This is a genomic window from Ferdinandcohnia sp. SAFN-114, from assembly GCF_059415045.1.
In genome coordinates, this window is record NZ_JBPFDQ010000042.1 from 1 (window position 1) to 47023 (window position 47023).

Annotated in this window: 38 protein-coding genes; 8 read left to right on the top strand and 30 right to left on the bottom strand. The window is 36.4% G+C overall.

The annotated features are described in order from the left end of the window. Positions 1 to 86 precede the first annotated feature (86 nt). The 5 genes from acnA to ACR65M_RS14495 all read right to left on the bottom strand — a co-directional run bounded on the left by acnA (position 87) and on the right by ACR65M_RS14495 (position 6982). Positions 87 to 2777, bottom strand: a complete 2691-nt coding sequence (gene acnA, locus ACR65M_RS14475; RefSeq protein WP_440273657.1) for an aconitate hydratase AcnA — start codon at positions 2775 to 2777, stop codon at positions 87 to 89. An 81-nt stretch (positions 2778 to 2858) separates the two neighbouring features. Further along, positions 2859 to 3998 (bottom strand): PrpF domain-containing protein, encoded by a 1140-nt coding sequence (locus ACR65M_RS14480; protein ID WP_440273658.1) that lies wholly within the window; start codon positions 3996 to 3998, stop codon positions 2859 to 2861. 12 nt (positions 3999 to 4010) lie between these two features. Further along, complete coding sequence (gene prpB / locus ACR65M_RS14485) at positions 4011 to 4919, bottom strand: methylisocitrate lyase (RefSeq protein WP_440273659.1); 909 nt, start codon at positions 4917 to 4919, stop codon at positions 4011 to 4013. Between the two features lie 88 nt (positions 4920 to 5007). Next, a complete protein-coding gene (locus ACR65M_RS14490) occupies positions 5008 to 5988 on the bottom strand; it encodes a tripartite tricarboxylate transporter substrate binding protein (protein ID WP_440273660.1) in 981 nt (326 codons plus the stop codon). 124 nt (positions 5989 to 6112) lie between these two features. Next, positions 6113 to 6982: a LysR family transcriptional regulator gene (locus ACR65M_RS14495; RefSeq protein ID WP_440273661.1), complete on the bottom strand. Its 870-nt coding sequence runs from the start codon at positions 6980 to 6982 to the stop codon at positions 6113 to 6115. 134 nt (positions 6983 to 7116) lie between these two features. Between ACR65M_RS14495 and ACR65M_RS14500 the strand changes: the two genes are divergently transcribed. Then, positions 7117 to 8259 carry an MFS transporter gene (locus ACR65M_RS14500; protein WP_440273662.1) on the top strand — a complete coding sequence of 381 codons (1143 nt, stop codon included), beginning with the start codon at positions 7117 to 7119 and terminating at the stop codon, positions 8257 to 8259. A 282-nt stretch (positions 8260 to 8541) separates the two neighbouring features. Here ACR65M_RS14500 and ACR65M_RS14505 read toward each other — a convergent pair whose 3' ends face one another. After that, complete coding sequence (locus tag ACR65M_RS14505; protein ID WP_341332454.1) at positions 8542 to 9963, bottom strand: aldehyde dehydrogenase family protein; 1422 nt, start codon at positions 9961 to 9963, stop codon at positions 8542 to 8544. 163 nt (positions 9964 to 10126) lie between these two features. Between ACR65M_RS14505 and ACR65M_RS14510 the strand changes: the two genes are divergently transcribed. After that, positions 10127 to 12208, top strand: a complete 2082-nt coding sequence (locus tag ACR65M_RS14510) for a transglycosylase domain-containing protein (RefSeq protein ID WP_341333565.1) — start codon at positions 10127 to 10129, stop codon at positions 12206 to 12208. Between the two features lie 389 nt (positions 12209 to 12597). After that, on the top strand, positions 12598 to 13500 hold the full coding sequence (locus ACR65M_RS14515; RefSeq protein WP_440273663.1) for a COX15/CtaA family protein: 903 nt from the start codon (positions 12598 to 12600) through the stop codon (positions 13498 to 13500). A gap of 14 nt (positions 13501 to 13514) precedes the next feature. Here ACR65M_RS14515 and ACR65M_RS14520 read toward each other — a convergent pair whose 3' ends face one another. The 3 genes from ACR65M_RS14520 to trhO form a co-directional block, all read right to left on the bottom strand. Continuing rightward, positions 13515 to 14141: an NUDIX hydrolase gene (locus ACR65M_RS14520; RefSeq protein WP_440273664.1), complete on the bottom strand. Its 627-nt coding sequence runs from the start codon at positions 14139 to 14141 to the stop codon at positions 13515 to 13517. A gap of 20 nt (positions 14142 to 14161) precedes the next feature. Then, positions 14162 to 14428: a hypothetical protein gene (locus tag ACR65M_RS14525; protein ID WP_341332456.1), complete on the bottom strand. Its 267-nt coding sequence runs from the start codon at positions 14426 to 14428 to the stop codon at positions 14162 to 14164. An 85-nt stretch (positions 14429 to 14513) separates the two neighbouring features. Further along, a complete protein-coding gene (gene trhO / locus ACR65M_RS14530; protein WP_341332457.1) occupies positions 14514 to 15482 on the bottom strand; it encodes an oxygen-dependent tRNA uridine(34) hydroxylase TrhO in 969 nt (322 codons plus the stop codon). A gap of 224 nt (positions 15483 to 15706) precedes the next feature. Between trhO and ACR65M_RS14535 the strand changes: the two genes are divergently transcribed. Both ACR65M_RS14535 and ACR65M_RS14540 read left to right on the top strand, forming a co-directional pair. After that, positions 15707 to 16522, top strand: a complete 816-nt coding sequence (locus tag ACR65M_RS14535) for a bifunctional hydroxymethylpyrimidine kinase/phosphomethylpyrimidine kinase (protein WP_341332458.1) — start codon at positions 15707 to 15709, stop codon at positions 16520 to 16522. Between the two features lie 300 nt (positions 16523 to 16822). After that, entirely contained in the window at positions 16823 to 17068 is a 246-nt protein-coding gene (locus ACR65M_RS14540) for a helix-turn-helix domain-containing protein (protein ID WP_341332459.1), read from the top strand. 79 nt (positions 17069 to 17147) lie between these two features. Here ACR65M_RS14540 and modA read toward each other — a convergent pair whose 3' ends face one another. From modA to ACR65M_RS14580, 8 genes are all read right to left on the bottom strand, one after another. Next, on the bottom strand, positions 17148 to 17924 hold the full coding sequence (gene modA, locus ACR65M_RS14545) for a molybdate ABC transporter substrate-binding protein (protein ID WP_341332460.1): 777 nt from the start codon (positions 17922 to 17924) through the stop codon (positions 17148 to 17150). 61 nt (positions 17925 to 17985) lie between these two features. Then, positions 17986 to 19479 (bottom strand): tagaturonate epimerase family protein, encoded by a 1494-nt coding sequence (locus ACR65M_RS14550; RefSeq protein WP_341332461.1) that lies wholly within the window; start codon positions 19477 to 19479, stop codon positions 17986 to 17988. A 75-nt stretch (positions 19480 to 19554) separates the two neighbouring features. Beyond that, positions 19555 to 20199, bottom strand: a complete 645-nt coding sequence (locus ACR65M_RS14555) for a hypothetical protein (protein WP_341332462.1) — start codon at positions 20197 to 20199, stop codon at positions 19555 to 19557. Positions 20200 to 20255: 56 nt separating this feature from the next. Further along, positions 20256 to 21092 carry a sugar phosphate isomerase/epimerase family protein gene (locus ACR65M_RS14560; protein ID WP_440273674.1) on the bottom strand — a complete coding sequence of 279 codons (837 nt, stop codon included), beginning with the start codon at positions 21090 to 21092 and terminating at the stop codon, positions 20256 to 20258. A 17-nt stretch (positions 21093 to 21109) separates the two neighbouring features. After that, positions 21110 to 21835, bottom strand: a complete 726-nt coding sequence (locus ACR65M_RS14565) for a rhamnogalacturonan acetylesterase (protein WP_341332463.1) — start codon at positions 21833 to 21835, stop codon at positions 21110 to 21112. After that, the gene (locus tag ACR65M_RS14570; RefSeq protein WP_341332464.1) at positions 21807 to 22469 is read right to left on the bottom strand and encodes a YesL family protein; all 663 of its coding nucleotides are present in this window, start codon (positions 22467 to 22469) and stop codon (positions 21807 to 21809) included. The genes ACR65M_RS14565 and ACR65M_RS14570 overlap by 29 nt, the downstream gene beginning before the upstream one ends. A gap of 255 nt (positions 22470 to 22724) precedes the next feature. After that, positions 22725 to 24026 carry a Gfo/Idh/MocA family protein gene (locus ACR65M_RS14575; RefSeq protein WP_440273665.1) on the bottom strand — a complete coding sequence of 434 codons (1302 nt, stop codon included), beginning with the start codon at positions 24024 to 24026 and terminating at the stop codon, positions 22725 to 22727. 3 nt (positions 24027 to 24029) lie between these two features. Then, positions 24030 to 25145: a glycoside hydrolase family 88/105 protein gene (locus tag ACR65M_RS14580; RefSeq protein ID WP_440273666.1), complete on the bottom strand. Its 1116-nt coding sequence runs from the start codon at positions 25143 to 25145 to the stop codon at positions 24030 to 24032. Between the two features lie 296 nt (positions 25146 to 25441). Here ACR65M_RS14580 and ACR65M_RS14585 point away from each other — a divergent pair, with 296 nt between their 5' ends. Both ACR65M_RS14585 and ACR65M_RS14590 read left to right on the top strand, forming a co-directional pair. Further along, positions 25442 to 27745: a helix-turn-helix domain-containing protein gene (locus tag ACR65M_RS14585; RefSeq protein WP_341332467.1), complete on the top strand. Its 2304-nt coding sequence runs from the start codon at positions 25442 to 25444 to the stop codon at positions 27743 to 27745. A gap of 16 nt (positions 27746 to 27761) precedes the next feature. Further along, a complete protein-coding gene (locus ACR65M_RS14590; RefSeq protein ID WP_440273667.1) occupies positions 27762 to 28661 on the top strand; it encodes a pectinesterase family protein in 900 nt (299 codons plus the stop codon). Positions 28662 to 28689: 28 nt separating this feature from the next. Here the strand turns inward: ACR65M_RS14590 and ACR65M_RS14595 are convergent, their stop codons facing one another. The 13 genes from ACR65M_RS14595 to ACR65M_RS14655 all read right to left on the bottom strand — a co-directional run bounded on the left by ACR65M_RS14595 (position 28690) and on the right by ACR65M_RS14655 (position 45131). Beyond that, a complete protein-coding gene (locus ACR65M_RS14595; protein ID WP_440273668.1) occupies positions 28690 to 30246 on the bottom strand; it encodes a glycoside hydrolase family 43 protein in 1557 nt (518 codons plus the stop codon). A 48-nt stretch (positions 30247 to 30294) separates the two neighbouring features. Next, complete coding sequence (locus ACR65M_RS14600) at positions 30295 to 31848, bottom strand: glycoside hydrolase family 43 protein (RefSeq protein ID WP_440273669.1); 1554 nt, start codon at positions 31846 to 31848, stop codon at positions 30295 to 30297. A gap of 38 nt (positions 31849 to 31886) precedes the next feature. Then, on the bottom strand, positions 31887 to 32900 hold the full coding sequence (locus tag ACR65M_RS14605) for an alpha/beta hydrolase family protein (RefSeq protein WP_341332471.1): 1014 nt from the start codon (positions 32898 to 32900) through the stop codon (positions 31887 to 31889). A gap of 33 nt (positions 32901 to 32933) precedes the next feature. Beyond that, positions 32934 to 34466, bottom strand: a complete 1533-nt coding sequence (locus ACR65M_RS14610) for a glycoside hydrolase family 28 protein (RefSeq protein WP_440273670.1) — start codon at positions 34464 to 34466, stop codon at positions 32934 to 32936. 23 nt (positions 34467 to 34489) lie between these two features. After that, positions 34490 to 35602 carry a prenyltransferase/squalene oxidase repeat-containing protein gene (locus tag ACR65M_RS14615; protein ID WP_341332473.1) on the bottom strand — a complete coding sequence of 371 codons (1113 nt, stop codon included), beginning with the start codon at positions 35600 to 35602 and terminating at the stop codon, positions 34490 to 34492. A 36-nt stretch (positions 35603 to 35638) separates the two neighbouring features. After that, the gene (locus tag ACR65M_RS14620) at positions 35639 to 36514 is read right to left on the bottom strand and encodes a carbohydrate ABC transporter permease (protein WP_341332474.1); all 876 of its coding nucleotides are present in this window, start codon (positions 36512 to 36514) and stop codon (positions 35639 to 35641) included. Positions 36515 to 36532: 18 nt separating this feature from the next. Continuing rightward, a complete protein-coding gene (locus tag ACR65M_RS14625) occupies positions 36533 to 37453 on the bottom strand; it encodes an ABC transporter permease (RefSeq protein ID WP_440273675.1) in 921 nt (306 codons plus the stop codon). A 291-nt stretch (positions 37454 to 37744) separates the two neighbouring features. Further along, positions 37745 to 38989 (bottom strand): MFS transporter, encoded by a 1245-nt coding sequence (locus tag ACR65M_RS14630; protein WP_440273671.1) that lies wholly within the window; start codon positions 38987 to 38989, stop codon positions 37745 to 37747. A gap of 132 nt (positions 38990 to 39121) precedes the next feature. Next, entirely contained in the window at positions 39122 to 40603 is a 1482-nt protein-coding gene (locus ACR65M_RS14635) for an extracellular solute-binding protein (RefSeq protein WP_341333568.1), read from the bottom strand. Between the two features lie 272 nt (positions 40604 to 40875). Next, positions 40876 to 42342, bottom strand: coding sequence for an extracellular solute-binding protein (locus ACR65M_RS14640; protein ID WP_341333569.1), 1467 nt, complete (start codon positions 42340 to 42342; stop codon positions 40876 to 40878). A gap of 293 nt (positions 42343 to 42635) precedes the next feature. Then, positions 42636 to 43796: an acyl-CoA dehydrogenase family protein gene (locus ACR65M_RS14645; protein WP_440273672.1), complete on the bottom strand. Its 1161-nt coding sequence runs from the start codon at positions 43794 to 43796 to the stop codon at positions 42636 to 42638. 181 nt (positions 43797 to 43977) lie between these two features. After that, positions 43978 to 44325 carry a DUF2680 domain-containing protein gene (locus ACR65M_RS14650; RefSeq protein WP_121447078.1) on the bottom strand — a complete coding sequence of 116 codons (348 nt, stop codon included), beginning with the start codon at positions 44323 to 44325 and terminating at the stop codon, positions 43978 to 43980. Between the two features lie 113 nt (positions 44326 to 44438). Then, positions 44439 to 45131 (bottom strand): YjbE family putative metal transport protein, encoded by a 693-nt coding sequence (locus ACR65M_RS14655; protein ID WP_121447079.1) that lies wholly within the window; start codon positions 45129 to 45131, stop codon positions 44439 to 44441. A gap of 167 nt (positions 45132 to 45298) precedes the next feature. On the opposite strand from ACR65M_RS14655, the gene ACR65M_RS14660 reads away from it, so the two are divergent. Continuing rightward, positions 45299 to 46960 (top strand): DUF2157 domain-containing protein, encoded by a 1662-nt coding sequence (locus ACR65M_RS14660; protein WP_440273673.1) that lies wholly within the window; start codon positions 45299 to 45301, stop codon positions 46958 to 46960. Positions 46961 to 47023: the final 63 nt, after the last annotated feature.

The window sequence follows — 47023 nt, forward strand, 5'->3', positions numbered from 1 at the left end:
AAAAATAGATAAAGGAGAACTTGAGTTCACTCAAATTCTCCTTTATCACTATTCGAAGCTAGTTATGTCCCAGCCTCTTTTATCGTTTATGAAAGATTTTCAAGTACGGATTGTAAAATACCACCGTTTTGATAATATTCGATTTCAACTACACTATCCAAACGTACATTAGCGGTGAATTCAATTGGTTCTACTTGGTCTTGTTTCCTTGCAATCACTTGAACCATTTGTCCTGGTTTGATTTCTCTGTTTAGATCTTGTATTTCAAAGTCTTCTCTACCATCTAATTGTAAGGTTTCGGCGCTTTCACCTTCATTAAATTGAAGTGGCAAGACTCCCATCCCTACTAAATTGCTACGATGAATGCGCTCGAAGCTCTCTGCTAGGACTACTTTAACACCTAATAACGCGGTTCCTTTAGCAGCCCAATCACGTGAACTTCCCGTGCCATACTCTTTACCTGCAATGATTAGAAGGTTATGATTTTCTTCTTTATACTTCACTGCTGCATCATAAACTGGCATGATTTCACCAGTTGGAAGATACGTGGTAAAGCCTCCTTCTATTCCGTTAGCTAATTTATTTCGAATTCGGATATTCGCAAATGTCCCCCTAACCATGACATGATGATTTCCCCTTCTTGAACCATATGCATTGAATTCCCGAACTGGAATACCTTTATCTGTTAGGTATATACCGGCTGGGCTTTTTACTGGAATTTGCCCAACTGGAGAGATATGATCTGTTGTAATGGAGTCACCTAACAATAATAAGGCTTTCATGTTTTTGAAATCTGAGTCTTTCTTTATAGTTGAAAGCTCTTCAAGGAAATACGGCGCTTCTTGTATATAGGATGATTGATCATCCCATTTATAAAGCAACCCTTCAGATGATTCAATCGATGACCATGCCTCATTTTCAAAAATATGTTCATACTCCTCTTTAAATAGCTCGTTTGTAATAGAAGAACTGATCACTTCATTAATTTCTTCTGTAGTTGGCCAAATATCTTTTAAATAAACTGGATTTCCATTATTTCCGAAACCAATTGGCTCTGAGTACATATCCAATTGAACTGAACCCGCTAAAGCAAATGCAACCACCAATGGCGGAGAACTTAAGTAATTCGCTTTTATTAGTGGATGTACTCGTCCTTCAAAGTTTCGATTTCCACTTAAAACAGAAGTGACAAGAAGATTATTCTCTTTAATTGCCTCTTCGACAGATTCAAGAAGGGACCCACTATTTCCGCAGCACGTTGCACAACCATAACCGTCAACATAAAATCCAATCTCCTCTAATGCCTTAAGTAGGCCCGATGCTTCAAGGTATTTTGTTACGACACGTGATCCTGGTGTTAAACTTGTTTTTACAAACTCGGGCTTCTTAAGGCCAAGTTCCAATGCCTTTTTAGCCACTAGCCCTGCAGCTACCATCACACTTGGATTTGAGGTATTTGTACAGCTTGTAATGGCTGCGAGTACGAGTGAACCAGTACTAATCACACTACCGTCCTTTAATTCAACCTTTTTATTAAGTTCGGATACACCTAAACCATAGCCTCCACTTTCAACCGGCTTTGTTACGACTTTAGTAAACTCGTCTTTCATCAAGCGTAATTCAATACTATCCTGTGGTCTTTTCGGACCAGCAATTGTTGATTTAATTGATGATAAATCTAACTCTAGTGTTTCAGTAAAATTCGGATTAGGGGTATCATCTGTTCTAAATAAACTTTGGGCATCATAATATGCCTTTATCAATGCTCGGTTTTCTCCACGTCCTGTTAGCTCGAGATAATCTAATGTCACTTCATCAATCGGAAAATAACCCATTGTCGCTCCATATTCAGGAGCCATATTGGCAATTGTTGCTCGGTCAGTTAAAGAAATACTGGATAATCCCGTTCCAAAAAACTCAACAAACTTGCCTACTACTCCTTTTTTTCGAAGTAAATTTGTAATTGTTAATGCAAGGTCTGTTGCAGTAACACCCTCTTGAAGCTTACCTGAAAGCTTTATTCCTACTACCTCAGGAATCACGAAATAAAGTGGTTGTCCAAGCATGGCTGCTTCTGCTTCGATTCCACCAACACCCCATCCTATTGTACCAAGGCCATTAATCATGGGTGTATGAGAATCTGTCCCTACAAGAGAATCTGGATAAACAACATATTCTCCATTTTCATTTTTTTTGACAATCGATGTAGCCAAATACTCTAAATTAACTTGGTGAACAATCCCGTTTGATGGTGGTACTGCCCTGAAATTAGAAAAGCTAGTTTGTGCCCACCTAACAAATCGATATCTTTCCAAATTTCGTTCATACTCAAGCTTAAGATTATCAGACAGGGATTGTGAATTCCCAAAATAATCAACAATCATTGAATGGTCAATAACTAAATCTACTGGAATTTGGGGATTAATTCGTGATACATCTCCACCTTTTCGTTTCACAGCATCTCTCATGGCAGCTAAATCCACGATAGCAGGAATTCCTGTAAAGTCCTGAAAGACAATTCTAGCCGGCTTGAATGGAACTTCTTTTTTCTCCCATTGTGTCTTCTCCCAGTTTGCAAGTTGTTCAATATGTGAAGTGGTGATTTGCTTTCCATCTAGATGGCGAACAGCGGATTCTAGCAGCATTTTAATAGAATTAGGTAATGATGAAATAGGATACCCACTCGATTCTAGTTCTTTTATTCTATAATATTGATATTCTTTTCCATCCACATATAATGTTCTTTTTAATGTAGACAGAGATTCCGTTACACTCATGAATTTGCCTCCCTTGTTGTTATTAAACATTGAAAAAATAGTCTAGTTGATGGCAATCAGCTAGACTATTTATGATTAACACTATTTTTTAGGGATATATAAATCACCTTTTATTATTCTTCGGGCTGTTCTATCTAAGCCAACAGAAGCAACATCTGCCTGCTCCTTGGTTAATGCAACGCGAACCTCTGCGATACCCTCTGGATGACCGATTCGAATAATTTGTTCAACACTTCCATCTTTCTTTCTGGAGTATTGATTTGGAACGGTGCCCTCAAGCAATGCAGATGAAGCTAAGTTATATAACCCGCTCCCTGCAAAAGTACGGTGAAATTTCTTCATAGAAACCATTTTTGCGACAATATCAATATCGTTCGCGTTAATATGCTTTCCTGCAGAAGTCACATAATCGTGTGGACTAGCAACTATAGCAATTTTCGGTATGGAGGGAATGCTTTTTGCTTCATCTTCGTTTTTTGCGATACCGCCGGCAACTGCCATTTTCAATCGAATTTCCTCTAACTCAGACAATAATTCATGATTCGCTCCTACAACATGATTTAGCTCTGAACCTACTATCCCAAATTCACTTGCTGCTACATACACAAATGGATTAACAATATCAATAAATGATGCTTCATAGATTCTTTTACTAGTAACTATCTTTGTTTTCAGACCAATTGGAATTGTTTTCCCAGTCTTTCCCCCTCCAGGCGAAAGAATATTAACCATGACTTTTGCTCCAGGTGTAACAACTCCTGGCATCAAATAATCTCCTGATACCTTTGCTTTACCGTTTGATAGAGGAACTTTCATTTTTATCATTTTATTTATATTTTTATTAAAAGCTGATACAGTCACAAAATCATCGTTAGAGTTCGTTGACACAAGGCCTTCATCTACCGCGAATGCTCCTATAGCCGCCATTAGATTTCCACATGTTCCTTTATCATCAACAACTTGCTCTCCAATGCCAATTTGATAAAATGTATAATCAAGGTCCGCACCCTCAACAGTCGGCTCTGAAATAACCATGATTTTACTAGTGTGAGATGTACCACTTCCTAAGCCATTTACTTGTGAGGGATTGTATGCATCAATTCCCTCTAAAAAAATTTTGTGCTTTAATTCTTTATTTGTTGGTAAGTCCTTTTCATGAAAAAGGATACCTCTACTTGTGCCACCTCTATAAACAACACAACGCACAGAGAATTGAGACATTATTCTTCCTCCCTACTTCATTTCAGGAACAATGGTTTTAGCTATTTCTTGATCAAGATCCTCATAGTCATGAAGTTTAATGGTTTCATATAGTTCCTTACGTGTTTGCATCTTATCTAACACATCACGCTGTGTACCTTTCTCGAATACTTCAGAGAATACAATTTCATATGCTTTCGCTGCTGCTCTCAAAGAAGTAACCGGATAAATAACCATCGAGTAACCAAATGATTCAAATTCTTCAGCTGTAAAGTATGGAGTTTTTCCAAATTCGGTCATGTTTGCTAATAAAGGAACCTCAAATTCTTTGCTGAAAGCCCTGAAGTCTTCTTCAGTAATTAATGCCTCAGGGAAAATAGCATCAGTGCCTGCTTCTACATATTTTTTTAGTCTATGGATAGCAGCCTCTCTACCTTCAACAGCAAATGCGTCTGTTCTTGCAACAACAACCAATGAAGGAGCAACTTCTTTAATGATTTTAATTTTTTGGGACATTTCATCAGCTGCGACCAATTTTTTTCCATTTAAATGACCACATTTTTTTGGTAAATCCTGATCCTCAATTTGAACGGCAGCTACACCCGCTTCCACCATTTCTTTAGCCGTTCTGGCAACATTTAAGATTCCGCCAAAGCCAGTGTCAATATCAGCTAATAATGGCAAATTTGATGCACGAATAATTTCACGTGCTCTTTCGGCAACCTCTTGTGAATGTAATACACCTAAATCCGGTAGCCCTCTACTTGCCGTATAAGCCCCACCAGATAAGTACAATGCTTTAAAGCCAACCTTTTTAGCCATTAATGCAGCCATGCCGTCATGTGTACCCATAATCTTCAAGATTGGTCCTGCCTTTATATAATTTATAAAGTCCTCTGCTAATTCTTTTTGACTCTTTTGTTGTTCAACAAGCCATGTCATGATATTCCCTCATTTCATTTTTCTAATAAGTAAAACCCATGGTCATGAAAGAACGAAGGACCCTACTAAATAGGGCCCCGTCTTTTCATTAGTCAACTAAACCAGATTCACTAATTAAATCTTTATACATTGTAGTTTGTTCTTCCAAGAATTTAGTTGTTTCACTACTATTCTTGTAGAGTGGAGTCCAGTCATTATTTTTCACTAGGTCTTTCCAAGCATCGGTTTCAACCATTTCTCCGATTACTTTATCCCAGTAAGCAATTTCTTCTTCCGTCATATCTTTAGGTCCCATGATACCTCTCCAGTGAGGGAATACCATATCTACACCTTGTTCCTTCCATGTAGGAACATCCTCTAAACCTTCTATTCTTTCATCAGAAGAAACGCTAATTACTCTGAAGTTGCCTGCAATATGCTGATCCTTAGACTCAGAAACTGCCATTGTTGCAACATCTACGTGACCACCTAAAAGAGCTGTTACTACATCTCCACCACTCTCGTATATCATGAAATTTAATTTAGATACGTCAACACCGTATGTTTTTGCTGCTTGTACAAATGACAGGTGATCGTTGTTACCTAATCCTGGCGCAACTGCAATTGTTAAAGATCCTGGATCCTTTTTCAATTGTTCCATAACATCTTTTGCAGTTTTGAACTCGGAATCATTTCCAACTGCAATTGAAATCCACTCAGTTGTTAAAATTGCTAGTGGAGTGAAATCTTCATAAGTTAATTCACTTTGGCCTAATAAGTTATTTGTAATAAGTAGACTTGAGTTAATAGAAAGATGGTGTGCGTCTTTTGTAGAAAGATATTGCCAGCCTACTTCTCCACTTCCCCCTGGCTTATTAACTACATTAATGTTTTGGTCTACAATGCTTTCATCCTTAAGAATCTTTTGGATTGCTCTAGCAGTTGCATCCCAACCACCCCCTGGAGTTGCTGGTGCTACAAGTTCAATATTCCCAGTTGGAAATGATTTTTTATCACCTGATGCACCAGAAGAACATGCTGCAACAAATAGTAATGATAAAATTGCAATAAACGAAAAAAGCTTTTTCATTTTCCCACCCCTTTTTTAAATTTTCACAACCTTATAATACTTTTAATATACAAAAATGTAATCGTTTTCAATTTAAAAGAAATTAACAACAATAACCCTATTTTGTTCATAAAGTTCACAGAATTTACAAATCTCGCAAATCTAAGGATGATATAAATGAAACGAATGCGTTAATTACATTTACTTCTAGTGATTCATTATGATAAAGCATCCATGTATTACGAATTAATGGATTATTTTCTTTATCCGTAATAAACACTTTATGAATATCTTCATTTCCTTTTAAAATCATGCCCGGCATTATTGCATACCCAAGTCCATTTACAACCATTTCTTTACAAGTATCCACTTGATCCACCTCCATCGTAACCATAGGAGGTCTTGTAAAGTTTTCAATCCACCAATGATCAATTATAGATTTTAGTAGATTATCCGTTTTATAATCAATGCGAGGTAGATTTGGCAAATTGCTGATATCAATTTCCTCCTTTGAAGCAATACATAATTGATCTTCAAATAATAAGTGTTTTTGCTCAATCCATGTATATTCCCCGCGAACAAAGGCGATATGGATATCCTTTTTATATAGTGAATGGAAAAGATCTCGGCTCCATCCTGTCGTTACTTTGAACTCAACATTTTGATAGTTGTCTTTAAATGCCCTTAATAATTGTGGCAGTTTATATTTGGTGAAAAAACTGGATACACCCAAATTTATTGTTCCAACAACCTTACTCTCCATATTAGTCAAATGATCCTTTATTTGTTTTAATTTTAAGATCATTTCCTCTGCACTTTTCGCCAAGTACTCGCCCTGTGGAGTAAACTGGACACCTCGTCTGTCCCTATTAATTATTTTGATCCCAAATTCTTTTTCAATTTGTTTGATACGATTTGTTAGGGCCGGTTGTGAGATAAATAATTGTTTACCTGTTCTTGTAATATTCTTATTTTCATAGAGGACCTTAAGAATTTCCCAATCCTGACTTCGCATTTCATTCCCTCCTTTTATACATTAGATATTCATAAATCTTATGGCTATTAATTCAAATACAATATTTTACTTATATCTATCAATATACTATATTTATCATTACAAAATAAGAAATTTTTTGGTGAGGGAGAAACATGATTCTTTGGATAGTCATCATTATCTGCACTGGTTTTCAAACAATCTTAAATACAACAAGACCGATCATCACGTTATATGCCTCTGAAATGGGGGCAAACACATTTGATATTGGAATTCTTACAGCAGCGTATGCTTTTTTTCCACTAATTTTCGCAATCCATGCTGGCAAAATTGCCGATAAAATCGGAGACCGATTACCTGTATTTCTTGGTTTAGCCGGAATATCACTTGGAATGGTCATTCCTTATTATTTTCCTTCAATGGCAAGCTTGTTTGTATCGCAATTAATAGTCGGTACAGCTGCTGTTTTTATCACAGTTTCTTTACAAAACATACTCGGAAATATTGCTTCCGAGGAAAAACGGGATCAATATTACAGTCTATTCGGAATTGCAACCGCGATGGGAGCGATGATTGGTCCGATAATCGGCGGATATTTAGGAGAACACATATCTTATTCTTCTGTATTCCTTGCTTCGATTTTTATTAATATCATTCCTATTTTGATTTCCTTATTTATTCCTGTCCTAAGGAAGCAAAAAACGAAGCAAAAAATGAGCATAGGTGCCTCAGTTGGATTATTAAAAATGCCTTTATTAAGAAAAGCATTAATATCAAGTGCGCTTGTCCTATATTCAAAGGATATCTTCGTTGCTTATTTCCCACTATTCGCAAAGCAGTATGGGATATCTACCTCAACAATTGGCTGGATTATTTCAATACAGGGGTTAGCGATTATTCTCGTTCGGTTCTTATTACCCGCATTAACAGAAAAACATGGAAGAGACAAAGTTTTAATTGCATCCGTTTTTATGGCAGGTATCTCATTTTTATTAGTTCCGTTTACTGGAAGTGTGATTTTATTAAGTGCGCTAAGTGCTCTCATGGGACTTGGACTCGGCTGTGGCCAGCCTCTTTCAATGACCACTACCTATAATGCTTCACCAAAATCAAGAACTGGTGAAGTACTGGGACTGCGACTTGCCTCAAATCGTTTATCACAATTAATAGCCCCTGTCTTCTTTGGCCTAGTTGGTTCCTGGGCTGGTATTTTTTCCGTATTTTTTATTAGTGGGACGTTTTTACTTGGTGGATTATTTGCTATTAAACCCGAAAAGAAAAGAAAACTAGCTTCATAAAAAAGAAAAGCCTACAGCATAAAAAAGTTGCTGTAGGCTTTGTTCGTTTATAAGATGTTCAAAAAGTCGGTCCAAAATGACACATCGAATTTCTGTGTAAATCACTCCAAGAATATAGTGGATTACTAGGTTATGTGCTTGCGGCTACTTGTTTTTTCACGGAGTCAATTCCTCATCGCAAGGCTGCAAGGGGGTTAACTCAAGGAGTTGCCTCACTCCGGTACTCGGGAGCTACACAGCCTTGAACTGCTCGGTCCTTTTCACCTCCTTTTGAACTCGTATTTATAGTTTAAAGGATACAAATTTCAATTCTGTCATTTCTTCTGTCGAATATTTGATACCTTCTTTTCCAACTCCACTGTTTTTAACTCCCCCATATGGCATATTATCAACTCTAAAGGTTGGAATATCATTAATGATGACTCCTCCTACCTCTAATCTGTCAGCTGCCTCAAATGCTCTTTGAATATTTGTGGTATAGACTCCTGCCTGCAGCCCATATTCTGAGTCATTTACGAGACTGATAGCCTCATCCCATGTTTTATACGAATTTACGGACACAACCGGACCAAATGCTTCATTACAAGAAACGGAAAGTTTTTCGTTAGTGTTTACTAAGATTGTAGGTTGGAAGACAGTTCCATCTTGTTTACCACCATAGACGACTTTTGCGCCATCTGCCTTCGCCTCTTGGACCCACTTATCGATTCGATCCGTTTCGTTTGGATTGATGAGAGATGATACATCTGTCGTTTCTGATTTTGGGTCACCAAGAACTAGTTGTCTAGTATAGTACTTCAATTTTCCAACGAACTCTTCAAATACATTTTCATTCACATAGATACGTTGAACCGAAATACATACCTGCCCAGCAAAATTGAATGCTCCCTCTGCACAACGAGCTGCTGCTGTCTCCAAATCATCAGTACTATCAATGATGACAGCAGCATTCGAGCCCAATTCGAGAGTAACGCGCTTAAGTCCTGCTTTCTCTTTAATTCGCATTCCTACTGGTACACTACCTGTAAAAGTAATCATTTTCACACGATCGTCCTGAACAAGTAAATCTCCTACCACACTGCCTTTTCCTGTCACGACATTCAGAGCACCTTTTGGCAGTCCAGCTTCTTCAAATAGCTTCGCTGTCATAATTGCACTTAAAGGTGTTTGTGATGCAGGCTTTAATACGACCGTATTTCCCGCCGCAAAGGCTGGGCCAAGCTTGTGTGCAACTAGGTTAAAAGGAAAGTTAAACGGCGTGATTGCTGCGATGACACCCAGCGGTTCTCTTTTTGTGTATCCAAATCTTCCTTTCCCGCTTTTTGCAGCATCAAGTGGTACAGTCTCCCCGTGAAGGCGCTTGGCCTCTTCTGCAGCAAATTTGTAAGTTTCAGCAGTTCTAACAATTTCTCCCCTCGCAGCTTTTAGTGGTTTGGCATTTTCAGAAGCTAGGATAAGAGCACATTCCTCGAGCCTTTCAGTAAACAGATCAGATACCTTTTCTAAGATTTCTGCCCGCTCAAAAGCTGTTAAATTTCGCATTGTTTTTGTCGTTTGTTGGGCACTTGCAATTGCGTTTTCTACCTGTTCTTTTGTAGCTAAAGGGATCATTGAAATGACCTCTTGATTATAGGGTGAGCGTAATTCTTCGTACTGGACGCCTTCTTCCCATTTTCCATTGATGAATAATTGTTGTTTTTCCATTTTTTACCCTCCCATAAAACACTTCATCTATTCGTACAACTTATAAATATAATCTATAAATTGATTATATTATATTTTTCTTATTCGAATAACTGTTATAAAATATAAGTTCAGTATCCTAATGAATGGAGAAACAAATATGAGAGGTATTTTTGAAAAGATAATGCCGTATATAAAACGACTTTGGGAATCTATTAAACGTTTTTGGCGAGATAAGCATATTACTAAAATTTTATTACTTATTGTATTGGTGTTTATCTTATTGTCTATGCTCTTCTTTGCCTTTATGGCTACTCAGGCAAACGTTCAATCATTGAAAGACGGTTTGCGTCAAGCAACTGTTATTTATGATAAAGATGGTGAAGTCGCAACCAATATTTCAACAAATCGAACTGAGGGTGTCTTGGTAGAAGAACTTCCTGAGCATGTAAAAAATGCGGTTATTGCAATAGAGGATGAGCGCTTCTATTCCCATAATGGTTTTGATATTAAAGGAATCACACGCGCCTTTTTTAATAATTTATTTGCCGGAAGAATTACAGGTGGAGGCAGTACGATTACTCAGCAACTTACAAAAAATGCGCTTCTCTCTCCTGAACAAACCTATAAACGTAAAATCGAAGAACTCTTTTTAGCATTGGAAATTGAAAAGCATTATACCAAGGATGAGATTTTACAAATGTATTTAAATCAAGTCTTCTTCGGAAATGGATCATGGGGCATTAGCCAAGCTTCGAAAAAGTACTTTAATAAGGAAATTGACAATGTATCAATCAGTGAGGCTGCAATGCTTGCTGGAATTCTCCAAGCACCATCAGCTTTAAATCCTTATAAAAACTATGATGGTGTGATTAAGCGAAGAAATACAGTTCTGTTAAAAATGCATGAGTTACAGATGATTTCCGATGATGAATATGCACAAGCGAAACAAGAAGAAATCAAGCTTGAAGATGGTGGTGGAAGCTATATAGAAAGAAACTATCCTTATTATGTTGACGCAGTGCTAGATGAGGCCATTAAGAAATATGGGTTGACGCAAGAGGAGATTCTGACTCGTGGCTATCGCTTCTATACTGAGATGGATCAAGACATTCAATCTGCCCTTGAAGATGTTTATAAAAAGGACTATCTTTTCCCTAAGGGGAGGGACGTTCTTGTACAAAGTGGTGCTGTAATGTTACATCCAAAGACTGGAGGTGTGCTCGGTTTAGTCGGCGGCCGTGGTGAACATGTATTCCGTGGTTTTAATCGAGCAACTCATTTGCAGGCTCAACCAGGGTCAACACTAAAGCCATTAGCAGTATATACTCCTGCACTTGAAGAAGGGTATGAAGTCACTTCCGTATTAGTTGATGAGTTAAAAACATATGGAGATTACACACCTGAAAACTTCTCAAAATCGTACCAAGGTGAAGTAAAAATGTATGAAGCCCTTGAGCACTCTTTAAATGCACCGACCGTTTGGCTGTTAGACCAAATTGGACTTAATAAAGGACTTGATTCTTTACGAAGATTTGGTATTCCATATTCAGAAGAAGATAAATATCTAGGTATCGGACTGGGTGGAATGCATAAAGGGACTTCACCTTTACAACTAGCGGAGGCTTATTCAGTCTTTGCAAATGAAGGAAAACGACCGGAAGGACATCTAATCTCAAAAATAGTAGGACCAACAGGAAATGTCATTGCTGAACATAAGCATAAAACAACTAAGGTTACATCAAAAAAAGTGGCAAACGATATGACTTCTATGCTACTAAACGTTGTTGAAACAGGTTCAGGTAGAGGCACAAAAATCCCTGGAGTTGAGCTAGCTGGGAAAACAGGTTCTACCCAGCTCCCTTATAAAGAGATTAATGGAACTAAGGACCAATGGTTTGTTGGATATACACCTAATTTCGTCGGTGCCGTTTGGATGGGCTATGACAAAACAGACAAAACACATTATATCCAAGGTAGTAGCTCTGACTATATTGTTCCTTTATTTAAAGGAATAATGGACGAAGTACTTCCTACAATGGAAGTAGACTCCTTTGATGTTGTTTCTGTTAATGCGAAGCTTTCGGGACAAGAGGACCGAAAAACGATTACCAAGGAAGAAATTAAAGAGCAAGCTGAAAAAATCGAAGAAACATTAAAAGAAGAAAGTGCCAAATGGAAGATCGTATTGGAAGAGGCAAAAAAAGACATTAAGAATGTCAGTGAAAAGGTTGAAAACAAACTTAGAGATCTACTAGGAAACTGACATATAAACTTGAAAGAGTATTGGGAAACCGATACTCTTTTTTTGTGCTATTAAGATGATTGGAGTGCTATCAACTTCCTAATTTCTGGAATATGGTGTATCTCCACGACGGGTGGAGTACTATCAACCTCCTATTTTCTGGAATTCAGTGTATCTCCACGACTGTTGGTGTGCTATCAACTTCCTAATAACTGGTAGGAGGCATATTTATACGATAGTTGAAGCCCATCTACTTCCTAATTAATGCAATCCGATGTATTCCAAGGAAAGTCTGACTGCTTTCATCCAAATCATGAATGCCAAATTTTCTAAAAAGTGTGATTAAAACCACTACATTCCGAAATTCACGTTGGTACACTAATACTATCAAATAATTGGGGGTATGATTGTTGGGCATTCGGGGTCTTTCTATCTTATCTATTCTTGTAGCTTATTTTTTAATTGTGTTTGGTGGTTATGTCGCTTCATCTCAATCAGGTATGGGCTGTGGGCCAGATTGGCCATTATGTAACGGTGTATTAATACCTGTATTAGAAGGTGAAACACTCATTGAATATGCACATCGTGTAATTGGTGCTCTGCTTTTTGTTCTTTCTGCCATATTATTTTTAAAAGTTAAGCGAACTGAAACTGAAAATCATGTAAAAACAACAGCAAATTGGATGATGCTTCTCCTTATCCTTCAGGTTATTCTTGGTGCGATTGTTGTTTTACTTGATTTGCCAGCAATTGTTGTTACCATTCATCTACTTATTGCAATGGCCTATTTTGCATGCTTGCTTTTTATATGGAAATGCCAAACAAGTTCAACAGTCAGCGTAAGTAATGCGTCACCCTTAAAGAAGCACTATTTCATCCTTATATTACTGCTAACTTTCACCTTAGGTTTTGGCGCTTATATAAAGCATCAGTCGTATGGTTTAGCATGCGAATGGTTATCTTGTTCAAACTCTTTCCTTCCATTAAATAAAGCTCAGATTTTACAATCCTTACATCGGTTCTTTGCGTATGCTTCAGCTATTTACATACTTATTCTGACGTTTTTTGCATTCACTAAGAACTGGAGTACAAGCATTCGATTAAGACTTGTGCTAACTTCACTAACCGTTTTATCACAAATTATAGCAGGCATTTTCACAATCAAGACGGCATTATCTATTCCTTGGGCAGTTATTCATCTAGCGATTGGTACCGCACTTTTTGGCATCATTGTAGAATCCTGCGTTACCTTACACTTTTCGCATACATCAATAAAGGTAACGAATTGGAGAAGCACTAAATTTACAAAGTAAAACACAAAAGCCCTTTATATAGGGCTTTTTTCAATTACTTCTAAAAAGTGTTTTAGGATTCCGGCTGTTAAACCCCAGATGACACGGTCTTCATAATAATAGAAGCATTCGTCCATACCTCTTACCTGCCATTTATAATTTTCCCCTCCAATGATATCGTTAAAAGGAAAGTTTTCTTCGGGCTCTACATGAAAATTCACTTTAAAAATCTGTGGAGGATTTGATTGTAAGAATGACAGTGGAACCGTAAATATTTCTCCAACTTCTGCTGGATTCGGTTGAATCTCATCAGGATTATTGATTACACCTACGTATGGATAAATAATTGTACCAAAAGGGGAAACAAAATAATCTAGTGGACTTACATTTGTAATATCACTTTCATTTAGCCCTAGTTCCTCCATCGTTTCTCTAATGGCTGTATGCCGCTCATCTCTATCCGTTGGGTCCATTTTTCCACCTGGAAAGCATATCTCACCTGGCTGTCGTCTTAATTGACTTGAACGAACCTCAAAAAGGATATGAACTTCATTATCTTTTTTTATTAAAGGAAGAAGAATGGAAAAGCGCTTAAAATCTCCACGGCCTAATAGAGAGGGAGTGCGTTCCTTAACTATATTGACAATTTTATCGATTTCCATAGTTCACCTCGAAACGTTATTTACTGTTTCAAACCTTTAAAAGCTTTAATAAAATCAATTGGGTCTTCTTTAATATTATAGGAGAATACTCCTTGGTTTGTGTGGAGATATAAAAAGCTCGCTCTGTAGGAAACATCATACACATGATCTAGATGAAATTCATTAGCAGAAGAAAGGATTCGGTCTTCAAACAATCGCAACTGATGATGGTTTTCAATATACTTTTGCACATTCCACTCTATTTTTCTTTGTATAGTGATATACGGTTGAGATGCAATAATTTTCACAATTCTCCCCTTTCTTTTCCTATATTGTACCAGAATTATGTATTTGAAAAAACCACAGTGGTTTTTCACACTGTGGTTTTCATAATTATTGTTGCACTAATTCTTTTTCAAGGTTTTGTAAACGTTCTGCTACTTCTTCCTCAGTTAACCCGTTCTCTTCTACATAACGGTTACGTGGGTGTACGCGACATTCATGTGTACAGCCTCTTAGATATTTATGCTCATTTTCTTCAGAACAAAGTATTTGTTCATTACATTCAGGGTTTGCACAGTTTACATAGCGTTCACATGGTTCTCCAGTAAAATGGTCTTTCCCTACAATCACATGCTCTTTTTGGTTTACTGGAACAGCAATTCTTTCATCGAATACGTAAAGCTGGCCGTCCCAAAGTTCACCTTGTACCTCAGGGTCTTTACCGTATGTTGCAATTCCTCCGTGAAGCTGGCCAACATCCTCGAAGCCTTCTCTTACTAACCAACCAGAGAATTTTTCACAACGAATACCGCCAGTACAGTACGTTAGTATCTTTTTTCCATCAAGCATTTCTTTGTTTTCTCTTACCCATTGTGGTAAATCACGAAAAGTTTCTACGTCTGGTCTAATCGCGCCTCTGAAATGTCCTAAATCATATTCATACGTATTTCTTGCATCTAAAATAATTGTATTCTGATCTTGCATTTTTTCATAAAATTCTTTTGGACTTAAATATTTACCTGTTAATTCATGTGGGTTAATATCATCCTCAAGGCTTAAGTTGACAAGCTCAGGACGAGGTCTAACATGCATTTTCTTAAAAGCATGTCCATCTGCTTCATCAATTTTAAAAACCATTGTTGCAAAACGAGAATCTTTTCTCATTTCTTCCATATACTTGTCGGTTTGTTCAATAGTTCCAGAGACCGTTCCATTAATACCTTCTGTCGCTACTAAAATACGACCTTTTAGACCGATTTCTTTACAGAAAGCAAGATGCTCTGCTGCAAATTCTGCTGGATTTTCAATTGTTACATATTGATAGTAAAGTAATACTCGATAAGGTTTTGTTTCTGTCATTATTTTCGACCGCCTATCATTAATATTTGCAAGATATGAATGTGTTTAGGATCGAATTACACTTTTCTCTTACATCAGTGTATTGTATCAAATTCTTTATTATTAAATCAACGTTTTATACCTTCCTTATATTGTAAAGTCGTTTTTTTATTGCATAAATATATCTATTTTTATCAATTGATATATAATAAGTCTGTCAAACTTTTTAGATGGGGGTTTCAAATATGAGTTTACCAAAAGCATTAACGATTGCAGGTTCTGATAGTAGTGGTGGAGCTGGTCTCCAAGCTGACATAAAAACCTTCCAAGAACATGGAGTTTACGGCATGTCTGCCTTAACTGTAATTGTTGCGATGGACCCGCATAATCGTTGGAATCACCAAGTTTTTCCGGTTGACCTCGATATCATCAAGGCACAATTAGCAACAATCCTTGATGGAATAGGTGTCGATGCGGCAAAGACTGGTATGCTTCCTACTGTCGATATTATTGAAATTACTGCAGATGCGGCTAAAAAACATAATCTTCAAAAATTTGTAGTGGATCCTGTAATGGTTTGTAAGGGAGAAGATGAAGTTCTATTCCCGGATCATGCTGTTGCCCTTAGAGAAATACTAACTCCACTTGCAACAGTGATTACTCCAAATTTATTTGAAGCAGGTCAACTAAGTGGAATCGGTTCAATCACAACTATTGATCAAATGAAAGAAGCTGCTGTGAAGATACACGATCTTGGTGCGAAATATGTACTCGTAAAAGGTGGCGGAAAGCTAAAACATGATAAAGCAGTAGATGTTTTATATGATGGAAAAGAAATAGAGATCCTTGAAAGCGACCGATTTGAAACAACATTTACTCACGGTGCCGGTTGCACCTCTTCAGCTGCAATCGCAGCAGGACTTGCAAAAGGATTAGAAGTGAAGGAAGCCATATATGAAGCGAAGAAATTCATTACAGCTGCCATTCGTCACTCCTTCCAACTAAATGAATATGTTGGTCCAACAAATCATGCTGCACGCCGACTTTATGGAGATAAGTAATTCTCTATTACAGCTGTAGACAGGTTCTACAGCTGTTTAAATTCTTAGGCAATGTGAAAACGCAAGGCGCCCTTCTATTGGTGAATAGCGTAAGATGAACGCTGACTTAAAGTGTTTTTTTCCCTTCTGAAGCGATTCGCTTATTGTCTCGAACAGATGGCGCTTGAAGCTGGACATCCTGAAAACCTGCCTAGACGAATTTTATATATGATGGTAATATTGTGAATATCATAGAATAATAGATACGCAATCATATATATATTCCCACATGTAAAAAGCCATAGGTAAGGAGTGTGTAAAATGCCTAGGATAAACAAAGATATTGTAAAATTTTTACGCAAAAAGAACAACATGACTCAACGTGATTTTGCTAAAGCAGTAAATTGTAGTTTTGCACTTATTGCCCTTGTTGAAGTTGGTAAACGTAGAATTACGAATAATCTTGAAACAAAAATCAAAGATTCTTTCAACTTAGACGATCAACAAATCTCATCCCTTGCAACCATCGTACAGGAGATTGCGAAGGGTGTACATCCGTATATGTAAAAGCAAATGCACAGGGGGCTAGGTGCTTGAGCTAGACCTAGAACAAAAAAGCAATTGGACATCATGCTCCAATTGCTTTTTACTTTATGTTTGAGAACCCATATTCCTCTAAAAGAGCAATAGCTTCATCGCTCAATAAGTATTCATAAAATAATTTTGCTTCATTTAAATGTTCTGATGATTTTAAGACTCCGATCGGATAAATAATCTCTGAATGATACTTAGTATCCACACTCATCACAATCCGAATTTGATCTGATAATTGTGCATCTGTTTTGTAGACAAACCCTGCATCAACATTTCCAGTCTCAACATATGTAAGGACTTGCCTAACATCTTTTGAAAGCACTAACTTATTTTCAATTTCATTCCACATATCCATGCTTTCGATTGCTTCCTTCGCATACTTCCCTGCAGGAACAGATTCTGGTATACCTATTGATATCCGTTCAGCCTTTGTTTTCAAATCTTCTATTCCCGTAATCTGCTTTTCGTTTTGTTTTGGAGCAATTAACACAATCTCATTGCCAGTTAGATTTTGCTGGAGATCTTCGTCAATAAGTTCCTTATCAATAAGTATATCGAACTTTTCTTTAGAAGCCGATAAAAAGATATCAACTGGAGCTCCTTGAGAGATTTGTTGTGCAAGTGCACCTGATGCGCCAAAATTAAAGGCGATATCAATTGTAGAATGTTCCTTTTCAAAATTGTTCTTTAATTCTTGTAAAACATTCTGCATACTTGTAGCAGCAGAAACCGTTAATTCTACCTCTTTAGTAGACTCCTGATCGGTACCTTGAGGCCCACAGCCAGATAAAAAAAGAGCAAAAAAGAGTATAAGGATAAATTTATGCATAAAAAACACCTTCCCTTAGCCAGTATAGCTAAAAGAAAGGTGTTTTGAAAATAGTCATTTTTTATAGGTTTAATAATTCAACGTGCTTGCCAATGTGTTTAACAAGGGCTTGACGATATTCATCTTCATTATCATTCAAAGTACCGAAAAATTCATCTTTGAAAATGAAGTTTCCGTTTTCATCTTTTACAGTTAACAATAATCCGTATGTTACATGGATTACTTGTCTTGCTGCATCATTATTCATATATTCTGGAAGGTTTTCATCAGAAACTGTATCAAGTGGTACGATTGTATTCATATCTGGTGTAATATGGTAATACTTAAGTGCCTCATTTAAATGTTCTAAAGCATATGCATGCATTCTTCTATATAATCCAGGATTTACCTTTGCAATTACACGTACAGCTTCAAGCCAGTTTGTGCCAGCTGTTTTAACATGAAGAACTCCATTCGTATACTTCGCGATAATTGGGAAAGCTGTAAATTTATCACTTCCAGAGTGGATACTTAATTTGTATTCAAAGTATTCAGCGATTAGCGCGTGTTCACGTAATTCTTTTTCGAATTGTTCTATATCACCGATATAATCAATTCCTTTTTGGAATTCACCACAGAATCTTGGAGCAAGGCTTGTTACTGTTACGCCACGTTTTTGTAATTCATTTGCTACAAAGAAATGTGCTGCTGGAGATGTAACTGTTTCAGTTTCATCAATCGAAATTTCAAAATCAATATCACGATCTGCTTTTTCGATATATGTTTCATGTACATGGACCATATACTCTAAAGCCTTTCCGTATAACAATACAAATTTCTTTAATGTATTTTCATCAAATCCGATTTCAAGACCTTTTACATCGAATTCTTTGTTTAAATATAGCTGATTATAGTGATTCTTCGTTTCTTCAGGGAGGCTATCAAATTCTGCACTGATTTCCTCTACTGTTAAGCCCTCAACTCGGTTTTGAATATGGTCTGAACAATCTAATGTTAGCATTGACATACCAAGTGATAATGCCATTTTAATATCTTCTTCTTCTTTTAAGTGGTCACCGTCTGCACCAAATCCACCTGTATATCCTTCTTGGAATACTGCAAAGCTTGCTGCGTCAATTACATCATTCATTGTACGATTCGTTAATGTTAATTCACGAATACTTTGTTGAGCAAGAATTGGCTTTACATTATGGTCGCGAACAGTTTCAATATGTCCTGGTGAAGCTAGACCTAAGCGGTCACCTAGACCCATTGTTGCAATTTTTGTACCAAATGCTCTTGGAACAGTATATTCAAAGTATCGATTTAATACTAAACGATTTTCGTGTGTTAATGGACAAGCCTTTCCATTTTCGGAAATCACTGTACCCTCTAATTCTTCAAATAAAGCTCCTTCGCCTGATGCAAGGATCCATTTTTGCTGTTGGTCCCTTACCATGACAAGGCTTACATTATCATGATGAGTTAAGGATTTCTCGTAAACTTTTACTTCACTAGAATTTTCGAAAACGTTTCCGTTTTTTAATGCTTCAACTAGTTGCTTCATATGTTCCATGGATATAGCCTCCTAATTAAATTGCCTTCAAATTAAATAATATCGTAATATACTAATATTGCAATGAAAAAATAACTATTCTTCGAATAAAATCTTGAAAACTTTTTCTATATTTTCTGTTCTTTGGGTATTTACAATGACACCCATTACCACATTTGGATCATCTATTGCTTCGTTAAATAGTGGCAATGCTTGCGCATCGATTCCAGTAGCCTGATTTTCAGAATCATAATACATAAATTCCTTATCAACTGGTAGTTTTTTATCTATTAATTTATCTAAGCTATAAAAATATTGTTCCCCATTCATAATCTCGAACTGTTCTTTATCAATGAACAAAACATCGAGTTCTCCAGTAGATATTTCTCCAGTTACTCGTTGTAGAGCTGCCATAACAACATTTAAATCTGCAGCATCCGGTGCATATGGGATTACCTGAATCGATACCTCATGTGTTTTTCTTTCTTCTTCAGATAGAATTCCTTCATTTAGCCTTTGTTGAATATTTTTAATTTCATTTGAATCTACCAAATCTCCTAAAACAAGAACTGAAAGTGCAGTATCCTTTTTGGGCGAATAGTCGTTTACTAGAAAGATAGCGGCAATTAATACAATAACAAAAGCAACTAGATAATATCTATAGTACTCCCAAATATACTTGGCTTTTTCAGCTGTACTCATGGCTGCAAATAATTCTTTGACCTTTCCTTTATCTCTCAAAGCCCTTTCATCCTTTCTGATGTGTATAAGAGGAATATACTACGTATTATCCCATACTAAGCATTTTCGTATTTTTCTTGTAAAAATGCAATACTATCATCTATAAAAGGTTCGGTTGTACTTTCTAGTAGAAATTGGATATAAGGTTTTCTATGCTTAATCAGTTCCATGACTAAATCGTAGTTTAATAGCCCTTTACCAGGAGGAGCAAACTTTAACTTGCCATTCTCAATAACAAAGTCTTTACAATGAACAATGATTATACGATCTCCAAATAGTTCGATTGCCTCTTTGAAAATTTCATCTTGATAAATGTAATTTTCAACAGTTAACAAATTTACCGGGTCAAAGATAATTTGTAAATTATTTGAATTTACTTCATCCAATAACCTTTTTAAAAGCATTGGATTGTAAACAGGATGGTTAACTCCCGCTTCTATTCCCACAATAACTCCAAATTTTTCTGCTTCATTTACAAGTTCTTTCACACTATCTACAACATCTAAAAAAGGTTTCTCTCGAAAATTATCTACAGTAAATCCCATTTTAGCATGGACATTTCCTGTTTCCGTTCCAACAACACTACAGCCAAAATCTCTTGCATAACGGATATGCTCCTTGAAACGGTCTAATGCTTTTTGACGTTCTTGTTGATCTGGGTGAATCATATTAATATAGCAGCCTAATACTCCGATTTGGATGTTCATTTGTTGAAAAGCATTACCTATATACTTTGCAAAACCCGGTGAAAGACTTCCTAAACTCGTATTTAGTTGTGGAAATGATTTTGCTAAGGCCAATTGTACAGAAGATAACCCTTTATCTTTTACTGTTTGCACAAGTTCATCTAAAGAGCTAGCCTTCACATCATGGGCGCGAATACCTAGATTAATCACATGTACACCTCACTTTAATCCTTAAGATATAACGCTAAATCTGGGATTGTTTTTTTAATTTCTTTGGCAATAATTTCGGCAATTTTATTTGCCCCATCCTCTCGAAAATGCGTATCATCACTAATTCCATCAGGGTAGTTTCGATGTTCACCCGGCTCAAACCAAATAAAAAGATTTTTACATTCTTCAGGACCTAAAGATTCATATAAATTCTTCGAATCACTCCATAAATCGATGATACTCACTTGTTTTTCTTTTGCTAGGGCGACCATCGCTTCCGGATACTCTCCTAAACTATTCATTATTTTTCCGTTTTCATCGAAGGTTCTTCGATGCATCGAAGTTACTAAAATCGGGATTGCCTCTTTTGCTCTAGCGCCTTCGATATATTTGCTCAAATATTCTTGATAGGTTGAATATGGTTCTGTTCTACGATGGTCCTGTTTTTGATCGTTATGACCAAATTGAATAAAGAGGTAATCATTCGGTTGAATTTCATTTAGTATTGATTCTAACCTCTTTTCATCTATAAAACTTTTTGAACTTCGACCGCCAATTGCGAAATTGTGAATGATAACATTTTCTTTAAAATATTGGTTGATTACCTGTCCCCATCCTGCACGCGGTTCTTCGTTCGGTGGGCAATCAGATACTGTCGAATCTCCGGCAATATATATATGAATGTTTTTCATTGAAACACCTTCAATTTGTCTATTTACTAAAACTTGGTTCTCTCTCATTTGATTTTACTTCGTCTTTCCCATTTACTTTTTCTTCAATTCTTGCAAATACTTTCAGCGCTAGCCACATAATAAAATAGGCTAGTATACTTACACTTAGAAAAGGTATAAGAGATGGGACATAAGTAAATCCCATATAAAGTATGAAAATCCCTAATACCATCGCAAAAGTAACGAGTGGGTAGGATAGACCGTACATGACGGCATTTTTTATATACGATTTTATATTCCCATTAAAATGTACGTAGATTGGGAAAATATATAGTAGAATTACGATGTAAACTGAACAAATTGCAATTAGTGCGTACCTTACCACAATAAAAAACATGCTTGTGGTTGGAAGAAATACAAGATCAACATATAAGATATATCCAGCTATGAACAGGGTAAGCCCTAGGAGGTTGGATTTTAAGAATTCTTTCTTATATACACTCCAAAATGTTGAAAAGACAGGGATATCTTCATCTCCCATGATCCACTTTCGAGTTACTGCAAAAAGCGCTACAGTTGCGGGTACAAATCCTGCAACAACTAGTCCCATTATTGTAAATAGAAGCCATAGCATATTTAAATAAATCAAACGTGATATAGCCCCACACCAACGGTAAAATGGACTGTCCAATCCTCCTAGCATATGTCTTTCCCCTTTCTATTTTTGTTTATTAAGGAAGTTCAAAAAGTCATCAAATGATAAACTGCGAATCTCGGCAGTTTATTACAAAGATAGAACAAGGTCCTTGTATGTGTGCTTCGTATACAAGTTAATTCAAGGATGTATATTCCTCAGTACAAGGCAACAAGAAAGAATAATGTTGTTGCCTCGTACCGTTCCTCAAGCGACGAGTTCCTTGACCTTCTATGCTTCTGACTTGTCGACTTATTGTTACACTTATTCCGATAGTTGTCCTTGATAACTTTTAAGTAATTCTTTAATCGAAATTGGTTTCTTCTCTTCGACTGATTTCCAAACCGCTTCTCCAAGTGCGATTGAGTAAGCTCCAGCTTCCGCACCTGCAAGTATTTCATATTGGCGTCTTGGATCAATGCCTTGATAAAGATCATGAATTAACACAGGATCTCCACCGCCATGACCCCCAGCTGTTTGGACAACATGAATAATTTCTTTTGAACCAAATAAAGGATAGTAATCAATTGTTTGCTCAGGCACTTCGAAAGGTACCCGACTTGGTGCATGAAATTCTTGAGTTTCAATTCTTCCCTTAGTACCATTGATAGCTAAGCGATAGCCCTCAAATGGTGTAGAGAAATTAATAGAATAGCTTAATAGAGCACCTTTGTTGTATTTTACACTAGCTGTATACGTATCTTCTATGTTTATCTCGGAGTCAAAGATACATGCATCCGGTCGATAATCCGTATATTTGTTTTCTTTTTTATCGCCCATGTTTAAGTGATCATCTTCAATTACTTCAGAAAATTCACGAGGATTCCATCTTAAGTAATAATCACAATTATCTTTTACATCGCATGTACCACAATATCTGTTATCAGTACTTGGGTCTGGGTTGAGCTCTCCATTTGGCCCATAATAATGTAAGGCTCCATGTGCAAAAACCTCTTCTGGATATTGATCAATCCACCAATTTACAAGATCAAAATGATGTGTTGATTTATGGATTGAAAGTCCACCAGAAAGTTCCCTTTTCCGATTCCAGCGTTTGAAATAGCTCGCCCCGTGGTATGTGTCGATATACCAATTCAAGTCAACCGAAGTCACTCTCCCTATTTTACCTTCTAAAACGAGTTCCTTGATTTTTCGATGGTACGGACTATAGCGATAATTAAATGCCACAGTCACTTTACCTTTACTATGTTGTTCTGCTTCAATGACCCTGTTAGCATCTTTAGCGGTTGTAACCATTGGTTTTTCTGTGATGACATCAACATCATGTTCAAGTGCTTTTAAAATGTAATCGATATGTGTGTTATCACGGCTTACAACAATGATACAATCCGGTTTAGTTTCCTCGATCATTTGATCAATCTGATTTGGAAGATATGTCGGTGTTTGAGCTAATACAGAAAATTTCTCCTTGCATATTTCAAGACGGTATTCATCGCTGTCTAGCAAACCAACAATCTCGCTTTGTTTTGCAAACTTTTCAACTAATGGTGGAATAAACATTTTTAGTGCTCTGTTACTTAATCCACATACTGCATATTTTTTCATTGATTATTTTACCCCCGGATGTTCAGCAAGCAATTTCTCCATCTCCATACTTGCCATAATAAAAGCACCTGCACCATGTAAGTCGTTATGGCTGCGCTCACGATTAATATAATAGTCATATACTCCAATTGAAGTACCGATTACAATATCATCTATAATAAGAGTGCCTTCTTCAGTTTCTTGAACTTTATACTTGAGCAGTCCCTCATATGCCTTTGTTGCATATTTTTCAAATTCCTCGCCTACATATTTCTTAGAAACAGCTTTGGCAATGACATAAACGAATAGACTGGAAGCAGATGTCTCAAGCCAGTTATCTTCAATGTCTCCCTTGTCCACAACTTGGTACCATAGGCCAGTCTTTTCATCCTGATATTTGACGACATCACGAACATAATCTCGAATGAATGCAATCCACTCTTTCTTATGTGGATGGCCCTCTGGTAAAATATCAATCATGTCTATGACTGCTAATCCATACCAACCAAGAGCGCGCCCCCAAATCTCTGGAGCTTTACCATCAGGACGAGCCCATGGCTGTACCGCCTTTTCGTCCCAACCGTGATGATATAAACCGGTCGCTTCACTCTTTGTATGCTTTCGCATTAAGTTTTCCTGATGAATGACCATCTCGATTAAATTTGGCTCATTGAAATCATTGGCATAATGTAACGCAAATGGTCCACCCATGTATAAGCCATCTAGCCACATTTGGTACGGGTATTTATCCTTATGCCAGAATCCGCCTTCGCTTGTAAGATTTAAAGTTGTAAAAATATTGCGTAAGCGTCGTGCTGCTATTTCATATTTTTTTAATCCAGTAGCTTTATATAATGGGAATAATAACAGTCCTGCTTGAATTGAATCTAACTCATCTCTAGCAAATAATAAGTTTCCATTTTCATCGATATTGTGATCAACATATGCCTTTAAGTAATTAAAATATTTGTCTACACCTGTTTTGTTGTAAACTAGATCCATTCCACATAAAAATACGCCTTGGTGATAGTGCCAACGTCCTCCAGGTGGAAGCTCCTCTGGAGTAAACTTTGTCATCAAAGTGTCACACATTTTTTGTGCAAAATATAAAGGTGATTTTTCAACTATCGTCTTATTCAAGAATATTCATCCTTTCTCACATTGAAATAGGTAAAATTTGAAAACGATAACAACTCTCCTGCCTTTATGATAGGATACTATTATAATAATAACTATAATCATTTAATTTACTTTTAAATAGGCCAGTATACCCTTGAATTCATTAGGAATGTTCTAATAATATGAACACAATGTAACAAAATGATTATTCAAATTATGCACGCTTACATTTATAATTAATAGACATTCGAATATTACAGGGATGTTACAAACTTAATAATCATCCCCTCACATTTGAATAGATTTGGAGTGATTACATGAAACTTAAGCTACCCGGAAGCTTCTTCCATAGGATGATTTTATTTGTAAGTATTTTGGCCATTATTCCCGTCATTATTGTCGGAATATTTTCATTCCTTCGCTCAACCTCTGTTGTGGAGAATTATGTTGCAAAAGAAAAAGAACATAGTGTGGACCAAATCCAAACAAATGTCGAGCAGGTTATTAAGTCAGTGGACCAATCCCTGACACAGTTAGCATCTTCATCAAAAATTATAGAATCATTAAGAGAACCACTTACTACAAGACAATTCCAGTTGTATAACCAGTTAAGAGACGATCTTAGTCATCAGCAAACATTCGATACACGTCTCACTGATGTTGCTCTGATTAGTCTTCAAAATAATTGGCTCGTTAATAATTATGGACTACAACGATTATCTGAGGGACAGCTGAACGAAATCTCCGATCGTTATCTTTCACTAAAGACAAGCTCTGTCTGGCTTTTAGAAAAAAAATCGAAGGAACCTTTGTACAAACAAGCTGCTTCCCGTGCTTGCGGCTATAATTTGAACCTAATTAAGAAAATACCTGCAATTTCTTCAAACAAAACAGGGATGATTATTGCGAATATACCGACATGCAGTTTTCGCGATATTTTAAAGAAGGACAACTCTTTAGAAACTTTTTATATTCTAGACAAAAATGGAACCGTTGTCTTACAAAGCGATACAAATAATGTAGGACAAGCTTTTGAATATAGTGATGTATTGTCTGAAAATACATCACTTGAAGAAGACACTGGGCAATTTACGATTGCATCCGATAGTACAGACTATCTTTTTACCTATCGAAAATCGTTCTATAATGGTTGGACTTATGTTTCTGTCGTTGAACTTGGTGAACTAACAGCTCAATCAAGATCCATCGGATGGCTAACACTTGCCATCACCTTATTAATTGCTGGCGTTTCATTATTACTAGCTTTATTTGGTAGTAGAATAATCTATCAACCTATTAAACAATTACAGAATGTAATTTTACACTCATTAACCAATAAAGAAGAACGAAAAGATATGAATGAATTTGTCTTTATAGAAAACCATGTAAAAGACATGATGAAACAAAATGATATCCTAGAAAAATCATTATCAAACCAAATTAATCAACTCAAACAATTTTTCATGCACCGACTCTTAACTGGAAATGTTACTGATGAAGAGTTAGAAGGTCGAATGAAATATTTTGGCTATAACTTAGATTATAAATGGATCAGTGTCCTAACAGTTCAAATCGACAGTCTTGATGGGACTTCTTATAAGCCAAAAGAAGAAGATGTTCTATTATTTGTTATTAATGGACTGGTTGAAGAAATGATTCCGAGTGATGAGCGAATGCTGCCAATAGTTAATAAACAAACTCAAGTTACCCTCCTATTAAGCAACATAGAATCGAAGGATGAGTTTAATCAATATGTAAATGATCTTGCTGAACAAATTCAGAAAAAAATAAAAGAGGAATACAGTGTCCCTGTAAGTATTGGGATAAGTGAACCATTCATAAATGTTCTTGAGACGAGAAATGGTTATAAGGAGAGCCTAGAAGCTCTCAAATACACTCTAAAATATGGTACTGAATCGATTATTTTCTTTGAAAACCTTGAAATCGGAAAAGGTTTGCATACCTACTTCCCTAAACGACTTGAAACTGAACTATTCGACTCGATCAAAGTGAACGACAAAGAGAAAGTCTATCGTTTACTCAATGAGCTAATTGATGAAATTTTCTCTGAGGATCTGAATCATATTCAATACCAAATTTCATTAGTAAGATTATTAAGTGATTTAATTGAACTTATGCACACATTGGCAATCAATGTATTAGATTTAGAAGACAATCGTTCAATATTTGAAAAAATCTATGAACTGAAGTCTAGAGAAGAAGTAAAGGACTGGTTTATCACAGTCATCATTGATCCCCTTCTTCAAAAAATTGATGACCGTGCTGAATCCCAGTACAAAACTATTTCAGAAAACATTGTTCATATCATTCATGAGGAATTTGAATCCAATATTACACTAGATATGATTGCAAATAGGTTACATTACAATCCGAATTATTTAAGCAGTATTTTTAGGAAAGAAATGAACATTTCATTTAGTGAATATTTATCCATGTATCGAATTAATATGGCAAAAAAATGGCTTGCTGAAACTGATATTTCCGTGAAAGAAATTTCAGATAAACTTAACTTTAATAACTCCCAAAACTTTATTCGCTCCTTTAAGAAAATTGAAGGAACGACACCTGGTAAATATCGTGAGTCAATAAGAGCTACCTAAGAAAGGAATTGTGTTCATGCAAAAACTAGTAGTTTCTCAACAGGGAGATGGTGATTATTCCACGATTCAAGCCGCGATTGATGCGGTTCGGGTCTTTCCTCTGGAACCAGTAACCATTTATGTAAACAAAGGTATATACGAAGAAATCATAACTGTACCTGAAAATAAACCCAATATTACCATCATTGGGGCTGGAGAATACGAAACGATTATTTCAGGTAGTAAATTTGCCAGAATGAAAAACGCAGATGGGAATGAAATTGGGACATTTGAAACAGCTACTTTCCAAGCGTTTGCAGATTTATTCCAATTGAAACATCTTACAATTCAAAATGTTGCCGGTTATGGTGAGGATATCGGCCAGGCACTTGCACTTTATGTAGCTGGTGATAAATGTACATTTAACCATGTTAGGTTATTAGCAAATCAGGATACTCTTTACACATCTAAGGGAAGACAATACTTCTCAGAGTGCTATATTGAAGGACATGTAGATTTCATTTTTGGCTCTGCTGTCGCTGTTTTTGAGGATTGTACGATTCATAGTCTTCGCAAAGGCTATATTACCGCTGCGTCAACTCCTAGGGAAAATGAATATGGGTATGTTTTCAAAAATTGCAAACTAACTGGAGCAAAGGGTGTCTCTGAAGTATACTTAGGACGCCCTTGGCGACCATTTGCCCATACAGTCTTTATCAATACATGGATGGGTCAGCATATTCATCCCCTTGGATGGGATAATTGGCGAAATGAAGACAATGAAAATACAGCTCGGTATTCCGAATGGAATAGTACAGGACCTGGAAGTGATTCCCCACACAGAGTTAGCTGGGCAAAATCATTAAGTGAAGAGGAAGTTTCAAAATACTCTTTAGGGACTATTTTCCATACGAATGATAAATGGTTACCAAAATAAGCTCCCAAATCGGGAGCTTATTTTTTCATCAATCATCTAATCCGATGTACTCAAAATAATCGAAATCAGCATGGCGTAACGACTCAGTGCCATTTGAACTTGCATACATTCCTAAATAAGCACCTGTAAAGCCGCCTGCAACATCTGTGCTTAATATTCTTCCATCCACATCTTCTTTTAAGACTTGCCACTGTTCAGGCTCTTTTGCTACATAAAAATGATAGGACTGACCATATGCCTCAACTTTTAAATAAACTTCATTTTGTTGGTAAGGACATGACGCAATAATTTCTTCTTGTCCCGCTTCTCTCTTTATCAATTTGATCTCAGATTGTGTGTATTCTACTCGATAATGAAAGTCCGAGTTTTGTAACAATACAAGTCCTGCTGCCTCATACTTATTGTTTGGTGAGAATTCCATTTTTGTTCGAGCTGCAAAATTTATATGGCGCTGTCTAAGACCAACAAAGGCAGGATTGACGGTTTCTGTGATCGTTTCAGCCTTCAATCGTAACCGCAAATAACCTGGGCGTTCCGTTAATGACCAAAAATCACCTCTTGGTGTTCGGATGAAATTCCACTGCATCTGTAGTTCCGGTAAATCAAAATGGTCACAAGCTGGTATGGTTGGCCATCTTTTCTCCTCGATATTAGGCTTGATTCCTTCCATTTCAATAATGCCTTTTCCTGGATTGACGACAGGCCACCCTTCTTCCCATTTAAGTGGAACGAGGAAGGACTCCCTACCTAGGTTTCGATATTCACCACCGTATGGACGTGAACCTAAACAAACCATCCACCATTCACCATTGTTTGTATCAATAATATCACCGTGACCTACATTTGAAATCGGGTATTCTCTTCCTAAATGCCGATGTGTCAATATGGGATTCATTTTAGCACCTTCATACGGGCCGGTAACGGATTCGCTCCGTGCAACTGTAATGGAATGAGTAAAACCAGTGCCACCTTCTGCAATGATTAAATAATACATGCCATTGACCTTATATATATGTGGTGCTTCCTGGGCATGAACATTCTTTAAAGCCCCATCCCAAAGACTGTATTTCTCCCCGATCAATTGCTTCGTCTCTAAATCTAGTTCCTGCAACCAGATTTCCATATGTTTTGGATAAAGCTGCCCTCCTGGAGGTCGTCGATTTGCTGTCACATATACTTTTCCATCATCATCAAAAAACAATGATGTATCAATGCCAGGACAGTCCTCTAGCCAATATGGATTAGACCAAGAGCCTTCAGGTTTATCAGCTGTTACAAAAAAGTTTCTTCTAGCACCTGTTTGACTTTCTACAAAGGTTGTAATGACATAGAAGACACCCTCGTGGTAACGTATGGTTGCTGCATATATTCCCTTTGAATTAGGTGTTCCATCAAGATTCAATTGACTTGGTCTGGTAAGCACATGCCCGATTTGCCTCCAGTTTACCAAATCCTTGCTATGAAAGATGGGTATACCAGGAAAGTACTCAAATGTAGATGTGACTAAGTAATAATCATCATCTACTCGACAAATAGACGGATCTGGATAGAATCCTGGAATAATTGGATTTTTAAATGTAGACAATTTGTTCTCCCCTTTCTTCAAAACAATAAAAGGGCATTAAATGCCCTTTTAATTGTGAACTGAAAAATAGTCGAAATCTGCGTATCCTTTGCTATACTCATGGTTGTCGTTATAACAATAAATTCCGATTTGAGCACCAACCCATTTTCCTGGTGTAGCTTCAAAGATGTCTTCTGCCTGTGCAAAACTGATCCCATCCTCACTAAAGCTAAATCTACAAATCGCACCTTCATTGACTTCTACTTGTAAAAAAAGTTTATTTCCTTTGATTTCGCCGATACATTGTTCGTTTTGAAGATTTTTTTCATTTCCCCTGACATAAAAAACACCAAGTTGACCATCTAGTTGCCTCACTTCAATTGAAGCATACTGTTCTCCTAGTACAAGCAAACCACAGTGATCTTCAGGGGATTCAGGAGAAAAAGTCAGTTTTGTTGTTACTTTAAAAACTTCTGCCGGGAATTTCTGTGTCATAACATTTGGAATATGATAAAGATTGGTTTCCCCAGACTGGCCAACAGCATATAGCCTCAACATTTGGTCTTTTATATTGTACCAATGGGATTTACGATTTGCTTGCCATTGCCACTGAAGCCCTAATTTATTCGAAGTAAAATCATCACTCATGTCGGGAACAACAACCTCTGAAGATGCTTGTGCTTTTGGTTTTTCCCATTGAATCACAGGCTCTCCGATTCCTGCCTCATTTTGATTTTGCCCCATTACTGGCCAATCATTTTCCCAATACATTGGTTGAAGATGAACAATACGACCGTATGCTTCCTTATCTTGAAAGTGGAGAAACCATGATTCACCAGTTTCAGTCTCAACCCAACCTCCTTGATGAGGACCATTAATATTCGTCTTCCCTTGATGTAGAACAATCTTATCCTCGTATGGGCCAAAGATATTGCTTGAGCGCAGTATTGTTTGCCATCCGGTTGGAACCCCACCTGCTGGAGCAAAAATATAATAATAGCCATTTCGCTTGTAAAATTTAGGACCTTCGATTGTTGGATGATGCTGTGTTCCATCAAATACATGAATACCCTCATCTAAAAGCTCTGTTCCATCTGGTTTCATCCGACTTACATGGAGAATGCTTTTGAAACCAGTTCTGCTTTTTGCAAAAGCATTGACCAAATATGCCTGACCATCATCGTCCCAGAATGGGCATGGATCAATCCATCCCTTGACTTCTTTAACTAAGTGTAATGGTGTCCATTCCCCCGCTGGGTCTACTGCCGTACTCATAAATATGCCTTCATCAGGTGCACTAAAAAACACCCAGAATTTTCCGTCGTGAAAGCGAATACTAGGAGCCCATACACCCTCCCCATGTCGTGGTTTATCGTAACTAGCGTAAGGAAATGTTTGTGCCACATGATTAATAATCTTCCAATTTACAAGATCAGTAGAATGTAAGACCGGTAAACTTGGTGACATATGAAAGCTTGAAGAAACCATATAATAATCTTTTCCTACTCGTACAACATCAGGGTCTGAATAATCTGCATGTAAAATCGGATTTTGATAAAAACCATTCTCTAAATCTGCTTGCCAAACCTTCCGATCAACAACACTTTTTTTTGCTTCCGTCATGTAAACAATCATCTCCATGCTAATATTTGGATTTATTGTTACCTAACATCCAAGGTAGAACAAAGCCATTCAAACGATTGATCTCCACATATCTCATGTCCACCGTCAAAAAGATGTGATTCTACTAAGTGTTCACTTTTACGTTCTGTATAGATTCTTTTAATCTCCTTAATTGCTTTTTCAGTTTCTTTAATTGGAAAGAGATGATCTTGTTTTCCTGCTTCAATAAAGAGTGGTCGTGGAACAATTAATGAAATTAACTCAGGCATTTCCGCGTCTTGCAAGATGCCTGGTACATAATTATCTAGACAGTGCCTTCTGTGTATGATACTACCTTTAAATGTATTCGCATAACAGGAAATAACAGTTGCAGTGATTCGTTGATCGAAAATAGAGGTGTAGGCGGCAACAAGTCCGCCTCCCGAAATTCCCATACAACCAATGCGGTTTGAGTCGATTTCTTCTAACCCCTCCATGAAATCTAAAACTTTTTGACATTCAAAAACACGAAGTCCTGCAAGTGTCTTTCCATAAAGCAATAACTGACTCGCCAGTGAATAACAAGAATTATCAGAAGGGTTCGTACGGTCATCATTTGAATAGGTTCGTTCCCCAAAACCAATTAATTCTGGAGCCACCACAATAAATCCCCGTTTGACAAGTTCCACCGCAAAATCCTTATGTAATCCTGGTTCCCCTTTTCGATCATTTCCAGATGGGTCTAGCCCCACAATATCTTTGTTTCCATATCCGTGACCATGTAAGGCAAGTATTGCTGGAGCTTTTTTTCCGTGAATATTATTTGGTACCAACACATACATCTGCATCCTAACATTTGGTAGAGTTGTAATCTCAGCACTATACCTTGTATAGTGCTCATATTGCTTTTGCTCGACCAAAGTAGGCTGAAGAGGCTCGTCATTTTTAAAAGTACCGATTCGTTCATGAAATTTTTCTTTTAATACTGTTTGCCATTTTTCATCATAAGTTTTTCTATCACTTTTAACAGTGTCTTGATATAATTCATCCAAAAATGGATGGGTTACCCACATGTAAATCCCCCCAATCAAATTAACCTACATGTTTTATAGATCCTGTTTTAATAAATTGCTCTGCTCATCTATTTGTAAATAGTTTTTATTTGCCATTTGTGAAGCATATCCCTCTACATTTTTATGTTCAACTCGTTTTAATATAACTGCTGGGGAGGAGTCATGCTGTTTTCTCATAGTAAAATGGTCGATGTTCACATGCTGACTATCTTCAATTTGAAGACCAGTACCTTGACGCGTTTCTACACGAACATGATGGATATCTAAATTTGAAATGTATTTTCCAAAAATTCCTGCTCCAACCATTATTAATTCCTCTTGAACCATATCTGGCTCTCCGCCCTCTTCATTTGGGTCCATCGTCATTTCGATGGTAGAATGAGAGATTGAAATATCGTTAATTGGTCTTTCCGGAAGCCCATATATAAAACCAGCAGCTGCTCGGCAGTTTCTAGCAGTGATATGACTAATTTGGATATGTTCGATTTCTGGTGTCTTTTCAGTGATTGGCTGTGCCTCAGGGCTATTTACTGTTGGATCGTTTTCATTTACACCATGGCGATAGAATGAATTAATCGCAATTGGACAGAATACATCCTCCATATAAATATTGTTCACAAGGATATTTTTCACGTATCCGCCGCGTTCTCGGTTTGTTTTAATCCGTACTCCACGATCTGTTCCAATAAACGTACAGTTAGATATCGTCACATTTTGGATACCGCCAGACATTTCACTACCAAGGACAATTCCACCATGTCCATGGTGCATAGTACAATTGGTTACAACCACATTTTCGGTCGGCTTACCCACTCTTCGTCCATCCTCATTAATGCCAGATTTTATGACAAGGCAATCATCTCCTACGGCAAAATGACAATCTCCAACACGTACATTTGTACAAGAATCAATGTCAAAGCCGTCACCATTTGGTGTATCAGCGGGATTTTCAAATGTCACATTATGAACGGTTACATGATCGCAATATACGAGGTGTGTATTCCAAAAAGGTGAATTTTTTAAAGTGACACCTTCAATTGTGACATGTTTACTGTTCATCAATTGTAGTAAAGGTGGACGTAGGAATTGAGAATCCCATTCTACGAGATTCGTCTCAATAGGTTCCATAAAGTTCTGATTTAGTTGAGCGATTTTTTCTGTTGTTTTTGAAGAATATGCTTTACTATCTACACGAAGCTGTCTATTAATTAGCCACCATGCTTTTCCCTGACCGTCAAAAGAACCTTCTCCTTTTATGGCGACATTCGTAAGGTTATCTCCGTAAATTAGTGGAGAATACCCATAACATTCATAGCCAGACCAGCGTGTCTTGACAGGCTGATAACGATCAAATTCATCCGAAAAAGTAATCGTTGCTCCCGCTTCTAAATAAAGGGTAATATTACTTTTAAGTACAATTGGACCGGTCAAATAGTTGCCAGATGGTACAAAAACAGTTCCCCCTCCGTTTTCTGCACACTGATTAATTGCCTGAGCAATAATTTCCGTGTTATCTGTACGATTATCCCCAATCGCTCCTAATTGTGTGATGTCTAAAAACGCCATTCTATTACCTCCAACAAATATTGCTATACTTGTAATCTATTTATTAATAGGTTAAAAAAATTCTCAGAACCCTTAATTGGTTCTGCCGTTATCCCTACTAACTTGTGCAATTGCAAACGAATGAGTGTAGCTTGGGTACTAGCGTTCATATCCCCTTCGTATAATCCTTTACCAAGATGTACCGCCACAGGCATATCTGGATAATACTCATCAGATTTTACTTGGGCAATATTTGGTGCAGTTGGTGAATTCTTAATTTCCCTTGAAAACCCGCCATCCGGACGTTTAAGCTTTTCCATATTATCCACTGTGATTTGAATGATTTCCTCAAGTTCATGAATGGGTATATCAAGATTAATATAGGATAATAGATCAATAGGATTTCGAATGTAGCACATATCCTTTGCTAACTCAGTCCGTAAACAACGAAGAATACTTTGATACATCTTTTCAACTCTCGGCATAGGTAAACCAAACTTATGATAGAAGGTGTGCAGTTTAAATGTCCCTGAGATGCGGACATACATGCTACCTTCTCCCCATAGCCCTGTCTCGGGATCTTGTATGCTTTCTAAGTAATTTGCAGCGACTTTAATCATTTTTTCCTGCCTGTCTTTATCCATTTGCCCAATATACATGCAAGATGATGCTAATAAATCGCAGCCACGCCAACTATTCACTAAACTAATACTTTTCCATTTATTTAGATATGCATCTTCGGAATACACATAGTTTGGTGCTTTATTGAGGTCTACGGGTGACGGATATAGTGGCTTACCGCCTAATCGATGTAGAGAATTTAATGAATAATTGATGGCTCTGCTAACCATTACTTCATCATTCTTCATATTAGGATCTTCATCCAAAAAATAACCTGATTCTGAGTCTTGTTTATCTTGGAAAAAAGAAACAAATTTTGCCCGTACTTCTACGGGCATTTTAGTAAATAATTCATTTCTTGATAAGATGTTTAATGCTTGGGCAGTTGATTCGATATCAGGCGTAAATGAGCTATCAGAAACAGAACTTTTTGCATAATAAAAACCGCCTGTGACCGGATCGTATTGTCCCGCCAGCCATTCAAAGAATCCATTGAATAAAGAATCTAATTTGTTAAAGGAATTGGTATAATACATCTCTGTAGCTCACCTTCTATATTTAGTTTATATTGACTACTCCTTCATAGAGCCAAGCATAGCTCCCTTTGTGAAGTATTTCTGTAGGAATGGGTAAACCATTAATACAGGTATTGTAGCGACAACAATTACTGCCATTTTGATTGTAATGTCTGGCGGTGGAATATTTGTAAATTCAGAGCTATCGTAGCTAAGCCCACTCGCAAGAACTACAATTTGTCTTAATAAAACTTGAATTGGCCATTTTGCTGCATCATTGATATAGAGGATTGCATGCATATATGTGTTCCAGTATGCAACAGCATAGAATAAAGAAACAGTTGCAAGAGCTGGTTTTGAAATTGGCATTACGATTCTAAATAGTACTCCAAAATCGTTACAACCATCTATTTTAGCTGATTCTATTAACCCTTCTGGTAATCCCATGATGAAGCTTCGTAAAATAATCATGTTAAATACATTGATTGTAACTGGTACAATTAATGCTGCATAACTATCAAGTAGACCTGTTTCTTTTACAATTAAGAATGTTGGTATCATTCCACCACTAAATAACATTGTGAATACGAATAGGAACAAGATTTGTCTTCTACCGACTAGATCTCTACGTGATAATCCGTAAGCTGTTAATAATGAAATGAACATACTCCAAAGTGTTCCGATAAGAGTAACGCCTATTGAAACGAACAATGCCTTAAATATTGTATTAGTTGAGAAAATATACTTATAAGCATCTAAACTAAAAACAGTTGGAAATAAGACAAAACGTTTATCTGCTAACTCCGCACTTGTTGTAAAGGACGCTGCAATTACATGTATAAAGGGCAGGACCATTGTTAGTGCAATTACTATAAGTAGTAAATAATTTCCCCATCGAAAGATACGACTTCCGATCTGTTTTTCTCCAACCATGCTCTCACTCCTTTTGTCTTAATAGATACCTTCTTCTCCGAATTTCTTAGCCATTCTGTTTGCAAAGACAACTAGAATCAAACCAACTAGTCCTTTAAACAAACCAACTGCTGTACTATAACTGTATTGTCCTTGTAATAATCCAGTTGTGTATACATACGTATCAAAAATTTCTGCAACATTACGGTTTGAAGCATTTAATAATAGGTATACATGTTCAAAACCAAGCTCTAGTACGTCACCGATTTTTAGGATAAGAAGAACAATAATAACTGGGCGAATTGCAGGTAAAGTAATATGCCAAATTTGACGTAGTTTACTTGCCCCATCCATTTTTGCTGCTTCATATAAACCTGGATCTACCCCAGAGATTGCAGCTAAGTAAATGATGGTGCCCCAACCTGCACTTTGCCACACAACTTGTATGATATAAACTGGTCTGAACCAATCAGAGTTCATTAAGAAGTTAACCTTATCCAATCCTAAACTTACTAATAATTCGTTTATTAGTCCGCCATCCATTGTCAAAAGCACAAAGCTAATTGATACAATAATTACCCAACTCATAAAGTGTGGAATATAGATAAGAGACTGTATCGTTCTTTTAAAGAAAAGATTTTTGACTTCGTTTAACATTAATGCCAAAATAATCGGAATTGGAAACGCTATAAAAATATGCAATCCAAAAAGTACAAGTGTATTTCTAAAAATCATCCAGAAGTCTGAATCTGTAAAGAGACGAGTAAAGTGTTCAAATCCGACCCAATCACTTCCAAGGATCCCCTGATATGGTTTGTAATCTTGGAATGAAATCACGAGACCGAGCATAGGGACATATTTGTAAATGAGAAGGTATAATACACCTGGTAGGATCATTAAGTATAATAGTTTATTCTTAAATATCCGCCTTTTTAATTCGGCCTTAAAGCTCCTTTGCAAATCGTTACTAGAAACTTGCTTTGTTTTATTCAATGCTAGTTCCGTTTGGTTGTTTTGTTCAACAACTGTTTCTGACTTCACCCTCATCTTCCTTTCATCTTATAATCGTAATCTTGAATGCATTTGCCTTTAAAGGCTTGTCATGCAAATACATCATACATTAGGAGATTTCATTGTTACCGTATTTGAAACAAACCTTATACCTGTATTTTCTAAATCTTTCTTCATATCGTAAATAATCAAAGTTTCATATACTCAGTAGATAATGAGAGTATATGAGACTTTGAAGATTTATCTTAGATTATGATTATACGGACTACTTCTCTTTTTTGTTAAAAATGATTGTTTATTTATAGCTAAATATGGGATAAACCATTGGAACACCGCTAGTGAAAACAGAACGATTGGTATACTATCTGCTTCAATGCCATTAACAAAAATTAAGAAAATGATTATCCCAAAACCTCTACCTAAATTGATTATTGTCTCCCTCAATACAACTGCTTCTGTCCTAAAATTTGACTTTAAAGGGAGATGTCCAATCATATTATAGTAAAAAGCTTCGTATGCATTTCCTTGCAATGGCTTGAATATGGAATAAATAGACATGAACAAAATCACCGTTAAAGCCGATAAATCTGCTAGTAAAAATATAGCTGAAAGTGTGAAGCCCACTGCAGAAATAAGTAAATACTTTACCGTACCTTCGGCTTGAGCAAACCTAGAAATGAAATAACTCGCTATTATTGATAACGATAGGAAAACAATGTTTAAGTTAGCTACTGTTTGTTCCTGAAGGAAAATCTCATATAATAATATCGATGGAATAAATGATAATATCCCATGTGGAAAACCTAATATAAACCAGCCAAATAATGATCTCTTAAACCCTGGTTCCCTTTTAATTATTATTGGTAGGTATTTCATATAATAGGATGTATGATGATTTTCTTCTTTTTTCATTTTTAAGCTTCCCAATGCAGCAATTGCAAACATTACAAATGCCGCTCCAAAGACAATCATATAACCTTGGAATCCCGAATATAGGCCAATGATAAATCCTGCGATTGCCGGTCCTGAAAGATTCGTTCCATTCATAACAATGGTATTTATTCCTAATACCCTGAGGCGATTTTCATCCGTTGAAACCTCATGTACAATCGTAAAATATCCCAGCCAATATAAAGCCTGCGAAATGCCTTTCATGATTGCAAATAGGATATAAAACGTCACGATTTCTTCTTGGGCTAGTAATATAAAAAGATAAAAGAATGCAGTTATAAAGATACCTAATCGATACGCGAGTAGTTTTCCCTTCCTTTTAGCAAACTTACCAATTGAGAATGTTGTCATTGCCTGGGCAAGAATTGCTACTAAATTGAAGATTGCATTGATTAATAAACTATTGGTTAATCTCCATAAATAAATATTGAGAAAGATTAAAGACATCGAATTTCCGAATTGGTATATGGCATGATTCACAAGGGAAATTACCGCTTGTTGATTTAATCTCCTCGCCTTTTCAATGCGTAACATATGGTACACTTCCCTAAACTACAGATTAATAGAATAATAGGTATTACCATTACCCATTTATTCATTTTGATGTTGTAATAAAATAAAAGGCTGTATGGACAGCCTTTTATGCTAGTAGTAAGAGTTAAAGTATTATTTAGACTTCTTATAAGACTCGTTAAATTCTTTAATTACATCGGCTCCGCCAGACTTCTTCCAATCCTCGACTGCCTTTTCAAAGCCCGCTTTATCAAGATCTCCTAAGATATACTGATACGTTGCATCTGTAATTTTTTGAGCAAGAAGTTCTCCTTTTTCCGCAAAAGTGGCAGAGTCAAGTGCATTTGTTGGATTATGAATCAAGTAATTTTCATTATCAATGATTAATTCTTCCGCTTTTTCCTTAGCAGGTAATGTAAATACCCCTTCATATCTTCCGTTTGTACTAGGCTCACCAATTTCAATTGCTTGGTAAGGTTTTACTTCACGGTTTGTTAAATCTTGGTCCTCAGATGCTAAAGCTCTACCATCTTGTACTTCATAGTGTTCACCTTCAACACCCCAGAAGATTAGGTTCGCAATTTCAGGAGTAGCTAATTTATCAAAGAAACCTAAAATTCCTTTTAATTCTTCTTCTGATTCGACAGCAGATTTAGGGAATAATACAACGTTACCGTAACCAGGGATTGCCCATACACCAAATTCTCCATTTGGACCCTTAATGTTATTATGAACATCGTACTCAATGTCGGGATTTAGGGCTACTGCATCCTTGTGAAGGCTTACAACGTCAGCCATTGAACCAATATACATTCCTGCAGTACCGTTTTTGAAGAATGCTTGTTGATCTTCTTTACTTGTTACTGGGAAGTCTTGATTAATATATCCATTGTCACGAAGGTCTTTAAAGAAATCCATTGTTTGCATATACTCGTCAAACATAAATTCAGGAAGAAGTTCTCCATCCTTTTCTCCCCACTCATTCGGAGTTCCAAACCAAGAAGAAACAGTTTTAAATGCTCCATATACTAAATCACTACGGTCAGTTAAACCAAATGTATCATCCTTACCATTGCCATCTGGATCTTTTTCAGTAAATGCTTTAGCCATTTCATAAATATCCTCAGTTGTTTCAGGAGTTCCTAGACCTAACTTCTTAGCCCAGTCGCTTCTATAAATTAAACCTTGGCGAGATAATGGTCTTCCTTGATAGATTGAATAAATCTTTCCATCTACAGCTGTATTAGCTAAGATTTGTTCATTTAATTTACTTAAATTTGGAAACTCGTCTAAATATGGACCGATTTCCCAGAACTGACCATCACGGATTGCTTCCTTAAATTGAATAAAAGTTGTTTGGTTTTTCAAGAATACAGCTTCTGGTAAAGTTTCTGTTGCAAACGCTGTGTTCAGTTTTTCCTCATAACTTGTATCAGGAGTCCACTGGATAGTAAGATCCACACCCGTTTTTTCCTCTAACAACTTCTCAATTTTGTCGGATGGAACTTCTGGTGTGTGAAGGTTAGCCATAAGTGTAAAGCTAACTTTCTCATTGGATTCTTTTGGCTTATCAGAACCCTTGTCTCCTGAAGCGCTTTCATTTGAACAAGCAGCTAATCCGCCAACCCCTAACATCAACGCAAGGGATAGGCCTAAAAACTTCTTACTTTTCTTCAAAGGTAATTCCCCCTATTTATTTTTTTAGTACACCTTAAATTTATCTCCATGTCCTAATAATGTGAATAATCAAATTCTCACATATACCTATAATATCAAGGTTTGTAAACACTTTCATTGGCGATTATTAGAAAATGATTATCACATTTACAAAATTTTAATAACCTTCACAAAATGAATATGAAAAAAAGTGAAAGCATCATTTCAGCCCTCACTTTTGTACTTTGAAACTACTTGTTTAAATTCTGGTAAGCTTCATTAAATTCTTTAATGACATTTTCCCCACCGGATTTTTTCCAATCTTCAATTGCTTTCTCAAATCCAGCCTCATCAAGATCACCGAGAATATATTGATATGTTGCATCTATCATTTTTTGATTCAGAAGTTCTCCTCTTTCTGCAAAAGTAGGTGAATCAAGTGGGATTGTTGGGTCATGAATTAAATAATTTTCATTATCTACAATTAGTTTTTCAGCCTTTTGTTTAGCAGGAAGGGTATGGACTCCTTCATATCTTCCATTTGTCTTTGGTTCACCAATTTCAAGTGACTGATATGGTTTTACTTCCCTTGTTGTTAATTCAGTATCCTCTGAGTTAAGTGCTCCACCATCTTGAACGGTATAGTGTTCTCCCTCAATTCCCCAGAATATCAAGTTTGAAATTTCAGGTGTAACTAATTTATCGAAGAAACCAAGGATATCTTTTAATTCTTCTTCACTTTTAACAGCTGATTTCGGGAATAATACAACGTTTCCGTAACCTGGGATTGCCCAGATACCGTATTCACCATTAGGACCTACAATTTTATTATGAACATCAAATTCAACATCTGGATTAAGTTGTTTCGCATCTTTATCAATACTAATTACGTCTGACATTGATCCAATGTACATACCAGCAGTTCCGTTTTTAAAGAATGCTTGTTGATCTTCTTTACTTGTCACTGGAAAGTCTTGGTTAATATAACCGTTATCACGTAGCTTTTTCATAAAGTCCATCGTTTGTTTATACTCATCAAACATAAACTCAGGGAGAAGTTGTCCATCCTTTTCACCCCAGTTGTTTGGAGTCCCGAACCAAGATGCTACAGTTTTAAACGCACCATATGATAAGTCAGCACGGTCTGTTATTCCAAATGTGTCATTTTTACCATTTCCATCTGGATCATCTTCCGTAAATGCTCTAGCCATTTCATAAATATCATCTATTGTTTCTGGGGTTCCTAAGCCTAATTTTTCTGCCCAGTCTTTTCTATAAATCAAACCTTGGCGAGATAATGATCTACCTTGGTATAACGAATAGATTTTACCATCAACAGCAGTGTTTTCTAGGATTTGTTGATTTAACTTACTTAGATTTGGAAACTCATCTAAATATGGGCCAATTTCCCAAAACTGTCCATCACGGATTGCTTCCTTAAATTGGATGAATGTTGTTTGATTCTTTAGGAAAACAGCCTCTGGCAGTGTTTCGGTGGCAAATGCTGTATTTAACTTTTCTTCATAGCTCGTATCTGGAGTCCACTGGATAGTCAAATCAACATCTGTCTTTTCCTCTAGAAGCTTTTCGATCCTATCAGATGGAACTTCTGGTGTGTATAGGTTTGCCATAATCGTGAAACTAGTTTTACCGTCTTTATTTGTGTTGTTAGAAGCACCAGAGCTTGAACATGCAGCTAGTCCACCTGCTCCTAGCATTAATGCTAAAGACAAACCTAAAAATTTCTTTTTACTATTTTTCAAAACTATTTCCCTCCTAACAGGAATGTATATTACTCTCTCAATTTATTTGATTTAAAGGGTTCCGTAAATAATCACTATCTTAGTTACTCTTATTATATAAGGCTCTATAGGCATTTACGAGTTTTGATAGTAAGAAATTGATTACCTATTTATAGAAATTAATATTATTCTAGTCAACATATTTTTTACTATTAAAATAAAAAAAGTAGCCGCGAACAGCGACTACTTTCTCATTCAATTAGATTTAGTTAATTTTCCATTTCTTTAAATGCTTGATCCGCTAATTTTGCGATTGTCATGTCATCCATTGGGGGATTATGGAGTCCCGCTCTTACATCTCTATAATAGCGTTGTAACGGATTGGACTTTTGAAGGCTCTTTGCCCCAACAATCCGCATTGCTTTATCTACAACGGAAATAGCGCTATTTGTAGCAATATATTTTGCAAGTCCGAGCTCCGAACCAAGCTGACTTCGATCATCTGTCTTATCCCATTTGTCAGCAATTGCATATAGAATATGGCGTGCCTTTAAAAGCTCTGCTTCCATTTCTCCCACATTCCGCCTTACATTTGGAATCGTTTTAATCGGTCCATTTAGACTGTTAGGTGAATATTCGTTTGCAAATTTCACAGCATAGTTTCTTGCCGCCATTGCAATTCCCAAGTAGCAAGCCGGTATATGAAGTAGCGAACCATTTGGAGTTGCTTTTTGCTCAGGTGTCACCATTTCAACTAAATCATCTTCTTCCAACACAACATTTGTAAGGACAAGATCGTGACTCCCTGTACCTCTCATGGAAATTGTATTCCAGGTTTCTTCGATCATTACTCCGGGCTTAGACCTTTTCACTAAAAATTCCCCGATTTGGTCCGTTCCATCTATTGAGGCAATTACCCCAAAATAATCGAGGACTGGAGACATAGTCGTAAAAGATTTTCTTCCAGAGAGGACCCACTTATCCCCTTCTTTTTTAGCAGTTGTTTGAGGTTTACCTCCCCTCGTTGGACTACCCGTTTGAGGTTCAGTTGCCGCTCGATTATAAAGAGCACCTTGTAAGACCTCTTTTGCATAAAATGATCGTTTTTCTTCCTTCCAACGCTTTTTATCAAATAAATCCATAGTTGCCCCTAAATGCCAGCCAATTGATAATGCGGTAGAGCCATCACCTACTGCAAGTCTTTCTTGAAGTAAAACAAGGTCATATAAGGAAAGCCCCTCTTTCCCACCATATTCCTTAGGAACGGAAAGGCTAGTATATCCAGTATTTCTTAGTTCCTCTATATTTAATAGAGGGAACTCGCCTGTTTCATCATACTCAGCTGCTCTTTCATTAAACCTTTCTGCTAATTCACTCACCAGCTTATATAATCGTTCTTGTTTTTCTGTTTTAATAAATGAAATGGGCATTTTCACCTCTCCTTTTGCAAATACCCTTAAGTATTTAATGTTTTTATTATACTATTCCTATTGGAATAAATAAAAAAGGATGCCTAAATATGAGGATGTGATACCAAATGAGAAAATGATTATTTGAATTTAATAAAAAAAGCTAGACAAAACAGAACATGTTTTACCTAGCTTATTATTATTAATTTTTGTCATTATCATTTCTATCGTCATCATCTTTGTGCTTTTTATGATGATGCATTGGAATGTATCCGTGTTCTTTGATCTTTTGATAATGTTCGTCTAACCAGTTTAGTTTTTTATCCGCTTTTTCTTTTGTAAGGACACCATATTCAACGTATTTGTTAATAATCTCCTTTTTTGTATCAAGAAGATCAAGATACAGCTTATCAAGCTCTTGCTTTTGCTGATCCGTTAATTCTACCTTTGGCTTTTGGTCGACGTTCTCCATTTCAGCAGATACTTGAATTTCACCTACTAACAAAAAACTTAGAAATAATGCTAAACCGGTAAAAATTATCCTTTTCATAATAATACTTCCTTTCTGCTTATGTACAAAACTCGTTTTTAGTATCCATTATTATCCATTATTTATACTAAATATTTTATGAATATCAAAAGGCAGCCAAATGACTGCCTTTTTTAAGAAGCTTTTTGTTTTTCTTTAATTGAATGTGATTTCGTTTTCTTCACCTTTGTTCCAATTAGTACAACCGCAATAATGATTATCGCCTCAAATGTGTACCTAAACCAAGGATTATCAAAGAAGTCTTGTAGAATTGGCTCTCCTACAATCATTTTAGCTGCAGTATAGGAAAGGATAGCTGCACCTATTGTAACAATGATTGGAAAGCGGTCAATTAATTTAATGAAAAGCGTACTTCCCCAAACCATGATTGGAACCGATATGATTAACCCTGTTATGACCAAAACAAAGTTACCATGAGCGGCACCTGCTACTCCTAGAACATTATCGAGTCCCATTAAAGCATCCGCTACGATAATCGTTCTAACAGCGGCTGCAAAAGAACCCTTGGCTTCTATTTCATGTTCATCTTGGTCATCAACAAGAAGCTTATATGCAATCCAAATGAGAAGAATGCCGCCAACTAGGTGCAAACCAGGTAACTCTAAGAGCCAAACAACAGCTAATGTAGCTGTAGCCCGGATAATAATTGCACCAACAGTTCCCCAAAGGATTGCCTTCTTTTGTTGTTCCTTTGGTAAATTTCTTGCCGCTAAACCGATAACAATCGCATTATCGCCAGCTAAAACGAGATCAATTACTATAATCGCAAGTAGAGCTGAAAAAAACTCTGCTGAAAAGAATTCCATAAGTAATTCACCTCAAGATTAGGTTTCCCTAAGCTTTTATGAATTTGTTCATTAAATATTGGTATTAGAACTGGCAAAATATATTATAATCAATACAACGATTCATCTTAACCACATATAGTATGAGTAGGATATTTATTTTTCCTTGAGGAAATGGGGAGTATGATATGAAGAAGTTGATTCCTTTTGGTTACTTCGCTTCGATAGTTTTGATATTATCTGGAATTCTTTACTTTTTTGCTGCTAACTGGCCTGAATTTTCACGGTATGAAAAGCTTTCGCTTTCGGTTGCGGCTATGATTTTGTTTTATATCTTATCAGTACTTTCCACAAAACTACTTTCACAACAAGTATTTTTAGGAAAATGGTTTTTAGTGGGTGGTGCGATCACCTTTGGTTTATCTATTGCATTAATTGGTCAAATTTATAATTCTCATGCCGACAGTTATGTACTATTTCTTGTTTGGCTAATACCAGTTATACTGCTTGCAATAAGCACAAATTATGCTCCTTTTTCCATAATGAGCTTTATCCTTTTTCATCTCGCCTATTGGTTCTATATGAATCCATCATCATATTTCATTGTTCGCACAGATTTTCAAGAGTGGCTCATATATCTTGTAATTGCAGTACTTAATCTCATTCTCTTTATCCTTACTTTTACTCCGGTATTGGATAATAAAGCAATTCGCTACATGTCATATACCATGACACATATTATGTTAATCGGAATGAGTATTTTCGAATTATATGAACCATATAGTGGCTGGACGAATATCTTATATATTTTGTTTGCTGCTGTTTGTTATTTTTATCTTGCATCAAAGAAAATTGATAAGTATCTTTCCATTATTCTTTTCACAATGGTCAGTATTTATGTCTGTACAAAGATTATTGAAATTCCATTTTTATTCGGAGAATCAATTGGATATCTTGGCTTGCAATTACTAGGTTCAATTGCCTCTATCGCTTTAATTATCGGCGGAATATTGTTGGCTAGGCATTTATCATCCAAGCATTCTGAAGCTCCTATAGGTCAAGCAATTAAAGGTACGTTAATCGTGATTGTTACACTCATTGGTTCCTTCATGTTTTCAATAAGCTTTGGAGGAGTTCTCTTCCTAATATTCTCTAGCTTCTATGCTACGGTTGTTTTAAGTTTATTATTTATTTCTATAGGTTTATTTGTGAAAAAGCTTGGGCCATATGTCCGAAACACGCTTCTGTTTATCGGATTTTTCTCAGGTCTACTGGAAGCATTTTTCCTATCTGCACCCATTACGATTTTCTTTTTAAGCGTTTCTATTGTCGTAACAGTTATCATGAAAGATGGAAACATAAGATTCTTAAGCTACACTACAACCATCGGATGTTTAATAAATCTAATATTAGATGAATTAGGAATGTGGGTCCATTTAGAATTTGTATTCATAGGTATTGCACTAGTCAATGCAATAATCTATTATTTTGTTCGAAAGCAAGCTACATTAAAACGAATAAGTTTGTTTTACGCCTTACTCTTTTTCTACGCTCTTACCTTTTTAGATCATTTACTTTGGCAGGAAATAATCTATAGCTTTTTGTTTTTTATCATAACAACAGTACTTGTTCTTTTCTTCTCACGAAGAGACGATTTATTTTTATTTAGAATGACTTTAGTGTTCTGGATTGCACTATTTATATCAACTTATTACGACCTTGTTTGGTCTCTTGTACACAAATCACTGTCACTACTATTGATTGGACTTATTTTCTTCATAATCACTCAATTCTTTGAACGAAGGACTGATAAAAGTGAATTAAAGAAAGTAAAGGTTGAACTGACCTAGCCAAATGAGACATATATAAAACACCTATCCATATTAAATTTAACACTTTTTCATTAATTTGAT

Excerpts from the sequence above, each read along its gene's own strand:
- ACR65M_RS14590 (WP_440273667.1), top strand. The coding sequence starts at position 27,762 with ATGCAAAAACTAGTAGTTTCTCAACAGGGAGATGGTGATTATTCCACG.
- ACR65M_RS14660 (WP_440273673.1), top strand. The coding sequence starts at position 45,299 with ATGAAGAAGTTGATTCCTTTTGGTTACTTCGCTTCGATAGTTTTGATA.
- ACR65M_RS14655 (WP_121447079.1), bottom strand. The coding sequence starts at position 45,131 with ATGGAATTCTTTTCAGCAGAGTTTTTTTCAGCTCTACTTGCGATTATA.
- ACR65M_RS14615 (WP_341332473.1), bottom strand. The coding sequence starts at position 35,602 with ATGTATTATACCAATTCCTTTAACAAATTAGATTCTTTATTCAATGGA.
- ACR65M_RS14540 (WP_341332459.1), top strand. The coding sequence starts at position 16,823 with ATGCCTAGGATAAACAAAGATATTGTAAAATTTTTACGCAAAAAGAAC.
- acnA (WP_440273657.1), bottom strand. The coding sequence starts at position 2,777 with ATGAGTGTAACGGAATCTCTGTCTACATTAAAAAGAACATTATATGTG.
- ACR65M_RS14510 (WP_341333565.1), top strand. The coding sequence starts at position 10,127 with ATGCCGTATATAAAACGACTTTGGGAATCTATTAAACGTTTTTGGCGA.
- ACR65M_RS14600 (WP_440273669.1), bottom strand. The coding sequence starts at position 31,848 with ATGACGGAAGCAAAAAAAAGTGTTGTTGATCGGAAGGTTTGGCAAGCA.
- ACR65M_RS14645 (WP_440273672.1), bottom strand. The coding sequence starts at position 43,796 with ATGCCCATTTCATTTATTAAAACAGAAAAACAAGAACGATTATATAAG.
- ACR65M_RS14565 (WP_341332463.1), bottom strand. The coding sequence starts at position 21,835 with ATGAGAGAGAACCAAGTTTTAGTAAATAGACAAATTGAAGGTGTTTCA.
- ACR65M_RS14500 (WP_440273662.1), top strand. The coding sequence starts at position 7,117 with ATGATTCTTTGGATAGTCATCATTATCTGCACTGGTTTTCAAACAATC.
- ACR65M_RS14575 (WP_440273665.1), bottom strand. The coding sequence starts at position 24,026 with ATGAAAAAATATGCAGTATGTGGATTAAGTAACAGAGCACTAAAAATG.
- ACR65M_RS14585 (WP_341332467.1), top strand. The coding sequence starts at position 25,442 with ATGAAACTTAAGCTACCCGGAAGCTTCTTCCATAGGATGATTTTATTT.
- ACR65M_RS14650 (WP_121447078.1), bottom strand. The coding sequence starts at position 44,325 with ATGAAAAGGATAATTTTTACCGGTTTAGCATTATTTCTAAGTTTTTTG.
- ACR65M_RS14610 (WP_440273670.1), bottom strand. The coding sequence starts at position 34,466 with ATGGCGTTTTTAGACATCACACAATTAGGAGCGATTGGGGATAATCGT.
- ACR65M_RS14635 (WP_341333568.1), bottom strand. The coding sequence starts at position 40,603 with ATGTTAGGGGTTGGCGGATTAGCTGCTTGTTCAAATGAAAGCGCTTCA.
- ACR65M_RS14535 (WP_341332458.1), top strand. The coding sequence starts at position 15,707 with ATGAGTTTACCAAAAGCATTAACGATTGCAGGTTCTGATAGTAGTGGT.
- ACR65M_RS14520 (WP_440273664.1), bottom strand. The coding sequence starts at position 14,141 with ATGGAAATCGATAAAATTGTCAATATAGTTAAGGAACGCACTCCCTCT.
- ACR65M_RS14620 (WP_341332474.1), bottom strand. The coding sequence starts at position 36,514 with ATGGTTGGAGAAAAACAGATCGGAAGTCGTATCTTTCGATGGGGAAAT.
- ACR65M_RS14490 (WP_440273660.1), bottom strand. The coding sequence starts at position 5,988 with ATGAAAAAGCTTTTTTCGTTTATTGCAATTTTATCATTACTATTTGTT.
- prpB (WP_440273659.1), bottom strand. The coding sequence starts at position 4,919 with ATGACATGGCTTGTTGAACAACAAAAGAGTCAAAAAGAATTAGCAGAG.
- ACR65M_RS14640 (WP_341333569.1), bottom strand. The coding sequence starts at position 42,342 with ATGCTAGGAGCAGGTGGACTAGCTGCATGTTCAAGCTCTGGTGCTTCT.
- ACR65M_RS14505 (WP_341332454.1), bottom strand. The coding sequence starts at position 9,963 with ATGGAAAAACAACAATTATTCATCAATGGAAAATGGGAAGAAGGCGTC.
- ACR65M_RS14550 (WP_341332461.1), bottom strand. The coding sequence starts at position 19,479 with ATGGAACATATGAAGCAACTAGTTGAAGCATTAAAAAACGGAAACGTT.
- ACR65M_RS14480 (WP_440273658.1), bottom strand. The coding sequence starts at position 3,998 with ATGTCTCAATTCTCTGTGCGTTGTGTTGTTTATAGAGGTGGCACAAGT.
- ACR65M_RS14630 (WP_440273671.1), bottom strand. The coding sequence starts at position 38,989 with ATGTTACGCATTGAAAAGGCGAGGAGATTAAATCAACAAGCGGTAATT.
- modA (WP_341332460.1), bottom strand. The coding sequence starts at position 17,924 with ATGCATAAATTTATCCTTATACTCTTTTTTGCTCTTTTTTTATCTGGC.
- ACR65M_RS14570 (WP_341332464.1), bottom strand. The coding sequence starts at position 22,469 with ATGCTAGGAGGATTGGACAGTCCATTTTACCGTTGGTGTGGGGCTATA.
- ACR65M_RS14495 (WP_440273661.1), bottom strand. The coding sequence starts at position 6,982 with ATGCGAAGTCAGGATTGGGAAATTCTTAAGGTCCTCTATGAAAATAAG.
- trhO (WP_341332457.1), bottom strand. The coding sequence starts at position 15,482 with ATGACAGAAACAAAACCTTATCGAGTATTACTTTACTATCAATATGTA.
- ACR65M_RS14605 (WP_341332471.1), bottom strand. The coding sequence starts at position 32,900 with ATGTGGGTAACCCATCCATTTTTGGATGAATTATATCAAGACACTGTT.